59 protein-coding genes, 3 tRNA genes, 1 other RNA gene and 2 pseudogenes (2 of these 65 cut by a window edge) are annotated in these 57,429 nt (G+C 47.6%); 47 read left to right on the forward strand and 18 right to left on the reverse strand.

The window, feature by feature from the left end:
• On the reverse strand, positions 1-695 hold the 5' portion of the coding sequence (locus DNHGIG_RS07775; RefSeq protein ID WP_282199138.1) for a DUF3800 domain-containing protein. The gene continues 4 nt to the left of window position 1, outside the view; 695 of the gene's 699 nt are visible here — the first part of the coding sequence; it begins with the start codon at positions 693-695; its stop codon lies off the left edge, out of view.
• Positions 696-1,023: 328 nt separating this feature from the next.
• Between DNHGIG_RS07775 and DNHGIG_RS07780 the strand changes: the two genes are divergently transcribed.
• Positions 1,024-1,113 (forward strand) — tRNA-Arg (locus DNHGIG_RS07780).
• A 73-nt stretch (positions 1,114-1,186) separates the two neighbouring features.
• Here the strand turns inward: DNHGIG_RS07780 and DNHGIG_RS07785 are convergent.
• The gene (locus DNHGIG_RS07785; RefSeq protein WP_282199139.1) at positions 1,187-1,738 is read right to left on the reverse strand and encodes an HXXEE domain-containing protein; all 552 of its coding nucleotides are present in this window, start codon (positions 1,736-1,738) and stop codon (positions 1,187-1,189) included.
• A gap of 294 nt (positions 1,739-2,032) precedes the next feature.
• A complete protein-coding gene (locus DNHGIG_RS07790; RefSeq protein WP_282199140.1) occupies positions 2,033-2,512 on the reverse strand; it encodes a hypothetical protein in 480 nt (159 codons plus the stop codon).
• A gap of 266 nt (positions 2,513-2,778) precedes the next feature.
• Here DNHGIG_RS07790 and DNHGIG_RS07795 point away from each other — a divergent pair, with 266 nt between their 5' ends.
• The 4 genes from DNHGIG_RS07795 (at position 2,779) to DNHGIG_RS07810 (ending at position 6,705) form a co-directional block, all read left to right on the forward strand.
• Entirely contained in the window at positions 2,779-3,081 is a 303-nt protein-coding gene (locus DNHGIG_RS07795; RefSeq protein WP_282199141.1) for an ArsR/SmtB family transcription factor, read from the forward strand.
• A 133-nt stretch (positions 3,082-3,214) separates the two neighbouring features.
• On the forward strand, positions 3,215-4,180 hold the full coding sequence (locus DNHGIG_RS07800) for an LLM class oxidoreductase (protein ID WP_282199142.1): 966 nt from the start codon (positions 3,215-3,217) through the stop codon (positions 4,178-4,180).
• A 244-nt stretch (positions 4,181-4,424) separates the two neighbouring features.
• Positions 4,425-5,213: an SDR family oxidoreductase gene (locus DNHGIG_RS07805; RefSeq protein WP_282199143.1), complete on the forward strand. Its 789-nt coding sequence runs from the start codon at positions 4,425-4,427 to the stop codon at positions 5,211-5,213.
• Positions 5,214-5,415: 202 nt separating this feature from the next.
• Complete coding sequence (locus DNHGIG_RS07810; RefSeq protein WP_282199144.1) at positions 5,416-6,705, forward strand: ammonium transporter; 1,290 nt, start codon at positions 5,416-5,418, stop codon at positions 6,703-6,705.
• 124 nt (positions 6,706-6,829) lie between these two features.
• Here DNHGIG_RS07810 and DNHGIG_RS07815 read toward each other — a convergent pair whose 3' ends face one another.
• Positions 6,830-7,168 carry a hypothetical protein gene (locus DNHGIG_RS07815; protein WP_282199145.1) on the reverse strand — a complete coding sequence of 113 codons (339 nt, stop codon included), beginning with the start codon at positions 7,166-7,168 and terminating at the stop codon, positions 6,830-6,832.
• Between the two features lie 215 nt (positions 7,169-7,383).
• Here DNHGIG_RS07815 and DNHGIG_RS07820 point away from each other — a divergent pair, with 215 nt between their 5' ends.
• The 9 genes from DNHGIG_RS07820 (at position 7,384) to DNHGIG_RS07860 (ending at position 12,506) form a co-directional block, all read left to right on the forward strand.
• Positions 7,384-8,049 (forward strand): YwrJ family protein, encoded by a 666-nt coding sequence (locus tag DNHGIG_RS07820; RefSeq protein WP_282199146.1) that lies wholly within the window; start codon positions 7,384-7,386, stop codon positions 8,047-8,049.
• Between the two features lie 80 nt (positions 8,050-8,129).
• Positions 8,130-8,588, forward strand: coding sequence for a tRNA adenosine(34) deaminase TadA (gene tadA, locus DNHGIG_RS07825; RefSeq protein WP_282199147.1), 459 nt, complete (start codon positions 8,130-8,132; stop codon positions 8,586-8,588).
• Between the two features lie 4 nt (positions 8,589-8,592).
• A tRNA-Ser gene (locus tag DNHGIG_RS07830) sits at positions 8,593-8,682 on the forward strand.
• A gap of 26 nt (positions 8,683-8,708) precedes the next feature.
• Positions 8,709-8,799: transfer RNA gene (locus tag DNHGIG_RS07835), tRNA-Ser, on the forward strand.
• A gap of 16 nt (positions 8,800-8,815) precedes the next feature.
• An RNA gene (gene ffs, locus DNHGIG_RS07840) (signal recognition particle sRNA large type) lies at positions 8,816-9,081 on the forward strand.
• Positions 9,082-9,314: 233 nt separating this feature from the next.
• A complete protein-coding gene (gene dnaX / locus DNHGIG_RS07845; RefSeq protein ID WP_282199148.1) occupies positions 9,315-11,114 on the forward strand; it encodes a DNA polymerase III subunit gamma/tau in 1,800 nt (599 codons plus the stop codon).
• 12 nt (positions 11,115-11,126) lie between these two features.
• Positions 11,127-11,438, forward strand: a complete 312-nt coding sequence (locus tag DNHGIG_RS07850) for a YbaB/EbfC family nucleoid-associated protein (RefSeq protein WP_282199149.1) — start codon at positions 11,127-11,129, stop codon at positions 11,436-11,438.
• A 43-nt stretch (positions 11,439-11,481) separates the two neighbouring features.
• Entirely contained in the window at positions 11,482-12,087 is a 606-nt protein-coding gene (recR, locus tag DNHGIG_RS07855) for a recombination mediator RecR (RefSeq protein WP_282201379.1), read from the forward strand.
• Between the two features lie 137 nt (positions 12,088-12,224).
• Entirely contained in the window at positions 12,225-12,506 is a 282-nt protein-coding gene (locus tag DNHGIG_RS07860; RefSeq protein WP_282199150.1) for a DUF2508 family protein, read from the forward strand.
• 57 nt (positions 12,507-12,563) lie between these two features.
• Here the strand turns inward: DNHGIG_RS07860 and DNHGIG_RS07865 are convergent, their stop codons facing one another.
• The 8 genes from DNHGIG_RS07865 to DNHGIG_RS07900 all read right to left on the reverse strand — a co-directional run bounded on the left by DNHGIG_RS07865 (position 12,564) and on the right by DNHGIG_RS07900 (position 21,791).
• The gene (locus tag DNHGIG_RS07865; protein ID WP_282199151.1) at positions 12,564-13,826 is read right to left on the reverse strand and encodes an MFS transporter; all 1,263 of its coding nucleotides are present in this window, start codon (positions 13,824-13,826) and stop codon (positions 12,564-12,566) included.
• A gap of 165 nt (positions 13,827-13,991) precedes the next feature.
• Complete coding sequence (locus DNHGIG_RS07870; protein ID WP_282199152.1) at positions 13,992-15,257, reverse strand: MFS transporter; 1,266 nt, start codon at positions 15,255-15,257, stop codon at positions 13,992-13,994.
• Between the two features lie 17 nt (positions 15,258-15,274).
• A complete protein-coding gene (locus DNHGIG_RS07875) occupies positions 15,275-16,147 on the reverse strand; it encodes a DUF6282 family protein (RefSeq protein ID WP_282199153.1) in 873 nt (290 codons plus the stop codon).
• Between the two features lie 63 nt (positions 16,148-16,210).
• Positions 16,211-16,945 carry an MBL fold metallo-hydrolase gene (locus DNHGIG_RS07880; protein ID WP_282199154.1) on the reverse strand — a complete coding sequence of 245 codons (735 nt, stop codon included), beginning with the start codon at positions 16,943-16,945 and terminating at the stop codon, positions 16,211-16,213.
• 12 nt (positions 16,946-16,957) lie between these two features.
• On the reverse strand, positions 16,958-18,301 hold the full coding sequence (locus DNHGIG_RS07885) for a (Fe-S)-binding protein (RefSeq protein WP_282199155.1): 1,344 nt from the start codon (positions 18,299-18,301) through the stop codon (positions 16,958-16,960).
• A complete protein-coding gene (locus DNHGIG_RS07890) occupies positions 18,294-19,712 on the reverse strand; it encodes an FAD-binding oxidoreductase (protein WP_282199156.1) in 1,419 nt (472 codons plus the stop codon). The genes DNHGIG_RS07885 and DNHGIG_RS07890 overlap by 8 nt, the downstream gene beginning before the upstream one ends.
• 45 nt (positions 19,713-19,757) lie before the next feature.
• Complete coding sequence (locus DNHGIG_RS07895; RefSeq protein ID WP_282199157.1) at positions 19,758-21,053, reverse strand: nickel pincer cofactor-dependent isomerase, group 22; 1,296 nt, start codon at positions 21,051-21,053, stop codon at positions 19,758-19,760.
• 39 nt (positions 21,054-21,092) lie between these two features.
• Positions 21,093-21,791, reverse strand: a complete 699-nt coding sequence (locus tag DNHGIG_RS07900; protein ID WP_282199158.1) for a FadR/GntR family transcriptional regulator — start codon at positions 21,789-21,791, stop codon at positions 21,093-21,095.
• Between the two features lie 347 nt (positions 21,792-22,138).
• Between DNHGIG_RS07900 and DNHGIG_RS07905 the strand changes: the two genes are divergently transcribed.
• Positions 22,139-22,408, forward strand: coding sequence for a pro-sigmaK processing inhibitor BofA family protein (locus DNHGIG_RS07905; RefSeq protein ID WP_282199159.1), 270 nt, complete (start codon positions 22,139-22,141; stop codon positions 22,406-22,408).
• A 251-nt stretch (positions 22,409-22,659) separates the two neighbouring features.
• A complete protein-coding gene (locus tag DNHGIG_RS07910) occupies positions 22,660-22,839 on the forward strand; it encodes a sigma factor G inhibitor Gin (protein ID WP_282199160.1) in 180 nt (59 codons plus the stop codon).
• 94 nt (positions 22,840-22,933) lie between these two features.
• Here DNHGIG_RS07910 and DNHGIG_RS07915 read toward each other — a convergent pair whose 3' ends face one another.
• A complete protein-coding gene (locus tag DNHGIG_RS07915) occupies positions 22,934-24,382 on the reverse strand; it encodes an NAD-dependent malic enzyme (RefSeq protein ID WP_282199161.1) in 1,449 nt (482 codons plus the stop codon).
• A gap of 472 nt (positions 24,383-24,854) precedes the next feature.
• Between DNHGIG_RS07915 and DNHGIG_RS07920 the strand changes: the two genes are divergently transcribed.
• From DNHGIG_RS07920 to rsmI, 9 genes and pseudogenes are all read left to right on the forward strand, one after another.
• Positions 24,855-26,297, forward strand: coding sequence for an aminotransferase class I/II-fold pyridoxal phosphate-dependent enzyme (locus DNHGIG_RS07920; protein WP_282199162.1), 1,443 nt, complete (start codon positions 24,855-24,857; stop codon positions 26,295-26,297).
• A 285-nt stretch (positions 26,298-26,582) separates the two neighbouring features.
• Complete coding sequence (tmk, locus tag DNHGIG_RS07925) at positions 26,583-27,212, forward strand: dTMP kinase (RefSeq protein ID WP_282199163.1); 630 nt, start codon at positions 26,583-26,585, stop codon at positions 27,210-27,212.
• A 13-nt stretch (positions 27,213-27,225) separates the two neighbouring features.
• Positions 27,226-27,555 (forward strand): cyclic di-AMP receptor DarA, encoded by a 330-nt coding sequence (gene darA / locus DNHGIG_RS07930; protein ID WP_282199164.1) that lies wholly within the window; start codon positions 27,226-27,228, stop codon positions 27,553-27,555.
• 53 nt (positions 27,556-27,608) lie between these two features.
• On the forward strand, positions 27,609-28,055 hold the full coding sequence (locus tag DNHGIG_RS07935; RefSeq protein WP_282199165.1) for a YaaR family protein: 447 nt from the start codon (positions 27,609-27,611) through the stop codon (positions 28,053-28,055).
• 62 nt (positions 28,056-28,117) lie between these two features.
• Positions 28,118-29,095, forward strand: coding sequence for a DNA polymerase III subunit delta' (holB, locus tag DNHGIG_RS07940; protein WP_282199166.1), 978 nt, complete (start codon positions 28,118-28,120; stop codon positions 29,093-29,095).
• A 1-nt stretch (position 29,096) separates the two neighbouring features.
• Positions 29,097-29,753, forward strand: a pseudogene (locus DNHGIG_RS07945) (PSP1 domain-containing protein); the annotation flags it as partial.
• A 75-nt stretch (positions 29,754-29,828) separates the two neighbouring features.
• A complete protein-coding gene (yabA, locus tag DNHGIG_RS07950) occupies positions 29,829-30,149 on the forward strand; it encodes a DNA replication initiation control protein YabA (RefSeq protein WP_282199167.1) in 321 nt (106 codons plus the stop codon).
• Positions 30,150-30,246: 97 nt separating this feature from the next.
• Entirely contained in the window at positions 30,247-31,011 is a 765-nt protein-coding gene (locus DNHGIG_RS07955; RefSeq protein ID WP_282199168.1) for a tRNA1(Val) (adenine(37)-N6)-methyltransferase, read from the forward strand.
• A 28-nt stretch (positions 31,012-31,039) separates the two neighbouring features.
• The gene (rsmI, locus tag DNHGIG_RS07960; protein WP_369414692.1) at positions 31,040-31,933 is read left to right on the forward strand and encodes a 16S rRNA (cytidine(1402)-2'-O)-methyltransferase; all 894 of its coding nucleotides are present in this window, start codon (positions 31,040-31,042) and stop codon (positions 31,931-31,933) included.
• 44 nt (positions 31,934-31,977) lie between these two features.
• Here the strand turns inward: rsmI and DNHGIG_RS07965 are convergent, their stop codons facing one another.
• Positions 31,978-32,217: an AbrB/MazE/SpoVT family DNA-binding domain-containing protein gene (locus DNHGIG_RS07965; protein WP_439647729.1), complete on the reverse strand. Its 240-nt coding sequence runs from the start codon at positions 32,215-32,217 to the stop codon at positions 31,978-31,980.
• Between the two features lie 618 nt (positions 32,218-32,835).
• Between DNHGIG_RS07965 and metG the strand changes: the two genes are divergently transcribed.
• The 5 genes from metG (at position 32,836) to DNHGIG_RS07990 (ending at position 37,875) form a co-directional block, all read left to right on the forward strand.
• On the forward strand, positions 32,836-34,803 hold the full coding sequence (gene metG / locus DNHGIG_RS07970; RefSeq protein ID WP_282199169.1) for a methionine--tRNA ligase: 1,968 nt from the start codon (positions 32,836-32,838) through the stop codon (positions 34,801-34,803).
• Between the two features lie 2 nt (positions 34,804-34,805).
• A complete protein-coding gene (locus DNHGIG_RS07975) occupies positions 34,806-35,585 on the forward strand; it encodes a TatD family hydrolase (protein WP_282199170.1) in 780 nt (259 codons plus the stop codon).
• A gap of 3 nt (positions 35,586-35,588) precedes the next feature.
• Positions 35,589-36,140, forward strand: coding sequence for a ribonuclease M5 (rnmV, locus tag DNHGIG_RS07980; protein ID WP_282201382.1), 552 nt, complete (start codon positions 35,589-35,591; stop codon positions 36,138-36,140).
• A 317-nt stretch (positions 36,141-36,457) separates the two neighbouring features.
• The gene (gene rsmA, locus DNHGIG_RS07985) at positions 36,458-37,321 is read left to right on the forward strand and encodes a 16S rRNA (adenine(1518)-N(6)/adenine(1519)-N(6))-dimethyltransferase RsmA (RefSeq protein ID WP_282199171.1); all 864 of its coding nucleotides are present in this window, start codon (positions 36,458-36,460) and stop codon (positions 37,319-37,321) included.
• A gap of 77 nt (positions 37,322-37,398) precedes the next feature.
• Positions 37,399-37,875, forward strand: coding sequence for a ribonuclease H-like YkuK family protein (locus DNHGIG_RS07990; protein WP_282199172.1), 477 nt, complete (start codon positions 37,399-37,401; stop codon positions 37,873-37,875).
• Positions 37,876-37,978: 103 nt separating this feature from the next.
• Here the strand turns inward: DNHGIG_RS07990 and asd are convergent, their stop codons facing one another.
• Positions 37,979-38,911 (reverse strand): archaetidylserine decarboxylase, encoded by a 933-nt coding sequence (asd, locus tag DNHGIG_RS07995; protein WP_282201383.1) that lies wholly within the window; start codon positions 38,909-38,911, stop codon positions 37,979-37,981.
• A gap of 337 nt (positions 38,912-39,248) precedes the next feature.
• On the opposite strand from asd, the gene DNHGIG_RS08000 reads away from it, so the two are divergent.
• Positions 39,249-40,196: a DHH family phosphoesterase gene (locus tag DNHGIG_RS08000; protein WP_282199173.1), complete on the forward strand. Its 948-nt coding sequence runs from the start codon at positions 39,249-39,251 to the stop codon at positions 40,194-40,196.
• A 29-nt stretch (positions 40,197-40,225) separates the two neighbouring features.
• Here DNHGIG_RS08000 and DNHGIG_RS08005 read toward each other — a convergent pair.
• Positions 40,226-40,878 (reverse strand): annotated as a pseudogene (locus DNHGIG_RS08005) (MOSC domain-containing protein).
• 103 nt (positions 40,879-40,981) lie between these two features.
• Between DNHGIG_RS08005 and DNHGIG_RS08010 the strand changes: the two are divergent.
• The 6 genes from DNHGIG_RS08010 to cphA all read left to right on the forward strand — a co-directional run bounded on the left by DNHGIG_RS08010 (position 40,982) and on the right by cphA (position 47,039).
• Positions 40,982-41,605 carry a LysE family translocator gene (locus DNHGIG_RS08010; protein ID WP_282199174.1) on the forward strand — a complete coding sequence of 208 codons (624 nt, stop codon included), beginning with the start codon at positions 40,982-40,984 and terminating at the stop codon, positions 41,603-41,605.
• Between the two features lie 192 nt (positions 41,606-41,797).
• A complete protein-coding gene (gene yabG, locus DNHGIG_RS08015; protein ID WP_369414752.1) occupies positions 41,798-42,649 on the forward strand; it encodes a sporulation peptidase YabG in 852 nt (283 codons plus the stop codon).
• Positions 42,650-42,763: 114 nt separating this feature from the next.
• Positions 42,764-43,045 carry a biofilm formation stimulator Veg gene (gene veg / locus DNHGIG_RS08020; RefSeq protein ID WP_282199176.1) on the forward strand — a complete coding sequence of 94 codons (282 nt, stop codon included), beginning with the start codon at positions 42,764-42,766 and terminating at the stop codon, positions 43,043-43,045.
• A gap of 152 nt (positions 43,046-43,197) precedes the next feature.
• Positions 43,198-43,380, forward strand: coding sequence for a small, acid-soluble spore protein, alpha/beta type (locus DNHGIG_RS08025; RefSeq protein ID WP_282199177.1), 183 nt, complete (start codon positions 43,198-43,200; stop codon positions 43,378-43,380).
• Positions 43,381-43,531: 151 nt separating this feature from the next.
• Complete coding sequence (locus DNHGIG_RS08030) at positions 43,532-44,374, forward strand: cyanophycinase (RefSeq protein ID WP_282199178.1); 843 nt, start codon at positions 43,532-43,534, stop codon at positions 44,372-44,374.
• A gap of 4 nt (positions 44,375-44,378) precedes the next feature.
• Positions 44,379-47,039 (forward strand): cyanophycin synthetase, encoded by a 2,661-nt coding sequence (cphA, locus tag DNHGIG_RS08035; protein ID WP_282199179.1) that lies wholly within the window; start codon positions 44,379-44,381, stop codon positions 47,037-47,039.
• Positions 47,040-47,112: 73 nt separating this feature from the next.
• Here the strand turns inward: cphA and DNHGIG_RS08040 are convergent, their stop codons facing one another.
• A complete protein-coding gene (locus DNHGIG_RS08040; protein ID WP_282199180.1) occupies positions 47,113-47,454 on the reverse strand; it encodes a hypothetical protein in 342 nt (113 codons plus the stop codon).
• 290 nt (positions 47,455-47,744) lie between these two features.
• The gene (locus DNHGIG_RS08045) at positions 47,745-48,086 is read right to left on the reverse strand and encodes a hypothetical protein (RefSeq protein WP_282199181.1); all 342 of its coding nucleotides are present in this window, start codon (positions 48,084-48,086) and stop codon (positions 47,745-47,747) included.
• Between the two features lie 239 nt (positions 48,087-48,325).
• On the opposite strand from DNHGIG_RS08045, the gene ispE reads away from it, so the two are divergent.
• From ispE to DNHGIG_RS08095, 10 genes are all read left to right on the forward strand, one after another.
• Positions 48,326-49,183, forward strand: a complete 858-nt coding sequence (ispE, locus tag DNHGIG_RS08050; protein ID WP_282199182.1) for a 4-(cytidine 5'-diphospho)-2-C-methyl-D-erythritol kinase — start codon at positions 48,326-48,328, stop codon at positions 49,181-49,183.
• 76 nt (positions 49,184-49,259) lie between these two features.
• Positions 49,260-50,048 (forward strand): molybdenum cofactor guanylyltransferase, encoded by a 789-nt coding sequence (gene mobA / locus DNHGIG_RS08055; protein WP_282199183.1) that lies wholly within the window; start codon positions 49,260-49,262, stop codon positions 50,046-50,048.
• A gap of 39 nt (positions 50,049-50,087) precedes the next feature.
• Complete coding sequence (purR, locus tag DNHGIG_RS08060) at positions 50,088-50,909, forward strand: pur operon repressor (protein WP_439647730.1); 822 nt, start codon at positions 50,088-50,090, stop codon at positions 50,907-50,909.
• 368 nt (positions 50,910-51,277) lie between these two features.
• Positions 51,278-51,553 carry a septation regulator SpoVG gene (gene spoVG / locus DNHGIG_RS08065; protein WP_282201384.1) on the forward strand — a complete coding sequence of 92 codons (276 nt, stop codon included), beginning with the start codon at positions 51,278-51,280 and terminating at the stop codon, positions 51,551-51,553.
• Between the two features lie 391 nt (positions 51,554-51,944).
• Positions 51,945-53,339: a bifunctional UDP-N-acetylglucosamine diphosphorylase/glucosamine-1-phosphate N-acetyltransferase GlmU gene (glmU, locus tag DNHGIG_RS08070; protein WP_282199185.1), complete on the forward strand. Its 1,395-nt coding sequence runs from the start codon at positions 51,945-51,947 to the stop codon at positions 53,337-53,339.
• Between the two features lie 12 nt (positions 53,340-53,351).
• Positions 53,352-54,299: a ribose-phosphate diphosphokinase gene (locus DNHGIG_RS08075; RefSeq protein WP_282199186.1), complete on the forward strand. Its 948-nt coding sequence runs from the start codon at positions 53,352-53,354 to the stop codon at positions 54,297-54,299.
• Between the two features lie 74 nt (positions 54,300-54,373).
• Complete coding sequence (gene galU, locus DNHGIG_RS08080) at positions 54,374-55,246, forward strand: UTP--glucose-1-phosphate uridylyltransferase GalU (RefSeq protein ID WP_282199187.1); 873 nt, start codon at positions 54,374-54,376, stop codon at positions 55,244-55,246.
• 61 nt (positions 55,247-55,307) lie between these two features.
• Positions 55,308-55,943, forward strand: coding sequence for a 50S ribosomal protein L25 (locus DNHGIG_RS08085; protein WP_282199188.1), 636 nt, complete (start codon positions 55,308-55,310; stop codon positions 55,941-55,943).
• Positions 55,944-56,521: 578 nt separating this feature from the next.
• Entirely contained in the window at positions 56,522-57,082 is a 561-nt protein-coding gene (gene pth / locus DNHGIG_RS08090; protein WP_282199189.1) for an aminoacyl-tRNA hydrolase, read from the forward strand.
• Between the two features lie 174 nt (positions 57,083-57,256).
• Positions 57,257-57,429, forward strand: the 5' portion of a protein-coding gene (locus DNHGIG_RS08095; RefSeq protein ID WP_282199190.1) for an anti-sigma-F factor Fin. 61 nt of this gene lie beyond the right edge of the window; only the first 173 of its 234 coding nucleotides appear in the window; the start codon lies at positions 57,257-57,259; the stop codon falls past the right edge of the window.

Genomic DNA, 57,429 nt, shown 5'->3' on the forward strand with positions numbered 1-57,429 from the left:
CCCCTCAGTGCAATTTTAAACACATTGAACTTTCGTTCGGATTTTGGGGTAGGCCAAATCGGGTGTTCCAAATAACTTTCAATTCGTTCTATTACTTGTAACTTAGCCTGACTTCCGTTCAAACGATGCATTCGGTACCCAACGGCTCCGATTAAAATATCTGTTAACTGGATAAGAAGGGATTGTTTTGACTCTATTGCCTGCACGTCTCCTATTTTGTTTAATTGTCCTGTATCTCGAATAATGGCTTTGTCGAGAACTTCTTCTAATTTATGGAGTCGGTTACGTAACTTATTTTTTCTGTGATCTAAATATATCCAGTAAGTTTCTCGAGAATCAATCCAGTGATAAAGCAACTGATAATAAAACTTATAGAAACCAAGCTCGCTGTCAGATTCATGATAAGTGTCGATGTCAACAAAATGGCTATCCACCACAATACATCTGAAACGAATGGAATTCTTGAAGAAAAGATCAATAAGTTTCAGATAAAATTCAAGCCTAGATGGAGAGACTCTGTTCCATTTAAACTCCCCATAAACATCATATTTCGTTTTTAAATTTTTAATTTGATTTTTTACATCTTCCCGGATATCATATGGAACCCAAAGTCCTCCCAATACCATAAATCTATCTGGACTGTTTACTCCATATATTGTCTCAGGACGACTCTCGTCGCAATATACCTCAATCATAAACCGACGTCCCTCCGCTTTCTTCCATACTATTCTAGTATAGTAGATAAAGAATGATTGTTGCAAAAAATTCTCGAAGGGACAATAAAATAAATACACCTTGAAAATAAAGGGAGATGATTGTTTTAATAAACGAGAAACTTAAATTCATGGAGGTTCACGAGGTTGTATAAAAATCATAAGACGTATATGATACTTGGACATAATAATACTAAGAAGGTATGTTTCGTACTTGGTCACATGAGTGGTCACAAACTACTTATAACTAGATATCACATGTGTCGTAGAAGATGATCGAAAAACCTTGTTCTATCGAGGGTTTTTGGACGTAGTATCATTCGGTGATATCATAAATCACATACTGTTTGGGTTTCCTAAACCGCGTCTTGCGGGGGTTCGAGTCCCTCCGGGTGCACCAGGAAAGCCAAGAGTGGCGCGGATTCCAAGGAATTTGGAATCCGCTTTTTTATGCCCTTTTCTCTGATTGCGAATCAATTGCAATTCTTCGTCATCGGAACGAGTCTCTTGCCTAACCAGTGTCCAAATATCACAATGGGCAATAATAGAAAACCAACGTGTAAACTCCAGAAAACCGAACTACAACTTACGATCCCATTCGTTAGAAATCGATATAGCACATAAACGGAGTAAGGGGCAGTTATAAGCAAAGCACTCCCTACACCTGGGGTATACATTTTACACCAAATCATTGATTGAATATGTCCTAATACATGCAAAAGAATCGCCATGTTAAATCCGAGAAAGAATAAATACATATGTTTCTCTGCCGCCAAAAAAGTGGTCGGAATAAATAAAATAAATTCTACCAAAACAGCAACGGCAAATTGTGAAGATGTGACCTTGGCATATTTTTCGATGAATTTTCTATATGTTCCGGGGACTATATGGATAACCTTGGTGTAATTTTTCTTTAACCACGGTTCAATCCAGATGATTTCTTCAAAATCGTGTAACATAAACGCAATAGGAAATAACCAGATTAAAGTGTTAAGGCTTACTGCCGAGTTAAGATATTCAAGCATCTTTATCCCATCCTTTTTCTCTTTTCGGAAAGTTCAAATAATACTTTCTGCCATACAGTCAAAAAATAGGGTACCGCATTGTATTGAAATTTTCATACACGAAGACAATCGAATTGAGCCATTTAAATATCTCATCTCCTGTAATGCAGCGCCACCTCCATTTTAACCGAGAGATTTTGAAAATGGGTGACCAGAGGGCGATTTCTTTTTGTTTTCAAATGTAAAAATAATAGAGGGAGCCCCTGGGACTTACACTTTGGGACACCCTCTTTCTCGTTATGGCTTTCAGCCGTGTTAATTCGAATTGGAACCCGATCCACCAGCAGTTGTGGAAGATTGGCTTGAATGATTATCACTTTGATTGTGTTGTGCATCGGAATGTGGTTGGTGATTTCCGTTCCATTGTCTCTTCGGAGCTTTTCCATTATTGATCTCGCTAGTAATGTCACTGACGGACACTTTATTTTTCAATTGTTCCATGACCCATTTTGGATCTGTATTCGTTTGCTGTATCAGTTTCGCTAGAGATTGTGCATCGCTTTGGGAAACTCCGGCATTTACAAGTGCCTGTACAAATCCTTGCCCATTATGATGTTGTCCAGCATGTTGTTGACCGGATGGATTGTTATCTGATCCATTGGATGTAGTTGCCGTATTTGAAGCAGAAGTTGAGGATTGACCGTTTGATGTGCTTTGGCTTCCACACCCCGAAAGAAGACCTGTAAGCACGAACCCGGCAATTACGACACTCAATGATTTTTTGGTAAATTTCACTTACTTTCATCCTTTCTACAAGATCTGTACTTGAATGAGTTTCTAAGTGGAAAATATACCATTGAATCGTGGAATAAATATGTAAAGTGGTAATCGTAGAAGAATGCACCTTTCGTTTGGCCGGATGAGCCAAGTCTCACCGATTTACATGTCCAGAAGTCTCAGAGGATTGATCCGAAATCAAGGAGGGTGTCTTTTCATTCCTGAGCCATCACAAATCATGTAATATAAAAATACGATTGAAATTGATGAACCTGGAGGGAGCCATGGAACTTTTGGAAGTATTTAAAGCTTTGTCCAATGAAACGAGATTGCAGATCATCCAGTGGTTAAAAAATCCTGACATTCACTTCCCAAAACCACAAAATGGGGATCTACACGAAGATGGGGTTTGCGTAAGCGATATCCATAAAAAAGTTGGACTGTCACAATCCACGGTGTCCCTGTACCTATCCATGCTGCAAAAAGCCGGATTGATAAAAGCAAAAAGGATTGGGCAATGGACTTATTATAAAAGGGATGAAGAGAACATCCAAAAAATTAAGGAATTGTTATCTAGGGATTTGTAAATCATACGACTAGACTTGTCGAATTTTTCGTAAGCTCCATTACAATATTTGGCCTTGAAGGTTCGGTGGTTTTTATCTTATTATTATATCGATAATTATAGATATTTATAAATAAAGATATGGGGGAGTGATGATGAACCGATTCGTTAATCATAAAGGATATTCACGTATGTTTCATGAAAACCATTTGACTCTCGGGTTGTTCTTTCCTTTGGAATCATACGAAGGCAGCATTCCGGAGATGAATATTGAAAAGCAAATCAAACTGGCAAAAAGAGCGGAAGAACTCAATTTTGCTGCATTGTTCGTCAGGGATGTTCCGTTGCATGACCCCTATTTTGGAGATGTGGGCCAAATTTATGATCCTTGGGTCTTTTTAGGGTATTTAGCCGCCCATACAAACAACATCGCTTTGGGAACCGCAAGCATTATTCTCACATTGCGTCATCCTCTACATGTGGCTAAAGCAGCCGCTTCCGTCGACAAGTTATCCGGTGAACGACTGGTTCTCGGGGTTGCGACCGGGGATCGTCCTATAGAATTTCCGGCTTTTTCAGTTGACCCCAATGAGCGTAGTCCTTTGTTTCAAGAATCGATCATGGTCATGAAAAAAGCATGGAAGGAAAGCTTTCCTATGATCCAATCGCCACGTGTCCATATGTTGAGCGGGGACGTTTTGCCTAAACCGCGTCTGTCGGACATTCCGGTCTTGGTTACCGGCCACAGCTCTCAGTCGGTTGAATGGATTGCCGAAAACGGTGATGGTTGGATGTACTATCCCCGAAACTTGAAATTCCAAGCGGAACTGATTAAAAATTGGCGCTCTCTTACCGATGAGTTTAAACCATTCAGTCAGTCCCTCTATGTAGATCTAACGGAGGATCCGAATCATGCACCAATCCCTATTCATTTAGGATTCCGAATCGGGCGCAATCCACTCATCGAATTCATTGAGAGTCTTAAACTTGCGGGTGTCAATCATGTCATTATCAACTTAAAATATGGCCTGCGTCCTGTTGAAGAAGTGATTGAAGAATTAGGGGAAGAAGTTCTTCCACATTTTCCTACATTAACCGGCAAGCAACAAGGTGTATCGTGAAAAAAGTCACGAAAAATTGAAAGGTCGCGCAAACAACCCTGAGTTCGGACATGTCGGACTTAGGGTTGTATTATGCGAGCGCATGGTGAATATCCTGTCATATGAAGAAGATCTCTCGGCTGATGAGCGGACAATCATCCTTATATCGACTATGTTTCACCTGATGTAAATGAAATCAGAAGGCATTCAACTTGAAAATGTACGAATTCACTGGTAATTTTTTAAGGAAAGGGGGAATTTCATCATGGACCTTGGTTTGAAAGGGAAGTCTGTTTTGGTCACCGCCGCAAGCAAGGGTCTTGGAAAGGCGAGTGCGCTGGAATTTGCCCGCGAAGGAGCACTTGTGACGATCGCAAGCCGAAACCTTCAAGAGTTGCAGAAGGCGGCCGCCGATATTGAAGAGGCTACGGGGCAGAAGGTGCATATCGCGCAGATGGACGTTACACGTGCGGAAGATATTCATCATGCGGTTCGGGAAGCTGCTGTTTTTGGAAACGGTTTGGACGTCCTGGTTACCAATGCGGGTGGCCCTCCCGGAGGTACATTCGATGATTTTACTGACGAAACGTGGGTCAACGCGTTTGAATTGAACTTGTTGAGTGCCGTACGTTTAATCCGGGCCAGCCTTCCATACATGCGGGAAAAAGGGGCAGGAAGGATCGTGACCATCACTTCTTCATCCATAAAACAGCCGATCCCTGGACTGATTTTATCCAATACATTCCGTGCGGGAATCAACGGATTGACAAAAAGTTTATCGATGGAACTCGCGGAAGACAATATTCTCATCAATACGGTGGCTCCCGGACGGATTGCGACAGACAGGGTGGCCGAATTGGATCACCTGAAAGCAGAACAAAAAGGGGTTCCGGTGGAAGAAGTGAAAGCGGAAGCCATCGCCCAGATTCCACTCGGTCGATACGGTTCACCGGAGGAATTCGGGCGTGCGGTCGTTTTTCTCGGTTCGTTCGCCAATTCCTACATTACGGGCCAGGCGGTACTAGTAGATGGCGGCATGGTGAAAGCTTTCTAAAGAGGGAAAACCCTCGAAGTGAAACAAAATGGGCCGAAACTACTCTTACGTGTTTTCGTTGCGTGTGAGAGTAGTCTTGGCCTTTTTTCGTTTCTAGAAAGGGATACACATCTGATGTTAGATAATATAACATCAAGTGTTGACTTTTATCCGCTTTACCCTAATAATAGGTGTATGATTTCAATGCGGGGGAGAAGAGATCATGACTACGCAATCACTTTCATTGGGATTGAATACCATCTGGGTGGTTCTAACCGCGTCAATGATTTTTTTTATGGAGGGCGGTTTTGCTCTTCTTGAGGCTGGATTTGTTCGTGCAAAAAATAACGTTTCGATTTTGATGAAAGTGTTCGTTGATTTAATCTTTGGTGTCCTCATGTTCTACAGTATCGGGTTCGGCATCATGTTCGGGGTGGATCATTTCGGACTTTTTGGCGGAAACGGCTTCTTTCTCAAAGGGGATATGGCTCATTTGGGACTGTCGATTCCTACGGATGTTTTCTGGCTGTTTCAGGCGGCTTTTGCGGTAGCGGCTATCAGCATTGTGAGTGGAGCGGTCGCGGAACGGACAAATTTTAAGGCGTATATCCTTTATACACTTTGTATGACGGCCGTGATCTACCCTCTTTCAGGTCACTGGATTTGGGGAAGCAACGGTTGGCTTGAAAATCTGGGAATGAAAGACTTCGCGGGTTCGGCGGCGATCCATGCGATGGCCGGATTTGCCGCGCTTGCGGCGGCTCGTATCGTCGGGGCGCGTATCGGCAAATTTAATGAGGATGGTTCGGTGAATCCAATCGCTCCGAGCAATCTTCCTCTTGCTGCGATCGGCACGTTCGTTCTCTGGTTTGGCTGGTTTGGTTTTAATGCGGGAAGCACGCTCAATGCGACTTCCGCCAACATCGGTATGATCGCTGCGTCTACTCTGCTGGCATCAGCGTCCGGTGGTGCGTCGGCCATGCTTTATACCCTCTTGAAAACTGGAAAAGCAGATCCAGGACACACGATGAACGGAGTTCTCGCTGGACTTGTGGCGATAACGGCTGGATGTGCGTTTGTAAGCCTGGAAAGTTCGTTATTGATCGGTGCGTTCGCAGGCGTTCTTATGATTTGGGCGACCGGTTGGGTGGAACGGAAAAAGGTCGACGACCCGGTCGGCGCGGTTGCTGTTCATGGATTCACCGGGGCATTTGGCGCGATCGCAGTAGGACTCTTTGCGACGGATGGCGGACTTTTGACTACAGGGGAATGGAAACTGCTAGGGGTACAAGTTTTGGGAACCGTTGTCGTATGTACCTGGGGCTATCTGTCCACAACAGTTGCTCTCCGCTTGATCGAGAAACTCGTTCCTGTTCGAGTAACGATGGAAGAAGAGCTTGTCGGATTGGATCTCAGTTATCATGGAATGGCTGCATATGGCGGTATAGGTACGGAGTTTGAATCGCCCTCATTGGAGGAGCCTCAGGTTCAACGGGAAGCGGGTGTCCTCTAACCACCTCCCACGCCAACGTTTCGATTCCAATGCAAAGCAAATTGCGTGAGATAAATAACTCCTTATTTATGAGAAATCATCAAAAGCTGTGTTTCTCATGAATAAGGAGATTTTTGTATCCATTTTATAATCCAAGCACTTGGAGTTCATGATTGAGCCATTGATGAAGTTTTTGTCCCGCGTGTTCAGGTAATTTTTTGTCGTGAATCGTCATGATCGGTCCTACCGGGCTTGCGGTCACACAGAAGAGATTGTTCAGGACATGCCGATACCTTGCAGATGTACGAAGGGTAAACAGCATATGGGGCGTCTTGGGCTGGAAAAACAGGAGGATCTGATGCCCCTCTTTCAAAGAGACGACTTTGGAACGAGAAGGAGCTTTCTTATCTTGATTGATGTAACCTGCGTGGATGGTAAGATTTGTATCTGCATATAACTCTTTCAAAAAAATGATTTCGTACAACGGGAACCAGCCTTTCGTCATAACGTTGAGACGTTTTTATGATATTGTACTAGGAAACGATGTTCTTCGTACAGCTTGCAACTGATGTTTTGAAGTTTCGACAGGAAGGAGAGTTGTTCAAAACGTTTATTGAAAGCGTTGGATGCTCATCTTGCAGTATGCTGGGTATATTTTTTGTATCAGGGCGATAGAATCAAAAGAGGGAGGAGGTAACATTGAGTAACTTTAACGATTATATTGGGAAACAAGTGGACATTGAGGTTTCGGGAAAAAACCCTTTTACGGGAATTCTTATCAATTGCGGATTGGATATTGTCGTTATCTATTATGAACAACGGTTTTTATATATCCCGCTTGTTCATATACAACAGCTTAAATTGAGTACATTGCTTCAAGATGAGGTTGTAGATATTCCGGAAGAACCCGTGGACTATCAAGCGGAAACGGTCTCTTATCGAAAAGGGTTAAATCATGTACGGGGGCGTTTCATCGAGATCTATGTAACAGGCAACCGATCGATTCATGGGTATCTTACAAGTATTATGAATGATTATTTTGTCTTTTATTCCCCGGTTTACAAAACGATGTTTGTTTCTCTGAATCATTTAAAATGGTTCATTCCATATCATCAGAATGTAACTCCTTATTCTCTGAGCGATCAATCTCTCCCGTTTCAACCGGCGCCTATCACTCTTTCTCGAACATTCAAGGAACAATGCAAAAAATTTGAAGGTAAGCTCGTCGTGTTTGATCTTGGAGATCATCCCAATAAAATTGGCTTATTACAAAAAGTTGACGATAACATGATTGAATTGATCGTAGCTAATGGAGAAAAAGTTTATAGGAATTTACAACATTTGAAAACAGTTTGTGTCGTCTGATATCGGTGTTACCATCAAGATCGTTCCTTTCGTGAACACCTTCATCCCCTTATGGTATACTACGTCTGAGGTGGACGGAGATGGATCACGAACGGTTTATGCGGGAAGCGATCGTTGAAGCGCGAAAAGCGATGGAGTGGGGCGAGGTACCCATCGGTGCCGTGATTGTTCATGGTGAGGAAATCGTGGCACGAGGGCACAACATGCGCGAGACATGGAAGGATCCGACGGCGCATGCGGAAATGATCGCTTTAAGAGAGGCGTCCCGAGTATTGAAAGGATGGCGCTTGACAGGATGCAGGCTCTATGTTACACTAGAGCCCTGTCCGATGTGTGCAGGATCGTTGATCCTATCACGCGTGGATGAGGTGATCTTCGGCGCCTATGAGCCGAAATTTGGCGCTGCGGGTTCCATTGTGAATCTGTTCGCTGTTGATCGGTTTACCCATCAACCACAATATACCGGTGGAATTCTGGCGGACGAGTGTGCTATACTATTGAAGGATTTCTTCCGTAATCTTCGCAAAGCAAAAGGATGAACACGGAGAGGTGTCCGAGTGGCCGAAGGAGCTCGACTCGAAATCGAGTAGGCGTGAAAGCGTCTCGTGGGTTCAAATCCCACCCTCTCCGCCATCTCATCATATATATCACGCATAAACGGAGAGATGTCCGAGTTGGTCGAAGGAGCACGATTGGAAATCGTGTAGGCGCGAAAGCGTCTCGAGGGTTCGAATCCCTCTCTCTCCGCCATGGATATAAAATTTTGCCGTGCTAGACGGGGAGGTAGCGGTGCCCTGTACCCGCAATCCGCTATAGCGGGGTCGAATGCCTGACTGAGGTGCGTGAGGTGGAAGGTCTGGCATATGCAAGTGGCGTAGAAGATTGGGTCCTGCGCAACGGGAACTCCTGAACCGTGTCAGGTCCTGGCGGAAGCAGCACTAAGGGAATCTTCCTGTGTGCCGCAGGGGCGCCTGATCCGAGTTAACTGCATATGTAACGCTTTCGTCTGCGCATCGAAGTTTGGATGCACGGCATTCCATTTTGAAAGACCTAACGTTTCGTTGGGTCTTTTTTAACATTTAGAGAAGCATATAATATGATGGAATTTTCAAATACATGTAATGTTTTACGGGAGCAAAGAATCTTCCGCTGATGATCGATTTTTCGATTGTTTGCCTGCCGCATCACAGTTTTTCAAAAGCAGAGGATGAAACCGGACAGTTGATATGATACATTAAAAAGAGCGAGGAAGGAGGAAAGGAAGCATGGCGTATCGAGCATTGTATCGCGAATGGAGACCACAGTCGTTCGCGGATATGGTGGGGCAGGAACACGTGACGCGCACATTAAAGAACGCGCTCAGAACCCATCGTTTCGCACATGCATACCTGTTCTCCGGACCCCGCGGCACAGGAAAAACGAGCACCGCGAAGATCATGGCGAAAGCGATTAACTGTGAACATGGACCGGCTGAAGAACCTTGCAATCAATGTGCCGCTTGTCGCGGCATCACCGAAGGTTCGATCATGGATGTTGTAGAGATCGATGCGGCATCCAATCGCGGTGTCGATGAAATCCGTGATCTCAGGGAGCAAGTACGCTATGCCCCCACTGAGGTTCGTTTCAAAGTGTATATCATCGATGAAGTACATATGCTGACAACAGAGGCATTCAATGCATTATTGAAAACCCTCGAAGAACCTCCCGCTCACGTGATGTTCATACTCGCTACAACCGAACCGCATAAACTTCCCGCTACCATTCTCTCTCGCTGCCAGCGATTCGAATTTCGCCGGATTACAGGGGAACAGATCGTAGAGCGTTTGCGATTGATCGCTAAAGAGTTGGATGTAGACGTAGAAGAGGAAGCTTTATGGATGCTCGCAAGGGCCGCGGAAGGCGGAATGCGCGACGCGTTGTCCATATTTGATCAAGCGATCGCGTTTGGCGGCGGGCGTGTCACCATTGAAGAAATGACGGTCTTGCTCGGCGGAGTTCCGTCGGAGGTGATCGGCAAGATTGCGGAAGCGATCGCCCGAAAAGACATGCAGGAAGGGCTCCGCATGATCGGCCAAATGGTAGATGCGGGCAAGGATGTAACACAGATTCTGCATGAACTGCAACTGTATTATCGTGATTTGCTCATGTATAAAACGGTTCCTGATTTGCAGGAGATCAAGGAACGCGTTCATTATGATAAGCGATTCCCCAAGGTTGCCGAAATGTATGAGTCTTCGGTGTTGGTCGATCTGTTGGAAAAGATGACGGAGACGCAAAATGAAATGAAGTGGCAGCCAAATGGCCGCTTATTGCTGGAGATGCTCGTTGTACGTTTGTGTAAAACAGAATCGGTCGATACCGAGACGTTGATGAAACGTATCAGTGAGCTGGAGAAGAAGATCGCGGAAGGAGCTTTGCGTGCTCCTGCCGCTCCATCTGTCAATCCCGTACAGGTGCGTGGAAATGAACGGCAGGATCTTTCGGGCCCTCAGGCGTATCGACCCTCAGGGATGACCGATATGGCAAGATCGGCATCAGGTGCAGAGGAGCAACTGCCTGTAAGACCTTCCCCATCCACAGGGACGCGCGGTGTTCCGCCGAATCCTGCCGACGGGAAGCCGGTGAAGATCTCGGCCCAACATCTGTTGAAATGGTTGCAAGAAGCGGATGAAGGAAAGCTGCAAACAGTGACTCAACAGTGGACTCATATCTTGAATCAGGTCAAAAAGGTGAAAATCACGACACAGGCGTGGCTGTCTGACGGTGAGCCTGTCGCTGTGGCGCGAGACCGGATCATTGTCGCGTTTCGCAACCAGATTCATCGCGAGACGGTGATGAAGCCTGTGAACAAAGAGATCGTTGACCAAGTGTTCACTCAGGTCATGGGTTCACATTATCAGTTAGTGGCGATTTTACAGTCTGAGTGGAAGCAATTACAGGAAATGAGGGTCGAGGGCACCGAAACCGCGAACGACACGCCACAGACACAACCTAATGGCCAGGAAGATTGGGTGGAGCAGATCGTCCGTATATTTGGAAAAGATATTGTAGAAATCAAAGATTAGGGGGACGTTGTGATGAAAAACATGAATCAATTGATGAAGCAAGCGAAGAAGATGCAGGAGGAGATGTTGAAAGCGCAAGAAGCGTTGGGCGAGAAAACGGTGGAAGGAACCGCCGGAGGTGGCGTCGTGACGGTCGTGGTGACAGGACATAAGCTCGTTCAATCGGTGACGATCAAACCGGAGGCGGTCGATCCGGACGATGTGGAAATGCTTCAGGATCTCGTCTTGACGGCTATCAATGATGCCATGAAAAAAGCGGATGAATTGGTCGCGAATGAAATGTCGAAATATACCCGCGGGCTCAATTTGCCGGGCTTGTTTTAAACATTGAGCGGGCGACTATTCGTTTGAAAGAGGAGAGGCCATGCTGTATTATCCTCAACCGATTTCCGACCTGATTGACGGTTTCATGCGGTTGCCGGGGATCGGGCCAAAAACGGCGCAACGTTTGGCTTTTCATGTGTTATCGATGAATGAAGACGATGTCATCGGCATTGCCAAGGCGTTGGTCAATGCGAAAAGACATCTGCATTATTGTTCGCAATGCTGCAACATTACGGACGTGGATCCATGCCGTATCTGTAGAGACCCATCACGCAACCGCCAGCTCCTATGCGTGGTGCAGGACGCGAAAGATGTGGTGGCGATGGAGAAAACGCGCGAATATACAGGTCTCTATCATGTTCTGCAAGGAGCGATATCTCCGATCGAAGGAATCGGTCCTGACAAAATTCGCATCACAGAATTGCTACGCAGATTGCAGACGCCTGAAGCGCAAGAGATCAAAGAGATCATTTTGGCGACGAACCCCAACATTGAAGGGGAAGCCACCGCCATGTATATTTCGCGGCTGCTCAAGCCTACGGGAATCAAGATCACACGGATCGCACACGGATTGCCTGTTGGCGGCGATCTGGAATATGCGGATGAGGTGACCCTTTCAAAAGCGCTGGAAGGCAGGCGCGAATTATAGATATGGATCCCGGATGGGAAGACCAAGCTCCAAAGGTATGATCCTGAGGGGCTTTTTTGTTGCGATTTTTCAGAATATCTTTCCTCTTCACCGACTATACTCTAGTAACACGCAAAACTAGATGAGAGGTGAAAGCGGTGAAGTGGAAGGATTGGTGGGAACGTTTCCGGAAAACGGAGAAAGAAAGACAGGAAGAACAGGAAAGGAATGAAGAGAGGCTATTGATTGAGGAGATCGAGAAAGCGAAGGAGGAATGGTTGCAGGCCCAGTCCCGCCTTGATTGTGTAACTGATCCCGAGTTAATTGATCATGCCATTTTTTTGATCGAAGCCGCTGAGAAGAAATATATGTATCTGCTGCGCAAAGCGCGCAAGCAAGGGATCGTTAAGGAAATCCCTATGGTGAACGCCATTTCATAGGAAAAAACGAGGTGCCTCTCTTATGAGGGAACCTCGTTTTTTCATCGTTTAGATCGATTAATATCCTCGTTTTGCAAGAATCAACCCGCTTAAACCGCCGATCAGAGCAAAGATGATCAGATACGTAAAACCGACGGAAAAAGAGATGCCAAGAATATAGGTACCGATCGCGGCGATGATGTTCTCCAGCCCGTTCAACAGTCCTGCACCGGTTCCTACATTATGGCTGGGGAACATACGTTGCAGAGAACTCCAAATCGTTGGTAAGACCACTCCGTTCATAGCGGAAGAAATGGAGATCAGAATCATGGCGAGTGCAAGATTATCCGCGTGTGTTCCCAGAAAGAGCCCTACACCGGCAATAATGGTTCCGATTCCGGCGAAGATCGAGCGTTTCATTAGGCGGTCGCTGGCAAATGCGGTCAAGATAATACATACGGTCATCAATATATAAGGGAGCATATACCAGAAACCGGTCATATGCAGAGAAAGATGACGTACCTTGATGAGATAGGAAGGAAGCCAGAACAAAATCCCGTAGAAGACGGTAGCCATACCCGACCAGTTGATCAGCAGGAGCCAAAAATCCGTTTTGCTTAATACTTCACCTACGCTCACCTGTGTGGATGCGCTTTCATCCTTGCGCCCTGCCTGAATGTAAGCCAGCTCTTGGGAGGATACAAATCGGCTTTCTTCCGGGCGGTCTTTCGCTACGATCCATATGATCGGTGCCATAGCAAGGATACCGACTAATGCCATCACGATGAAAGGCGATTTCCATGTGCCCGTTGAAAGAATGAGCCATGTGACGAAAGGACCTGTAATGATCGGCCCCATGGTCAGCCCGAATTCCCAGAACATATTGGCGCGCGCTCGTTCGTGTGATGGGAACCACTCTTTCACCCATTTGGAGTTGAGCGGCCAATGCATACCTTCACCAAGACCCAAGAGAATACGAGAGAAAATGAGGGCCAATGAACTCCAGACAAAGCCGGTGAACAAAGTCATCAATGACCACCAGATGAGTGCGAACAGGGCGATTTTACGGGGACCGAAGCGATCGCTGAGATAGCCGCCAAATATATTGGACAAACCGTACGTAAAGAGAAAGAGGCTGTTGGCGAGAGCGAGCGCATGCGTAGTCACCACGCCGTCTTTGACCATCTCTGGACCTGCGATCGAAATGTTGGTACGGTCGATATACGAGATCAGCAATAATACCCACAAAGCAACGGCAAACCACCAACGGAAATTGGTTTGTTGATGACTGTTTGAACGATCATTCCATTGAGATGATACTGGATTCCGTAATGTTGACACAGGTATGCCTCCTTTACATTGAGATGTGATTGAAAGAAGATTGGGGATTTGGATTAAAATATATTTTTAATTTAATAATTAAATTGCATATAAGAATATGCATGATTATAAAAATTTAGGACAAATGTGTCTGTCGTTTATTCATATGAGAAATTTCAAGTATCCTTATGTGAGTTCACGTCCTTTTGTCTCTGGAAGGAACAAAATCACCAGTATTGCAGCGATGCCAAAGGAAATTGCCGTGATACTGAAAGCTGCTCCGAGCCCCATCGATTTGGCGAGAGTGCCTACGATAAAAGGAGCGGTTGCTGCCAAGGCTCTTCCAAAGTTGTAACAGAATCCTTGCCCAGTTGCACGAATTGATGTTGGAAACAATTCCGCCAAAACAGCACCAAAACCGCTAAAATACCCGGATCCAAAGAAAGCAACCAGCGGTCCGAGAAGTAGTAAACGAGTGGCATCATGCGTGAAGCCATAAAACGGTACCAGAATAGCCGCTAATCCAAAGAAGAGAATAAACGTAGCTTTACGTCCAATTTTATCTGCCAATAAGCCGAACGCAACGTACCCGAGCCATGCTCCCACTTGCATAATAACGATCCAACCAGTTTGTTTGACAATACTGAGCCCTGCACCTCCTTGTGAAACAGATGTGGCTAGATAGGAGGGAATCCAGGTAAATAATCCCCAATATCCAAATTGTGCACAAATACTCAAAGCAGAACCTAAAATCGTCCAGCGAACCACTTTTCGATCGAATATTTTAATGACAGAGCCTTCTTTTTCAGTATCTGACCTTGTATTTTTGCGAGCTTCCCAGATCTCCGGTTCTTTGGTGCCTTTTCGGATCAAAAAAGTAACCAAAGCAGGAACGATACCGAAGAAAAACACGCCCCTCCAGCCGAAAAGCGGAATGAGGAGACCGCTTACGACTGCTGCCAATGCATATCCGATCGCCCAGGAACCTTGCACAATTCCCATGGCTTTACCGCGATGTTCAGCGGGCCATGATTCAGTGATCAGCGCTGCACCCGCAACCCATTCTCCCCCCATGCCGAGACCCAGGAAAGTGCGTAAAATGGCTAATTGAGTAACGGTTTGTGAAAACCCGCATAATGCGGTAAAAACTGAATAAACGATGATACTGATCATTAATGAACGGGTTCGCCCGAATTTATCGGCAAGAATTCCAAATATTAAACCACCCAAAGCGGAACTTAAAAGTGTGAGAGTCGCCAAAAATCCCCCCATGGATTTGTCCATATGTAAATCGGACATTAAGTAAACCAATACCATCGAATATAACATGACATCCATGGCATCCAACATCCATCCCAAACTTGATGCCAATAACGCTTGCCACTGAGCTGGAGTGATTTGCCTAAACCAAGGACGAGTTTGTACAGAACGGTTCATTTCCACTTGCGCCATACGTGATCCTCCTTTTGTTATGTCGAAAGTCCTAGCAAAATAGCCGGATTCTGGCATGCCATTCTGTGTATTTCTTTTTCTTCCAATCCGTATTCCAACAATAGTTCAATAAATTTCTGATAACCTACCGTCGGTGTGGGATGGTTTGCTTGTCCGAAGTCTGTTTGCAGTATGCATCGCTCTACACCCAATTGACGAATTCCTTGTACCAATTCTTCAGGTTCAATTGACTTCCATTTAGGCATTAATGTAAGCATTGATTTTTCTACATAGGCCCCCAGTGCTACGAGTTCACATTGCAGTGAAAGTTCCATTTTGTTAATTTTTAGGTCAGGATGAGCGACTAAAATTTTCCCCAATCCCCGCTCCGCTGCCGTCTGCACCAAGACTTTCGTCTCTCGAGGCGATAGATGTCCGGTAGCCAGACAAACATCACTTTCTTTGATCAAATCGATGATGTCATACACAACGGGTAATAGTTTTCCATTTTCATCGAAAATTGTGATTCCTTTTTGGGGTAATAGACGAACGGTCGATCTTTGTTCTTTATAGTCACTTTGTCCTTGATAATATTCAATGTGATTTCGTGCGGATCCGGTAGGCATCCAAATCAACTTGGCTCCTTGCTGAATCGCCAGATCCACCGCATAAGGGTTAAGACCGCCTACATATTCGTTCAAAACAAGGGAACCGTACACTTCGATTCCTTGTACGATTTTACTGACTAATTTCGCTCTTGAAACCGTTGATTCTTCATGCGCCTTCAAAACGATTGCCCGCATGCCTGCCGCTTTCGCCTGTTCCGCTAATTGAAAATCATCGACCGAGCGGGGAAAAATACTTGGACTGGAGTGAACATGGATATCGATAGCTCCTTCTAAAAGATTCATCATAACACCTCCGTTCCTTGTATGATCCGTTTTAAAGAAAGATCATCTTCTTGGTATTACGTTTTATACTTCAAGAAGAAATGTTTGGCCAGCGGAAGGTGATGGATCAGGAACGAACACTTGTACGCTGCTTTTGCTGAATGGTTTTACTTTTACATCTCCATCATTTCGGATAATCTGTAACAAGCGGTCATGACCGGGCACTATAAGATCTGCCCATTCGCGTATCACTTGTATACTCGATTGGCTTCGCTTTGCATCCCATGCCATGTCAACATGTCCCGTCAGCAACTCTTTCATGTTCTTGATCGTATCAGATACCAACGCCCAACGACTCCCCTCATATTCAAGAAGCAAGGAATAGAGCCCGGGTGTATGACCGGGAGTGTGTAACCAATGGATCCCTTCTGCTCTTCCCGACGTACCTGATAAAATGCTCAATCTTCCGCAATCTCGCAATGCTGGAAACATTTCGAGCGGAACAGCCAAGTCCCGTGCCCCGTTCTTTTCGATGTGCCAGATTTCCTCCTCATGTAAATAGAACGAGGCGTTCGGGAAAAGACCAAAATTGACAGCATGATCGAAGTGAAAATGGCTTATGAATACAGCGCCGATATCGGAAGGCTGAACTCCAAACGATTGTAATCTGGAAATCAATGTATAACGCTCATTAAAGCCAAGCGTATCAAACAAAATCGGTTTTCTGCCCTCCATCCGGATCAACACACAACTGCTCCAACCAAGAAAACCGCGGTCAGATCTTCCGGGAAATCCTTGAAACAGTACATCAATCTGCATTCTTCTCCCCCCTTATATCTCAATCCCGCAAGCTTCCGCCAAGAGTTCAACGAGATGCACGGCTCGAACTTTGTCTTGCAACCCTTCTCGGATAATGCCCATCTTCATTTGCAATAAGCATCCAGGGTTCGTTGTGATGATGGTCGTAGCACCCGTATTTTTTACTGTCGACATCTTGTCATCCAAAATGTCCATGGATTCATTGTAATTTACAATATTGTAAATTCCCGCTGATCCGCAGCACTTATCCGGATTCTCCATCTCGCGAAGCTCGATACCAGGGATGGATCGAATCAGCTGAAGGGGTTCTTTTGTAACCTTTTGTACGTTGGTCATATGACAAGATCGTTGGTAGGTCACTACTTCCTTCTTTTGATTGGTTTGCTTTACAATTGGAAGCGGACCGGTCATCGTGAGTACTTGGCTGATATCTCTGGTTTTCTCCACGAACGTACGGGCACGAGGCTCCCATTCCGGATCACCGCGAAAGAGATGATCATATTCGATCAACATGGCGCCGCAACCGCCAGCATTGTTTACGATAAAATCGAGAGGCTCGCGGTTTGCTGCTTGTTCAAACGCCGTAATATTCTGCTTCGCTAACTGTTTCGCCGTTTCGAGATCTCCGGTATGTGCATGCAAAGCGCCGCAACATGTTTCCCCTTCGATCATCACAACTTCACAACCTGCTTTTTGCAAGAGTTGCATACTCAAGCGATTGATTTTCTCAAAAATGGCGTCCATGACACAACCGGTGAAAAAAGCGACCCGATATTTAGGTTTTCCTTGAGCCGGAAAGCGGACAGGGCGTTTCGCCCGTTCAACCGGGCTAGGTAAGGTCGGGAGCAAAGCTTCAAATTCCCCAAGGTGATTCGGGAGGAGGCGAAGAAATCCACTGTGTCTGGCAATTTTTTGTAAACCACTTTTCTGATAGAACCATACGAAATTGGCAAGCCGGTTCAGCCGTTTCTTATTTGGAATCACTGAGTGTAAGAGGATGTTCTTCCATCCCTTCGAGGGAGATGATTCCTCTTCTCTCAGGTGTAAAAGTGATTTTGCAGATTCATAGATTTTTCCATATCTCACTCCGGTGGGACAAGCCGTCTCACAGGCACGACAGCCCAGACATTTATCGATCGAATCGGCCAACAAATTGAGATTGGTGAGTTTCCCTTCTGCTGTCATCTTGACCAGATTGATTCTTCCACGGGGTGAATGGGTCTCCTTCCCCATCGTTTGATAGGTCGGGCAAGCCGGCAGGCAATATCCGCATTGGACGCAACTGAAAGTTTCATAATAGGCTAAAGTTTTTTTCAAGTCAGTCAATTTGTTCTCTACCGTTTCTGTTTTATTCATCAGTCAACACCAACTTTTGTCCCGGTTCCGGAAAGATTTTTCCGGGGTTCATAATGTTATTGGGATCCCATGCTTTCTTGATACGTCTCATCATCTCGAGTCCGACTGTACCCAATTCCATTTCCATAAACGGTGCTTTCATCGTGCCAATCCCGTGCTCACCGGACAGAGTTCCACCCAATTCAATCGCGGCGGCGAAAATTTCGGAGACAGCCTGTTCCACCCGCCGCATTTCTTCTTTGTCTCGTTTATCGGCAATAATATTGGGATGGAGGTTGCCGTCACCAGCATGTCCGAAGACCACAAGATCGATGTTGTACTTTGCACGGATCTCTTTCAGCCTTTTAAACATATCAGGGATTTTGCTGCGCGGGACCGTCGCGTCTTCGGAAATTTTGGTGGGTTTGATCTTGGCAATCGCGGGAGACACGAGTTTGCGCGCTTTCCACAACTCCTGTCGTTCCTTATCATTTTTTGCCATTCGGATTTCCCTTGCTCCCACCTGTTTGCAGATCTCGCGAACAGAAGCGATTTCATCCGCTACGGCATGGGGATGCCCATCCACTTCGATTAACAGTATCGCTTCCGCATCGGTAGGCAGACCGCAAGGTTCATAATTTTCCACAGCAGCGATCGAGGCCTGGTCCATCAATTCCAATTTTGACGGCAGAATACCCGAAGACAACACTTTAGAAATCGCCCGTCCGGAATCAACCAGATCGTCAAAAATCGCCATGAGTGTTTCAGAGGCCGGTGGTTTCGGAATTAAACGCAGAATCGCCTCGGTGATGATTCCCAAAGTTCCTTCTGAACCGACAATCAATTTGGTCAGATCATAACCTGTTACATTTTTGACGGTTCTTCCGCCTGTACGAATCACCTCTCCCTCGGGGGTGACCACTTCCAAGCCGATCACGTAATCTTTCGTAACCCCATATTTTAATCCGCGAGGTCCTCCCGAATTTTCCGCCAGATTGCCTCCGATGGTGGATACACCGGAGCTGCTGGGATCAGGGGGATACATCAATCCCTTCTCTTCAGCCGCCTTGTGGATTTGGGATGTAAGGACACCCGGTGAGACGATTGCAACCAAATCTTCCTCATCGATCAGTAGTTTTTGGTTCATTTTCGACATGTCACACACGATCCCGCCTTGTACGGGAAGCGGACCTCCACTTAAACAGGTGGAATGCCCGCGCGGGGTGATGGGAATCTTATATTGATTAGCAAACTTAACCAGTTTAACCACTTCATCCGTGGTGACCGGTTGTACGACAACATCAGGCAAATACGTGCCAAACGAAGCATCGAACGAATAGCTGTAAAGATCGTGTTCTTCCCACAATACCCTTCTTTGGTCGCTGATGATTCTTTTGATTTCGTCCAAGAGTTTCGATTGGAATTGTGTCATGGATATATACCCCTTTTTGAAAAACCATTTCGTTGAGGTTGAATTTTACCATTTTATCCTTCCTGTTTGATCGAATTGTAGCGGAAGCGGTCCCTCGATCCGTTCAATGTTTTCTTTATTTTTCAATTCCCGGTAAATAGGCTCCGATACCCACAATTCATCAAGATGCAATGTATTTTTTATGTAGACGAGTCGAATCGTTTCCGGATTTTTGAGTTTAAGAGCCTTAATAGCTCCCTCTAACAGTTTTTGTTCTGTCGGAAAGGTCATGGGTATAAACGCCCGGCAGACAAACCCGCTTGTCAAACAATTCAAGTACGTCGCTTTCTTGTCGATTTGGGCAACGACTGCTTCCGTTGTAAAATCGGCTAACCCGATCCCGGTGGCATTCCCGTGGGACTCTTTCGATAATCCGAGCACAGCCAGATATTTGATCAAAGGCTGTTTGGGTTCAGGCATCCCTTGAATCCGCAGACGCCCGATAATGTTGGTGTCCATGCCTGTACCGCTAAAATTCTTCCCCATTTCGCCGACCAGGCAGAGGTCAATCTGCTGCACGGGGAGAGAGGGCATCATCGCTTTGGCTTTTTTCAACAATCCCTTTTCTTCCTGAAAGATACGATTTGCGGGAATCCCTTGAATAATGGCTGTTTCTTCAAAAGCGTTTTCAACAATGGCGATTCCGCCAAGAATCGGGGCATGTTTCAAGATCACACCTGCGATCGTCGGGATGGCCTGTGCCAATAGTCCGGCGCCTAAACTGTGAACCATGTCCGCCCCTTTCGCCCTGCCTAAGCCAACAGCCATCATCTTGAGCAGACCGCTTTCATATTCTCCATGAAAAGAAGTATGTGGTTTCACACGATTGACAACAAGAATTCCGTCCGCTTCATAGGCTTCTTTCGCAATATAGACAGGCAGACCCGCCAAATCCTCACTGGCAGTCGTTATTTGCCCCTCTATATATGCTTCTTCTGTAGCACCGATTTGGATGACTTGATCGGAACAAGAAACGGTAGTTCCAATCGCTGTTTCCGTAATGCCCAAACTGTTTAAAACTTCTCGTTGGCCTGAGGCTTCCCCGCGTCCGTGACTCCCCATAGCCGCCACGAGAAAGGGCGAGTATCCCCGGTCTTTGAGATGCTTGACGATCGTCTGCAGGATTTGCACGATGTTTTTGATTCCTCTTGAACCAGCCGTGATCGCAATTCGCGAACCGGGGGAGAGCCTCGTATTCTGCAGACATACATCGACCGCCTTGATGGTCTCGGATTGAATGTCAGATACGGATTGTCCTGAAAAATGCTGTTTCAGCTTATAAAGAGATGGCCATTCAGTCATATATTCAACAACTCCTTGCGGGAGTTTTATCCTTTGAACTTATTTTAAATATCTCAGCTTCACATTTTGTAAATGTTGCCACATAGCCTGCTGCGCTTTTTCCGGATCTTGCTCTGCAATCGCATTCAAGATCTCTACATGCTCGGCCAAAACCATTTGGCTTTTACCCGGAATCTTTAAACTTTCACTTCTGCTTTGATGAACGCCTTGCAGAAATTTGTCAGATAGGAATTTTACCGCTTGTAATAACATGGAGTTTTGGCTCGCCTTTACGACTGAAATATGAAACGCATAATCCTCTTCTGCTGCCACCTGTTGAGCGGCAACTGCTTGTTCCAAATGATTGTAGGCGGTCTTTATCTTTTGCAAATCTGCTTCCGAACGCCTTATGGCAGCCAAATAAGCCGCTTGCCCTTCGATCCCCTGTCTTACTTCAAGCAGTTCGACAAGATTGACCCCATGAGGGTTAAGAATATCATTCATACGAGTGATCAGTTCTTCATTCTCGTCTTCCTTGAGAAAGACACCGATTCCTTGCATAATCCTGACCAACCCAGCGGAATCCAATACACTGAATGCTTCTCTTACGGCACTTCGGGAAACAGACAATTTATCCGCTAACTCCCGTTCCGATGGCAATTTGTCGCCGGGTAGCAACTCCCCGTTCTCAATGGATGCCTTAATCTGTTCGATGATGTATTGATATATGCGTTTCTTTTGAATGGGTGCTAGTTTCAAAATGTATCATCCTTTTAAGAGGTTATAAAATTCGGTTTCAGTTGAAGCGCATCCAACGAAGCAAAGAGCGGGTCATATGGAAGACAACCAATGCTCTTGGTACCAGACTATTGCTTCTCGAACTGCTCGGCTCTCTTTGGCTCCTTATGAACATACTCTTTAAAAGGTCTGGTGGCTGGGTGGTCTGGACAGTAACATGTTACAATAAACTTTATCAACAGTCAATATAAACTTTTTAGAATATTTGCCCCCTGTTTATAGTTATGTCGTTTGCAGTAGAAGTTCGAGGAATGGAACATATGGACTTTTCATACATACATAATAGGACAAGGAGGGGAGTCGGGGAGATGACTGCGTGGCAAGTTGTCAGTTTGATGGTTGGCCTGGTCGTTGTCTTATTGATTATTGCAAAGATTTTACGCGATCCGGCGTACGCGATTATGCGCATGATCAAAGGTTTTATCGTCGGTGTGATCGCACTCTTGGCGATCAATTGGATAGGTACGGCGATCCATCTGCATATCCCGTTAAATCCTGTTACTGCTTTAATTGCAGGGCTGCTGGGCATTCCGGGGATCGCCGCGTTGCTTGTGATTCAGATATGGATTCTCCCATGATCATGAAAAAACACCAATCCCTTGGGGACGGTGTTTTTCTTTTTTGCCGTTTAGTGAGTTTTCGCAGGATCTATGAGGAAACCGTCTTTTGGATAAGCAAAAGGTTATGTTACATTAAAAGCCGCTCTCTCTGTTCAGGGGGAATCGGCTTTTTCACTTCTTTCAGACTTTTTCCATAGTATACGGTATAAAATCTTGCAGATTTGTCCCATACTGGTTGCTAGAGAGTAGCAAGGAAGGCGGTGGTACTAATGGAAGAGGCGCATACGTGTATAGTATGCAATGAGAGAAAGCAAGAGGGGATCCGGATCTGGAACCAGTTTATCTGTTTGTCTTGTGAACGTGAGATCGTGCAAACGGACGTCGATGACGATCGATATGCTTATTATATTGAGCGAATGAAAAGGATTTGGTTGGAAGCGATCTCATAAGAGGGTTCTATCGATGCTTGTTGCAAGATAAAAAAGGTATGAGGAGTGTTACGAAACACTCCCCATATACTTTAAAGCATGAAAGCCCATACTCTTAAAAGTTATTCTTTTCTGCGCTCGAGTCGCCTTTTTTATGCAGTCCGCGGCGAGCAACCCCTGTTTCATAAGCGGCTTGTTTGACTGCTTTGGCAACGGATTCGGCCACTTTTTTATTGAAAACGGAAGGAATAATGTATGATTCATGCAGTTCATCATCGCTGACGACAGAAGCGATCGCTTTTGCGGCCGCCAGTTTCATTTCTTCATTGATCGTACGCGCGCGGCATTCGAGAGCACCTTTGAAGACCCCCGGGAATACGAGGACATTGTTGATCTGGTTCGGATAATCGGAACGACCGGTTGCCATCACCCGTACATACGGTTCTGCCACTTCCGGAGCGATTTCGGGTACAGGGTTTGCCATGGCGAAAACGATCGGGTCTTTCGCCATCTTTTTCAAATGATCGACGGTAAGAACACCCGGGCCGGACACGCCGATAAATACATCGGCACCCTTGATCGCATCATCGAGAGTACCCTGGATGTTCTCGGGATTCGTATTCTCTGCATACCATTGCCAAATCGGGCGCTCATAGGTTTTGGTGCGTGTCAGAATGCCGTCGCGGTCGACACCGATGACGTTCTTGCAACCGGCAAGCATAATCATTTTCGTGCATGCCACACCTGCTGCACCGATTCCCACGACGACGACTTTAAGATCTTCGAGACGCTTTCCGACCAGTTTGGCCGCATTCATCAGACTCGCTAACAGAACGACGGCGGTGCCGTGTTGGTCATCGTGGAAGACTGGGATATCGAGTTCTTCTTTCAAGCGCTCTTCGATTTCAAAGCAACGGGGGGAAGAGATGTCTTCCAGATTGATGCCGCCGAATGCGGGGGCAATCGCTTTGACGATGCGTACGATTTCGTCCGGATCTTTTGTATCTAAACAGATCGGGAATGCATCCACACCGCCGAATTGTTTAAATAACATGGCTTTCCCTTCCATGACAGGCATGGCCGCATGGGGACCGATATCCCCGAGGCCGAGCACGGCTGTACCGTCTGAAACTACCGCTACCGTATTGCGTTTGATGGTCAGTTTAAACGCTTTGTACGGGTCTTCATGAATGGCTTCGCAGACGCGGGCCACGTGGGGAGTATATACGCGGGAGAGCTCGTCCCGGTTTTTGATACGGATCTTGGGAGTGACTTCGATCTTACCCCCGAGATGCATGAGGAAAGTACGGTCCGAGACGTTGATGACGCGGATGCCAGGCGTACTGTCGAGTGCTTTCGAGAGGTTACGCCCATGCTCCCGGTCGAGAACCGTCACCGTGATATCCCTGATTACCGTATCTTTTGCCACGGAAATCACGTCCACGGCGATGATATCTCCTCCAGCTTCACCGATGATGGAAGCAAGTTTTCCGAATGTTGTGTTTGAATTCTCCAGCTCGAGCCGGAAAATGAGGCTAAGCCCCGAAGAATGTTGAATTGCCATAGTAACCTCCTTAGCTGTATCCCATCAGGTGGGAACATTTTCTCGTTAGTTCTCATTGTAATACATATTGAATACCGATTCCCATAAAAAAGTTTTGAAACTGTCTACAGGGCATGACTATACTTTAGACAAAGGATTATTTCAATAGGTAGTCACTTATCCGCATGGGCGGTATCGTCAGAAGATGAAAAGTGTCTTTGGGTGGGCGTAATGCTTTGCGTGAGACAGCGACTTTGGAGGTCGTCTCGCTTCCTTTCGGATGTAAAAGGGTATATGCATTGCGCGTAATAGCGACTTTGAAGGTCGTCTCGCAACATATGATTATGATTCCATGCGAGACGACCTTCACGGAGCATAAGCGCAATGCATATACCCGCTGAAACGATCTCCACGGAGCACGAACGCAAAGCATACGCCCGCCAAAATACACATTTTACAAGATAGCGAAGAAAAAACGGGGAGGCGTACACGTTTGAATACGCGACTGCCGCTTTTCGAAGCGATCCGGGCGCATCTCAAGAAAAATCCCTTGCCGCTTCATGTTCCAGGGCATAAGATGGGACGAGGTTTTTCGCGCTCGTTGGCGCCATGGTTTGCACAAGCGCTCACATTGGATCTTACGGAATTGTCGGGGCTGGACGATTTGCATCAGCCGGAAGGGGCGATTCGGGAAGCGGAGGCACTTGCAGCTGAGGCGTTTGGCGCGAAGGAAACCTATTTTCTCGTGAATGGGTCGACAGCGGGCAATTATGCCATGTTGATGACCGCCTGCCGTCCCGGGGACAAGGTCATTGTGCCACGGAATGCACATAAATCGGTATGGCAAGGGATGATTCTCGCGGGTGCACATCCGGTCTACATAACGCCTGAGGTGGATAGCCGTTTTGCGCTCGCGACGGTTATTCTTCCACAGACGGTGGAGGAAGCGTTGAAGCAGCATCCGGATGTGAAAGCGGTACTGATTACAAATCCCACGTATCACGGGATTTGTTCCTACCTAAAACAGATTGCTGAAATATGTCATCGATATAACGTTCTCTTGCTTGTTGATGAAGCGCATGGCGCCCATTTTGCTTTCCATGAGAAGTTACCGATGACAGCGATGGAAGCGGGGGCGGATCTCGCAGTCCAGAGCACACACAAGATGCTCGGATCTCTGACACAAACTGCAATGTTGCACGCCCAACATGATCGGTATGATCGAGCTCGTTTACAGACTATGCTAAGGATGGTACAGTCGACAAGCCCTTCTTACCTGCTTATGCTGTCGCTTGACGCAGCGAGGCATTATATGGTGACTGAGGGGAGAAAAGATTTGGATGAGGCGTTAACAGCACTCGATCAGGCCTGGGAGCAAGCCCGCTCGTTAGGGGTGTCGCTCTATCAGGGCGGGGCTCATGTACATGAACGGGATCCTTTCAAATGGTGGATCCGTACAATCGATCACGGGAGAACAGGCTTTGAAACAGCACGAGCCCTCGAAGAGCAAGGGGTTTTTTGCGAAATGGCCGATTCGACGGGGATTCTTGCTGTCTTTTCCTATGCGGATCGCATGAAACAGATGGATCGTTTTTTGCAAGCGATCTCACGCGTGTTGACAATTCCCTTGAGCGAGAATCCCTCTACTTTTTCCGGAGAGGGTGCTTTTATCTCTGATATGTTCTTACAAATCCCGGAGATGGAGCTTTTGCCGGGGGAAGCGATTCATAAACCATATACGGTAGTTCCTTTGCGGGAAGCTGCGGGGCGTATTGCGGCGGAACCGGTAATACCCTATCCGCCGGGAATTCCATGGATTGTTCCGGGCGAGCGTTTTTCGCAGGAGTTGGTTGAACGGATGCGTGCGTACGTACAAGCGGGAGGACGCTTGCAAGGTGTGGCAGACCCAAGTCTGAAGACCGTACGGGTGTTTTGAAATGAGGCGACCGCTATCTTGAGAAAAGTGTTGTTTGGTGGGCGTATGCTTTGCGCTCATGCTCCGTGGAGGTCGTCTCAATGGGTATATGCTTTGCGCTCATGCTCCGTGAAGGTCGTCTCGCATGGAATTATAATTAAATGTTGCGAGACGACCTTCAAAGTCGCTATTACGCGCAAAGCATAGACCCCATGCCAGAAAGGAAACGAGACGACCTCCAAATTCGCTGTTTCACGCAAAGCATTAAGCCTACCCCGTGATTGAAGAAAGAGGAGGTGAAGGGGAGTGAAAGGCATATTCCTGACTTTCGAAGGACCAGACGGTGCTGGAAAATCGACACAGGTACGGTTACTTGCGAACCAATTGGAACGGTTGGGAATACCGTATATCACAACACGGGAACCTGGGGGAACGCCCATAGCGGATAAGATCCGGGCCGTGCTCCTCGATCCGGTGCATACGGAGATGGCTCCCATGACAGAAGTGTTACTGTATGCCGCTTCCCGTGCACAACATGTAGAGGAAGTGATCCGTCCTGCGCTTGCGCAAGGGCGTGTGGTCATCTGTGACCGATATATTGATGCAAGTATCGCTTATCAGGCGACAGGGTTAGGATTGAAGAGAGAACTCATACAAAGAATCAGCGAAGAAGCGACAGGCTTTCTCTGGCCTGATCGCACGTATCTCATCGATGTGCCTGCGGAAATCGGGCTTGCTCGCGTGGCGGGGTCGCGTCAGGGGGGATTGGACCGGATTGAATCAAGAGGGATCGATTATCATTCGCGGGTGAGGCAGACGTTTCTATCGCTTGCCAATGAAGATTCCCAACGCTTTCTCTTGATCGACGGCACTCAATCCGTTGAGGAAATTCATGCCGAGATATGGGAGGATGTACAGACCTTACTAAAGCGTTAAGGAGGTTTTCCTTATGCGGTTAATCATTGCGGTCGTACAGGACAAGGATAGCGTAAAATTGATAGACCGGTTGGTGGAGGCGGGCATTTCTGCGACCAAATTGGCGAGTACGGGTGGTTTTCTGAAATCCGGTAATACGACTTTCCTCATCGGCGTGGAAACGGAACGAGTTCAAGAAGTGTTGGATATCATCCAGAAAAGCTGCAAAGCGCGGGAACAATTGATGAATCCTGTCTCCCCCGTGAGTGCACAGATGGACACATATGTTCCTTACCCCGTGTCTGTTCAAGTAGGGGGCGCAACCGTGTTTGTGCTTGATGTTGAGCAATTTGTCCAATTTTGATAGGAGCCGTTCTCGGATTTTCAATTTAGAAAATGATTGGTGGTGAACATGGGATGAAAATTGGTGATATGACCCAGCCGTTTGTCGAACAAACGGGATGGCGTGAAGAGAAACCATCGATTGGAGCGGATCGTCCCCATTTTCAGGACATGTTGCTGCGCCAAGCGAATCGGTTACACAAAGAGGAATTGGATGGCCTGATGAGACAGATCGACGAAATCGGCAGAGAACTCGCGAAACGTTGCAATTGGCGTCTTCTCATGAATTACAAAGAACGCATTCGCAAATTTCTCGAGATCGTCGTGAAAAATAGTTACCAGACGAAAGAACGTCAAGGATTTGATCAACGCGGACGAGTGAAAATCTACAAGCTGATTTCGCAAATCGAGCGGAGACTTACCGAATTGGCGGAAGAAGTGATGCAGCAGGAGGCAGACCATCTGAAAATCTTAGAAAAGATTGGCGACATACGTGGACTCCTACTGAATCTCTATTTTTAAGAACGAAAACGGGGGAGGCCTAGAAAGCGCCTGTCAAATACGGAGAAGGAAGCGGTGATTCTATGGGAGATTGGCCTGTGGAAGGTACGGCTGCTCACCTACTTGAGCGTAGTTGGCGAAACGGTTACCTCATGCATGCATATCTGTTCCTTGGACCGGAGGGTTCAGGTCAGGAAGAGACAGCTGATCATTTCGCCAAAATGATCCTGTGTACAAACCGTGATTCGGCCCCTTGCGGACATTGTGTCCATTGTCGGCGTATCGCTTCTGGAAACCATCCGGATCTTATCCATATCGAACCGGATGGACAAGCGATCAAGATCGGACAGATACGCGAATTGCAGCGGGCATTTTCACTCAAGTCAATCGAGTCTCTGTATAAAGTGTACATCGTTCATCAAGCGGATCAAATGACGGCAGAAGCAGCTAATGCTTTGTTGAAGTTTTTGGAGGAACCGGCAACACCTGTGATCGCCATTTTGCTAGCCACGAACCGCGCACGCATCCTTCCGACCATCCTTTCCCGTTGTCAAATCGTTTCGTTTGATCGTATGCCCATCGAAGGCATCGAACGACAGTTAATGAGAACTGGTGTGTCGCAGGAAGTAGCGCGTATGTTGGCAAAGATCACGGGGAGTGTTGGCACATCTGCGGAATGGGCAGGTTCCGAACGGTTTGCAGAAGTGCTCTCTCTAGTGATACAATTAAGCGAAGAACTAGCTTTTCAACAAGGGAACCCGTTACTAACCATCCAGGAGAAGATTGTGAAACCGGGATGGACGCAGCAAGAGATCGATGTATTTCTTACGTGTCTAGCTTGGTGGTTCCGTGACGTCATGTTTGTAAAGCTAGGACTTTCAGATGTACTCGCTTTTGCGACTCAGCTTGAACGTCTACAGTCCCAGGCAGCGCATTTTCAATCTGAAGCGATCATTCATCTGATCGATACAGTTTTAATGACCAAAAAACGATTGCAGGGCCACGTAAATCAGCAGTTGGCGCTGGAAAACATGGTCTTGCGGCTGCAGGGGGTACGATAATGTGTATGTCGTGGTAGGGATCCGCTTTAAAAAAGCGGGTAAGATATATTATTTTGATCCGGGAGATCTCCCGATTGAGAAGGGTGATTTTGCGATTGTCGAAACGGCCAGAGGTATCGAGTACGGACAGGTCGTTGTCGGGAAAAAAGAAGTGACGGAGAATGATGTCGTCCTTCCACTGAAGAAGGTGATCCGTATCGCAGACGAGAATGATAAACTTCAGGTGGAAGCGAACAAAGATGCAGCTAAACAGGCTTTTGGCATTTGTCAAGAGAAGATTGCAAACCATGGACTTGAAATGAAACTTGTAGATGTGGAGTATACGTTTGACCGGAACAAGGTCATCTTTTATTTTACGGCAGATGGCAGGGTTGATTTTCGCGAATTGGTGAAAGATCTCGCCTCTGTTTTCCGCACCCGCATCGAATTGCGTCAGATCGGCGTGCGCGATGAAGCGAAGTTGCTCGGCGGCATTGGTCCATGTGGAAGGATTCTCTGTTGTTCATCTTGGTTAGGTGACTTCGACCCTGTTTCGATTCGCATGGCGAAAGATCAACATCTCTCGTTAAATCCAGCCAAAATCTCTGGTCTGTGTGGCCGTTTGATGTGTTGTCTCAAGTTTGAATCCGATGTATATGAAGAGAAGGCGGATCAAGTGGTTTAACCATTTCATTTTGAACCACCTCTTGTTAAGACAGCTTTCCGTGCGGAAAGGCCGTAAAGGGGGGCAGCCATGGACAAACAGGCCGTATTCGCCCAAGTCGCCAACCTGGAAGAGCGGATTGGCGAATTATATCAGGAATTAGGCAGTCTCAAGCGAAAAATCGTAGAGCTGTTGGAAGAGAATCAGAAGTTATCGATGGAAAATGAATATTTGCGTAAGCGTTTGGAAGAGAAGACAGGCAAGCAAGAAGAAACGAATGTAGTGGTCGGAGAAGGATATGACAACCTCGCCCGCTTATATCAGGAAGGGTTTCACATCTGTAACGTGGGATATGGATCCTTGCGGACAGAGGGCGATTGTCTGATTTGTCTTTCGTTTCTTCATAAATAGAAAATTCGGGCATACTGGCGTGAACGCGGTGTGCCTTTTTTAACGTCTGGGGCAACTTAAAGAATGACTGATCTTGAAGAATGTGGAGGATTTTTGCATGATGGAGGATTTTGAATTAAAACCCGGCGAACGTTTGGATGATTTACAGGCCGGGAATCTTCGCATCATTCAAAGTGATGATATGTTCTCCTTCTCTCTCGATGCGGTATTGCTCGCACATTTCGCACATGTCCGGTCGCGCGATCGAGTGATCGATCTCGGGACTGGAAGCGGTGTGATCCCGTTGTTGTTAACGGCTATTTGTAAAAAAGGGCCGCGGGAGATCGTAGCTTTGGAGATTCAAGAACATATCGCGGAGCGTGCGGGCCGTTCGGTCGCGGGGAACGGACTTTCCGACACGATACGTGTGGTTCACGGAGATCTGCGGCAAGCCGCCCGCATGTTTGGCACCGGAACATTCGATGTCGTGACCTGCAACCCTCCTTATCGGCCGGCGGGCATTGGAGACGCGAGCGTAATGGAATCGATTCGGATCGCCAAGCATGAGATCACATGCACGTTGCAGGATGTGGTCGAACAGAGCGCCAAGCTGGTCAAGTCGGGCGGCAAGGTGGCACTCGTGCATCGTCCGGATCGTTTGGTGGATATTTTTTATGAAATGCGCCGCAATAAGCTTGAGCCCAAGCGCATGCGTCTAATCCATCCGCGGGAACATACGAACCCGCATATCGTCCTGATCGAAGCGATCAAAGATGGGGGAAAAGAGTTGCGGATCGAACCTCCTTTGTTCGTTCACGAAGCGGATGGATCGTACACGGAAGAAATCCGGAAAATGTATGGCGGCGAAATTCTGAGACTTTAATCATTGGCGACAGGTGAGGTGGATACACGTGCAACGACAATACAGTTTTCGCGACACGTCAGGGAGGGGGACTCTTTACCTCGTTTCGACCCCGATCGGGAATCTGGGAGATCTATCACCGCGAGCCGTCGAGACGCTCAAGCATGTCCAGGTGATCGCCGCCGAAGACACAAGGCAAACTCGCAAACTGTTAACCCATTTTTCCATCGAAGGACCGCGGCTGATTTCGTATCATGAACATAATAAACACCGGATGGAATCTGAAATCCTGGAGATGCTCAAACAGGGTGATGATGTGGCGATTGTAACGGATGCGGGGACGCCCGGGATATCCGATCCGGGGGAAGACCTCGTACGTGTGGCCAGGAAAAACGGTTATCCCGTCACCTCGATCCCCGGGCCTTGCGCAGCCATTTCCGCACTTGTGATCTCCGGGTTACCGACAGGACGCTTCACCTTTATCGGCTTCCTCCCGCGCGAGAAGAAAGCGCGCAGAGAAGAATTGAACGCGCTTCGCAAACGGCCGGAAACGCTCATTTTTTATGAAGCCCCGCATCGATTGAAGGAAACCGCCAAGGATTTGTCCGAGATTCTAGGCGGGCGAAAAGTGTCGGTCACCAGGGAATTGACGAAACGGTTTGAAGAGGTGGCGTTTGGTGATCTGAACGCCTTGGTGGATTGGTTAGAAGAGGAAACCCCTCGCGGTGAGTATGTATTAGTTGTCGAAGGTTTCCAGGGGGAACTGGAAACGGATGAGCAAGAATCATCCTGGTGGGAATGTCTCACATTGTCGGAGCATGTCGAAAAGCTTGTTGAAAAAGGGATCGACAAAAAGGATGCGATCAAACAAGTCGCAAAACTAAGGGGATTGCCAAAACGAGAGGTTTATCAAGCGACCCTTTCGGGAAGAATGGACAAATAAAAAACCCCCCGTTATGTACCGTGACGGGGGTGTGCGCATGTGGTTTATCGGCTCATCTCGGAAATGCAGCTTGGGCAAATGTTTTTCCCTTTGAAATGAATGATTTCATCTGCTTGTCCGCAGAAGATGCATGCAGGCTCGTACTTTTTGAGAACGATGCGATCCCCGTCAACGTAAATTTCAAGAGCATCTTTCTCGCCAATTCCAAGCGTGCGGCGCAATTCGATCGGAATCACAACGCGTCCCAACTCATCGACCTTACGTACAATACCGGTAGATTTCATTGTTATCCTCTCCCTGTTGTGTTCATTTACTTTTCTATTCTACATGAATCGACAAAACTTTCGACAACCCTACTATACCAATGATTACCATAATAGTCAATAGGGTTAGTTCATATCCTATCGATCCTATATAAAAAAATTTTAATATAAATTCAGCTAAAATGGAACTTTTTTTGGCGGTCGTTGTCTTTTTTGTAAGAGTTGGGTACAATTAAATGAGAAATTACAATGTCAGAAAAGGCGATGAAAGGAAGAGTACCTGTTCTGCGTTGCCATTTCAGCGAGCCGGGTCTGGTGCAAGCCGGCATGGGCGTGACAGGGAAAATGGTCCTGAAGCTGCTCGACTGAGCGTACTTTCTCTTGTTCCATGGAATGTTCCGTGATTCACAGAGAAGGGAATCGTTCGCATGCGAACAAGAGGGATACGTTAAGCGATGCCGGGTGCTCCCGTTATTGAGTAAGGTCGATGTCGACCTATCGAGGTCGATAGCCGCAAGGTTATCGATGAAGCTGGGTGGTACCGCGTGAGCATAGCCTCTCGTCCCATGCATATGGGATGGGAGGCTTTTTTCGTAGAGAATGAAAACAACAAATCCATTCCGAGGGAGGTACTCATACATGTCTGGTAAAACTTTTTACATTACAACCCCGATTTACTATCCGAGTGACAAACTCCATATCGGCCATGCGTACACCACCGTCGCTTGTGACGCCATGGCGCGATACAAACGGCTGCGTGGCTATGATGTCATGTATCTGACAGGAACGGACGAACATGGCCAAAAAATCGAACGAAAAGCCAGAGAGAGCGGAAAAACTCCGCAACAGTTCGTGGACGACATCGTTGCGGCAATTCAAGACCTCTGGGGGAAATTGGATATCTCCTATGATGACTTTATTCGCACGACGCAGGAACGCCATAAAAAAGTCGTGCAAAAAATATTCGCACGACTGGTGGAGCAAGGAGATATCTATCTCGCAGAATATGAAGGGCTCTATTGTACGCCATGCGAATCGTTCTGGACGGAACGTCAGGCCGTGGACAAAAAGTGTCCGGACTGCGGACGCGACGTGGAACTGGTCAAAGAAAAAAGCTACTTTTTCCGCATGAGTAAATATGTCGACAGGCTGCTCAAATACTACGAAGAAAACCCTGATTTTATCCAACCGGAATCGCGCAAAAACGAGATGATCAATAACTTTATCAAACCGGGGCTTGAGGATCTTTGTGTTTCGCGAACGACGTTCAGTTGGGGGATCCCGGTTCCGAACGATCCGGAACATGTCATTTATGTCTGGATCGACGCGTTAACGAATTATATCACCGCTCTCGGCTATCTCTCCGAAGATCCGGCGATGCGGGCGAAATTTGAGAAATACTGGCCTGCCGATGTGCATGTGGTCGGTAAAGAGATCGTGCGTTTCCATACGATTTACTGGCCGATCATGCTGATGGCATTGGGATTGCCGTTGCCAAAAAAAGTTTTCGCTCATGGTTGGCTGTTGATGAAAGACGGAAAAATGTCAAAATCCAAAGGTAATGTCATCGACCCGAATGTGTTGATCGCTCGCTACGGATCGGACGCGCTCCGTTATTTCCTGTTGCGTGAAGTGCCTTTCGGCTCCGACGGTGTATTTACACCGGAAGCGTTGATTCAGCGGATCAATTCCGACCTGGCGAATGATTTGGGCAATCTGTTAAGCCGTACGGTGGCGATGATCGGCAAATATTTTGACGGCGTGATCCCTTCTCCTGGAGAGACGACAGAGTTGGATCGCGAACTGCAAACGCTCGCCACATCGACAGTCGATCATGTAGAAGAAGCGATGGAACGCATGGAGTTTTCCGCCGCGCTCCAATCCGTTTGGCAATTGATATCACGGACGAACAAATATATCGACGAAACGGCTCCCTGGGTCTTGGCGAAACAAGAGGATGGGAAAGAACGCTTAGGAACGGTCATGTATCACTTAGGAGAAAGCTTACGTATCATATCGATCCTGATTCAACCGTTTATGCCCCGTTCCCCGAAAGAGATCTGGAAGCAGCTCGGTATCGAGGAAGGTCAAGCGACCGCCTGGGAGAGTACGCGCACTTTTGGGTTGCTGCCTAAGGGAGTCCGCGTACAAAAAGGAGAGGCGCTTTTCCCGCGTCTCAATCTGGCTGAAGAAGTCGCCATGATCGATGCAGCGACAGGGGCAGGGAAAGCTCAAACTCCCGAGGCGAAAGAAGTGACAGCAACTGTACAGGAAGAAGAAAGCGCCTATATCACGATTGACGATTTCGCGAAAGTGCAACTGCGGGTCGCGGAAGTGATCGCCTGCGAGAAAGTGCCGAAAGCCGATAAACTGTTGAAACTGCAGTTGGATCTCGGTTATGAGAAGCGGCAGGTCGTTTCAGGGATCGCGCAATGGTATACTCCAGAAGAGCTCATCGGCAAAAAGGTGATCGTCGTAGCCAACTTGAAACCCGTGAAGCTGCGCGGAGTCGAATCCCAGGGGATGATTCTGGCAGCGTCTCAAGGAGATCAATTGACTTTAGCCACGGTATCGGGAGATATTCCCAATGGGGCGGAGGTACGATGAACATGGCAAGACTGTTCGACACTCACAGCCATTTGAATGCTCCTCAGTTAGCCGAAGAACTTGAAGCGGTCATCCAGCGGGCGAAGGAAGCTCATGTGGAACGGATCGTCATTCCGGGGTATGACCTCGCGGCATGTGAACGGGCGGTTGCGCTTGCGGAAAAGCATGAAGGATTGTACGCGGCCGTAGGATTTCACCCGACGGATGTAAGAGGTCTCACCCAAAAGGATTACGAGAGACTCGCGGAATGGTCGCAGCTCGATCATGTGGTGGCCATCGGTGAGATCGGACTCGATTACCATTGGGATACCACGACGAAGGAAGAACAGCATGAAGCTTTTCGCCGCCAGATTCATTTGGCGAAAGACTTGAATATGCCGATCATTATTCATGATCGGGAAGCACATGCGGACATCGTGCGCATACTGAAAGAAGAAGGGGCTAAGGAAGTCGGCGGGATTATGCATTGTTTCTCCGGTTCTTGGGAAATGGCGAAAGAATGCATGAATATGAATTTCATGATTTCATTTGGCGGACCTGTTACGTTTAAGAACGCGAAACGTCCTCAGGAAGTGGCGAGACAAGTGCCGACCGATTACTTGCTGATCGAAACGGATGCGCCCTACCTTACACCCGAACCGCATCGCGGCAAACGCAATGAACCGTCTTATGTCGTTCACGTAGCAGAAAAAATCGCCGCTTTACGCGAGATGGACTTCGAAGAACTATGCGAAATCACCTGGAAGAATGCGGAACGGTTGTTTCGTTTGGGGAATGTATAATTGATGAGAATCAAAGAAGTGATTGTTGTAGAAGGTTATCATGACAAACAGGCGATCGATCGGGCAGTGACCGCCGATTGTTTGATTTCTGGCGGCTCTGCCGTCTCGGAATCATTTTTGCTGCAAGTGGAGAGAGCGATGAAGGAACGGGGCGTGATTATTTTCACCGATCCCGATTATGCCGGCGAGCGGATCCGCAAGATTGTCGCTCGACGAGTCCCGGGTTGTAAGCACGCCTTTCTGCCGCGTGAAGAGGCACGTGCCGATGATGGAGACATCGGTATCGAAAATGCAAGTCCGGAGAGCATCCGCATGGCGCTCTCCGCCGTTCGTACCGAGTGGACGGGCAATCATCATGAGATTTCCTGGGACGATATGATCCAACTCGGTTTAACGGGGGGGCCGGATTCCGCCAGCAAGCGAGATCTCTTGGGAAGGAAGCTCCAGATCGGCTATGGCAATGCAAAAACGTTCTGGAAACGCCTCAATATGCTCGGTGTCACGCGCAGGGAACTGATCGCTGCGTACGAGGACCTGGAACAGGGGAGTTCTTGAAGGCAGCCATGCCACAAGCGGCGCCATCAGAGGATGAAAAGTGTCTTCGAGTGGGCGTAATGCTTTGCGTGAGACAGCGACTTTGGAGGTCGTTCGTTTCTTTTTGTCCCTCAAAGGGGTATATGCTTTGCGCGTAATAGCGACTTTGAAGGTCGTCTCGCAACATTTGATGATTATTTCATGCGAGACGACCTTCACGGAGCATGAGCGCAAAGCATATGCCCGATAATCGAACCCAAGCGCAAAGCGATACATCCACCCAAGCACTCGTTTTCAATATAGCTGTTCATTCACCAATATTATCTGGAGGTTTCTGGATGAAGCGCTTAGTCCATCCGTCTGTGACGCGCGAAATCGTTGCGCGATACGGATTTCATTTTAAAAAAAGCCTCGGCCAAAACTTTCTTATCGATTGGAATATCCTTCATCAGATTGTCGAAGCGGCCGACTTGACCCAAGAGGATGGGGTTCTTGAGATCGGTCCGGGCATCGGAACACTTACACAAGCGCTCGCCGAGTCAGCGGGCAAAGTCGTTGCGATTGAAAAAGACGACCGCCTGCTCCCGATTTTGCGTGAGACATTGGCCGAGTATCCAAATGTCAAAATTTATCATGCCGATGTTTTGGAAACGAATCTACACGAACTGTTTCAACAACACTTCGACGGTAAAAAAACGAGCGTCGTTGCGAATCTCCCCTATTATGTGACCACGCCCATCATTATGAAACTTTTGGAAAATCACCTTCCCCTCCATCATATCGTGGTAATGGTTCAGAAAGAGGTAGCGGAGCGAATGACAGCGGAACCTGGGGGAAAAGAGTACGGGGCGTTATCGGTTGCCGTGCAATATTATACGGATCCAGAAGTGGTCTGCCGTGTTCCTAAGACCGTCTTCATTCCGCAGCCGCAAGTCGATTCCATTGTGATACGCTTGCGCGTCCGCAGTAAACCCAGAGTTGAAGTAACGGATCCTGATTATTTTTTCCGCGTCGTCAAAGCGTCTTTTGCGCAACGCAGGAAAACTCTCCTGAACAATTTGCAGCATAACCTGCCGAACCGTCCAGCCAAGGAGAATCTCGTAGATACGCTCATGAGCATCGGAATCGACCCCGGACGGCGAGGAGAAACGCTTTCGATTCAAGAATTCGCCAATATGGCAGAACATTTACGAACTCTTTAGGTTTTTGACCACATCTCACTCGCTTTTTTTGAATAAAATAGTAGCAACAGAAAGCGGGTGAGTTTGTGGTGAAGTTCATGAATCCAACCAAAGGCACATTGACGCTGGATCAAGTCGTGGATGATATGATCCAATATGTGGAGACCGCACCGAACGACAAATACCGCGTGATCATCGGCTCCGACTCCCATACAAATCCCGGAAAGGGAACAACGACATTCGTGACGGCGATCATTATTCACCGTGTAGGCAAAGGAGCGCGGTATTACTTCTACCGTCTGCCGCAACATGTGGTTCGTTCATTACGTCAACGTATTTATACAGAAGCATCGTTGTCATTGAATACTTGCGGTGAACTCACGAAACTTTTGCAGGAACGCCAGCAGGAGTGGAATCTTGAGGTTCATGTGGATGTGGGGGAGAAAGGGGCAACGAAATCATTGATCAAGGAAGTGGTGGGCTGGATCACTCAGTCGGGTTATCGTGCGACGATCAAACCCGATTCGTTCGGCGCTTCCAAAGTGGCGGATCGGTATACCCGTTGCTCCTCCTGATGGATCACGAGGTTGTTTATAAACCACGTCTTAAACGGTTGAACATCCGGAAAAGTATAAATGGCGGAACGTAATTTTCTCTGTCATTTATACTTTTCCGATTTCAAGTTATGCTGTTTCTCTGATTCGCTTCTTCTTCCGTTCCATCCGCTTCGCCTGAAGCCTTTTTAACGACTCCGATCGCTTCCCCGAAATGCAAAAATTCCCCTGTTTTGATTCGAGGATTGAGTTCGATTGCGTCCGGTTCGAAGAGAAGGATCACAGTCGAACCGAATTGAAACAGACCGAGTTCGTCCCCTTTGGCGAGAAAAGGACCTTTTTCGACGGTACCTTTCACAGTCATGCCCTGTTTAACGTTCGTGGTGAGTGTTTCATCATAGACCACACGCACAGATCCGACAATGGTCGCCCCCACTTTGACGACAGCGATTTCGCCTGCTTGTGTATCGATGTATGTGATCAGTCGTTCATTCTTCGCAAAAAGTCCAGCTACGCAACGCACTCCTAACGGATTCACAGGAAATAGGGTTCCTGGTACATAGGTGTAATGAGTGACGGTACCTGCCAAAGGCATGTGTATGCGATGGTAATCTTTCGGGCTCAAGTAGATGGTGAGAAAAACTCCGCCATCGTATCGTCGGGCTCTTTCCTCATCTCCTCCGAGCAGTTCAAGTAAGCTGTAAGAAACGCCTTTCGCTTGCAGAAGAGTTTTGTTCGTAATCGTGCCGAATTCCGATATGCGCCCGTCAACGGGAGAAATCAATACGCGTGAACCTTCAGCGACCGTTCTCGCCCCTTCTTTCAAACGGCGCGTAAAAAATTCGGACAAGCTCATGTATTGGTGAATCGGCTTTTCCGCCTGTGATACGTCGACTTTGAAAAATTTGGCGTACGGTCGAATGAGAGGACGCGAGGCCCGACTTTGAGCGAATCGGCCGATGATCCGAGAGAATGTCTTCTTTGGGAGAATTTTGATCATGACTAACTTCAAACGGTCACTCATCCTGGAACAACATTCCTTCCATTCACTCGTCATTCTCAAGTATCTAGTCTCCACTATAACGTGCAAAAACTTTTGCCGCAAGAGCAGGGGAAAAGGGTGTCATCCATTGAGGAAGCTTTCACCACTGAACGAAAACTGGTATCCCCAATCAGCCGCAAGTGATTCGAATGGACAAGAAGCAAGTTTCTCGGAGCGAGTGGGTACCCTAAGACGGAACTGAACGCGGGCTGATTGAACCCTTTATCATTTTCGTGCATATTCTACTAGAAAAATGTAGAATCTTGTCGAACAACAATGATACAATCACAATACCCGACAACGTTTTGAGCTGAGACCGAATGGTCGAATCTACAGGATGGTGGCTAGTACGATGGAGGTTTTTCTGCAAGCGCTCGAAAAGATGAGGGGAAAGAAGAATTTGATTCTTTGTCATGATCAAGCGGACAGCGATGCGATTGGTGCCGCTTATGCTTTGTTCCGATATATCGGTGGAGATGTGGGCGTTCCCGTTTCTGTTGCCGCCCACGCAAAAGGTCTAGTTCATGAATTGGGCATAACGATGATCGAACAACCGCCTGTACATCAGTACGAACATGTTATCATTGTCGATGCGGCACATAGGGCTCAATTGGTGGATTGCATACCAACAAAATATTGGGTGATCGACCACCATCCGGCGAACTGTCTCATCGACAAGGCAGAGGGAGGGTATTACGAACTCGTTTCATCGACTTGCCAATTGGTCTATCGCATTTTGCGGGCGGCGGGAGTCACGATCGATCGCAACATAGCCCTTGCGCTCGCTGCGGGGATCATGACAGATACGATCCATTTTCATAAAGGCGATGCGGAGTCATTTCGTATATTCGGTGAGCTGCTCGCTTGTGGAAATTTGACATATGAAGATATTCAAAGATTATACCATGTGGATAACCGGCGCGACCGCGGGGCAATCATTGACACGGCTCTCCATGCGAAGAAAATCACGTTCGCTGACTACCATATCCTCATCTCCGAGGTCGCTTTAAATATTCCCACGTTTGCTGCGCGCGCCTTATTTGACCTAGGGGCCGATATAAGTGTCGTCGGATACCAACAGGAAGATGAAGTCGATATACGTATGTATATCCGGAATGAGTTGGCTCTTACTCTTGGAATACAAGCGATCGATATCTTGCGGCGGATCTCGGGCGCCGACGATCGGAAAGTCTGGGGATATCAACATTTTGCCGGGTACAGAAGCAAGGGAGACTGGAAGCGACTCTTACAAGAGATCGTCAATGAGTTGGAGCACGATTTGACGGTTACCAAGAGTTGATTCTCTTGGTTATCACCGTCATTTTTTGATTACGATTCACGCAAACGTTTCAAGAAAGTGTTTCGCCAGCTTTCGGAGAGTTCTTTGACCGCGAGAATTTGTTCAATCCCTTTCAGATTCTTTTTATCATGGTGCATGATCTGATTGGCGAAGGCGACCGTGATCCCGAGGGGGTGTCTATGCAGAAGACGCAAGCCACGATCCTGCGCTACCCAGCCTTCTCGCAACACACGGAAGTAGAAACCGGTGAATCCCGTCTTTTGTACCAATAAGGGGAGATCTTTCATGTTATGCTTCTTCGCCAGTTTATGACAGGGTTGCCGTGGTTGGCTGACTTGTACGATCGCTTCACCGAATTGGAAAATATCCCCTATGCATATTTCCTCTTCTTTGATTCCCTTGACCGTCAGATTTTCCCCGAAGGCAGCGTAAGCAAGCTTGCGTTTCAGCACGCGCTCCCAGTAGGGATAATGATCGTAGGAATAGACACAAACGGCTTTATCTTTTCCCCCGTGATAAACCAGATCCGCTTGGCCATCTCCGTCCAAGTTCAAGACGATAAGAAGAGAGATTCTTTTGTGGGAGACTTTTGAATCCCCGTAACGATTTCTTGCCCCTCATGAAGCAGTAGACCAGGTTTTCCCACATTAACGGAGACAATTTCGTACATGGTGGCAGGCATCTCGATTCCCTCGCAGTCTTCATGAATTTCTCCTTGTCATCCCTTGATACTTTCACTCATAATGATAGTAAAGTTTTACAGGCTTGAGAAGGGATGTGAAAGGATGGACGTTTCCCACGTGCTTTCTTTTCTGGTCGTATCCATGTTGCTCACGATCGCTCCGGGACCGGATATCCTGTTTGTCATCATGCAAAGCATCTCGCACGGGAAAAAATCGGGTATTGCAACAGCATTCGGTTTATGTACGGGAGTGACCGTGCATACGCTCGCTGCCGCTTTCGGAATTTCCGCCATTCTCCACGAATCTGTGTTTGCTTTTCAGATCTTGAAATACGCAGGGGCTCTTTACCTTTTATACTTGGCTTGGCAGGCGTTCAAAGAAGGAAAGCAGGCTTTTTCGACAGAAACAGTCCCCAAACAGAGCCTGTCTTCACTGTACAAACGCGGGATTTTCATGAATGTTTTGAATCCCAAAGTCTCTCTTTTCTTTCTTGCGTTTCTCCCTCAGTTCGTGTCACCCGAAAGCGGTCACATGTCGTTGCAAATGATTTTCTTAGGTGTCCTGTTCATGATTCAAGCGATTGTGATCTTCACAATCGTGGCGGTATGTGCGGAAACTTTCGGCAGAAAAATCATCGGAAGCACGAGGGCTATGAAATATGTGAATGTGCTCAAAGCCGGTGTGTTCGCACTCATTGGTATTCGTTTGGCTCTCTCCGAAAAATAGATTCACGTGGTCAAAACCGTGATGTGAAATCAATCCGAATCGTCCTATTTTCAGGGTGACTTATAGGATTGAATGGAAAACGATCGGTTACAATTTCCAGGTTTCCTCCCTCACGCATGTGTGACCAATTTGGGCCGATGCACATACATTACTACCAAATCGTGTGAAGGAGATGGCTGCATATTGTGGAAAGTGGGCGATCGTGTGGCTCGCCGCTCCTACGCGAAAGATATATGTTTCTGCATCGTTGAAGTCGATGAGGTGAGGCGTCAGGCAATTTTGAAAGGAATGGAAGTCCGCCTTCTTGCAGACGCGCCTTTTGAAGATCTCGTTGCAGTCAGCGATGAGGAGTGGCAGGAGTACCAAAAATTTTATCGACGTGAAGAGAAAGAAACGCTTCAGTTAATTCGTGAACGTCGTTTAATCGAGCAAGAAAAACACATGTTGCGTGCCGGGGTGAAAGCGAGACAGGAGAAAGATTTTTTTGAACGTCCGGGAAGGGTTCTTCATTTGGATGGAGACGGTAAGTACCTGGAGAAATGCTTGCTTTTTTACGAAGAACTCGGAATCCCGGCGATCGGACATCATGTGAGCGAAGAGAGAATGCCGGATATTCTGCCTCATTTTTTGGAGATGTATCATCCGGATATCCTGATCTTGACGGGCCATGACGGTCTGATCCGTAAAGGCCATGACATCGGCAATGTTTTTAATTATCGCAACTCCGAACATTTCATCCGTGCGGCAAGGGTCGCAAGAAAGTATGAGCGGAGTCTGGATGATCTGATTATTTTTGCAGGGGCTTGTCAATCCCATTATGAGGCGTTGCTTGATGCCGGTGCCAATTTTGCTTCTTCCCCTCAACGCATCTTGATCCATGCGCTGGATCCGGTATTCATCGCGGAGAAAATCGCGTATACGCCGATCAATCAAACGGTAAATATTTTCGATGTTGTCAAATCAACCATCACGGGTACTGAAGGCCTCGGGGGGATCGAATCGCGGGGAAAATTTCGCATTGGGCTTCCACGGTCTTCATTCTAGGAGAAGAAGAAAGATACTGTTGACAGAAAAAACGACTCGTTGATATAATAATCGACTAAATTTGACATGCTGGTCAATACATGCTATACTCTTGGATGGAAAGAGGTGGTGTGTATGTCAGCGAAAAATGCACTCAATGAGATCAAACGCAGCTTGGATGGTCTCATCGGAGAGAAGATTGTTCTGCGTGCGAACGGTGGTCGCCGTAAGACAATCGAACGCACAGGAATTCTCGAAGAAACATACCCTTCTGTATTCGTTGTTAAGCTTGACAACCAAGGAAACTCTTTTAAACGGGTATCGTACAGCTATGCCGATATTCTTACAGAAACGGTAGAGCTGATGGTTTGCAAGGATGATGGTAATAATATTCGTATCACATATGTAGAGGAATAAGACGCCGTTTCAGGCGTTTTTCCTTTCTATATATCTATAGATCTATAAATACAATATGCAGGCTTGGAGAGTCCGCGACGATTCGTCGCGGATTTTTTTGTTTGGAATCGGAAACACTAGCGTTACGCCTTACCTAAAGGGAGGATTCACCCATGGCACGTCGTCGCGGAGTGATGTCGGATGAGTTCAAGTATGAACTTGCAAAAGATCTTGGCTTCTACGACACCGTTCAGCGTGAGGGATGGGGAGGAATCCGCACGAAAGATGCAGGAAACATGGTGAAACGGGCGATCGAGATTGCCGAGCAGGCGATGCTTGAGGAGAAGCCTAGATAGCCATGTAGCGGCTTTCCTCAGTGAGGCGTTTAAGGAATCTGGACTTCTGTCCAGGTTCCTTTTTTTGAATATGGATCCCGTGAATGGGTCATCATAGGTTCTAGAACTCACCATTTTTCAACCATTTTTTCTCAACAAGGAGGCTTGACGGTTGAGCAAGGAACCGGGGAGATTGGTCATCATCGGTGGGGCGGAAGATAAGGAAGACAGATGTGAAATTTTGCAAGAGGTTGTACGGATGGCTGGCGGATCGCATGCCCGCGTTGTCGTGATGACGGTGGCGACCGAAGTCCCTCTCGAAGTGGGAGCCAAGTATTTGGAGGTCTTTCATAGGCTTGGGGTTGCTGATGTCCGTACGTTTGATGTGTCGTCTCGCGAAAATGCGAATGCACGATCTGCCGTGAAAGCGATTGAAGAAGCGACATGCGTTTTCTTCACTGGTGGCGATCAAATCAGGATTACCGAGCTTCTCGGGGGCACGGAGGTCGATGCTCTGCTGCATAAACGGTTTGAAGAAGGCATGCTTCTCGCCGGTACGAGCGCGGGTGCATCGATGATGTCCAGCACAATGATCGTCGAGGGGGAACCTGAGACCAATCCACGTATCGGTATTGTGGAGATGGCACCGGGAATGGAATTTATTCATGGGGTTGTCATCGATCAACATTTTGCACAACGCGGACGTTTGGGGCGTCTCCTGTCAGCCGTGGCGCAATACCCGCATCATTTGGGACTTGGCATTGATGAAAATACTGCCGTTGTTGTGGAAAATCAAACGTTTCGTGTCATCGGCAGCGGTGCGGTTACGGTCGTGGATGCCGGGGCTCTTACCTATTCCAATGTGCGGGGATTGAGGGAGAACGATGATTTAGCGTTGTGTGGAGTCACGTTACATATCCTGCCGAATGGATACAAGTTTCACTTGCGAGACCGTGTACCCATCATAGAAAAAGCAGAAAGGAATTCCTCGAAATCTGAGGGAACGAGGAGTTGAAGGCATGAGAATTCATGAAATTCGGACCCTGCCCGGACCGAATATTTATAACTATAAACCTGTTGTGTTGATGAAATTGCATCTGGAAGATCTCACAGAGAAAGAAAGTTATGAGATTCCCGGCTTTATCGACCGATTGCTCAAATTGTTGCCCGGTTTGCACGATCATCATTGCGCTGCAGGGAGACCGTACGGATTTATCGAACGATTATACGAAGGAACTTATTTTGGACATATTGTGGAACATGTAGCGATTGAACTCACGGTTCTGGCAGGAGTGCCTGTTTGCTTCGGGAAGACGCTCTATGCGGGAGAACCGGGATATTATGATGTGGTCGTGGAGTACAAAGCGGAGAAGGGTACTCTCTTTCTGTTACGTACTGCTGTCGAACTGGTGGAAGCGCTTGTCAAAAATGATTCGTTTCCGTTGGAGGAAAAGATCCGGCAGGCCAAACAAATCATTACCAAAACGGAGCTGGGTCCGTCCACGCGTGCAATTGTGGAAGCGGCGAAAGAGAGAGGTATCCCTTACATGCGCCTCAATGAGGGAAGTCTTGTGCAACTCGGTTATGGCAAGTATTTGCGGCGTATACAAGCGACCATCGCCGACAGTACGAAAGCGATCGGGGTGGATATTGCCGGCGATAAAGAGCTAACCAAACGATTGCTCGATGTCGCGGCCATCCCCGTACCGCGCGGGGGTGTGGTCACCGACGAGCAGGAGGCGCTGGATCTGCTGAAGGAGATTGGTAAACCCGTCGTCATTAAACCGTACGACGGAAATCAAGGGCGTGGGGTCAGCCTTTGCCTGAACACTCCCGCCGAAGTCAGGCGTGCTTTTCAACTGGCGAAACAAGAAGCGGAGCGGGTGATTGTTGAGGAATATATCGAAGGGCGCCATTATCGCATCATGGTCGTCGGCGGTCAGGTGGTCGCAGCGGCGGAACGCTTGCCTGCTCATGTCATCGGTGACGGAAAGCACACGATCGAGCAACTGATCACACGGGAAAATAACAATCCATTGCGAGGCGAGGGACATGAGAAGCCATTGACGAAAATCAAAGTGGATGAGCTCGTTCTCAGCTATCTGGCACGCATGGGACGCCGATTGAGCGATATTCCTGCGCCTGACGAACTTGTTTACCTGAGGGACAATGCCAACTTGTCTACTGGAGGTATCGCCATCGATGTGACGAGTAGCATTCACCCAGAAAACGTGCGTCTATGTGAGCGCATCGCCACAGTTATCGGTCTCGATGTCTGCGGGATCGATCTCGTCTTAAAAGACATTTCACAGCCGATGGGGGAAGGAGGAGCGGTGATTGAGGTCAACGCGGCGCCGGGAATAAGGATGCACCATTTCCCTTCTGTCGGACAACCGCGCAATGTCGGAGACGCGATCGTAGAGATGCTGTTCCCGAAAGGTTCTCCTTCAAGGATCCCGATCGTGGCGATCACGGGAACCAACGGGAAGACGACAACAACAAGGATGATCGGGCATGTGATGATGGCCACCGGGCGTACGGTGGGTATGACCACGACAGACGGAATCTATATCGGTGGTACATGTATCAAGAAAGGGGATACCACTGGGCCGCGTTCCGCCCATACGATCTTATGCGATCCGAGCGTAGAGATCGCCGTACTCGAAACGGCGAGAGGTGGGATCGTGCGATCGGGTCTCGGTTACGATTGGGCGGATGTGGCTGTGATCACCAACATTCAACCGGATCATATCGGACAAGACGGGATCGAAGAGATCGAGGATCTCATCTTTATCAAATCACTTGTCGCGGAACGCGTTCGTGACGGCGGGACGGTCGTCTTGAATGCGGATGATCCGAATGTCGTAGAAATTCCGAGTCATCCACGCATGAAAAAAACGAAAAAACAGATCGTGTATTTCTCTTTAAAAGCGGATCATCCTGTCATCATGCGTCACCTGGCGGAAGGGGGAACGGCTTATTTTCTGAAGAATGACTGGATTATTGAAGCCTGTGGCGATACGGAAAGGGCTGTCATGCCTGTAGAAGATATTCCCGTCACCATGTATGGGGTCGCCCAGTTTCATGTAGCCAATGCTATGGCATCCATCGCCGCATGCCGGGCTTACGGGATGAGCCACGAACGGATCGCACGGGCTCTGACAGGGTTCCGTAGCGATGTACATAATCCGGGAAGGGCAAACTTGTATCAGGTGGGCCAAGGGTATGTCATGGTCGATTATGGTCACAACCCGGACTCCTTCGCCGCGATCTGCAAGATGGCACAACATTTGCCGGCTCACCGGGTCACAGGTATTATCGGCGTACCGGGAGACCGAAACAACGTAATCGTGGAAACGGCGGCGCGTGTGGCTGCACACGGTTTTCACCGTTTGATCATCAAAGAAGACAAGGATACGCGCGGTCGCGCACGGGGGGAAATCGCCGAGATCATGCGAAAAGCGGTAGAAGCCGAAGTACCCGAGCGCGAGTATCGCATCATTTATGATGAGTGTGAAGCGCTGGAAACCGCCTTGAAGGAACTGGAGCCCGGTGAAATCGTGATTGTTTTCTACGAAAAGATCGAACCTATTCTGCAAGTCCTCCAACGTTGGAACGCTATGTCTGTCTCGACAGTCGGCGGAGCGTTGGTAAAGATGAAGAGTATTGCCAAAGTGTAGTCGCGGTATAAAAGAAGAGCCCCTTCGTGTCTGATCATGGAACGAGGGGGCTTTATACTTTTCCGAAGAAACTCTACTTCGCTCGTTGAACGGTAGTGATTGTCCAGATTTCGAATGGAGTCCAGGGAAGGGGATCCGTAAAACACTCAACCCCTATTTCATATTTTTTACCATTCATTTCAACTACCTCAAGATAAGCGGGATGCTGCGGTTTTGTATTTATAGAACGATTTAGTATTTTTATAGAAAGGGGCCGAGGCATAGAAATGATTTCTTTTGCGGCCTCAAGATCCGAATCATATCCAATATCATCCACTGACTTTAATTGTTCGAGTCCTCTTTTGAATTGGTATTCCCGATTCCAATCACTATGTCCTACGAGAATAATGCCGACAATGAAACCAATCAAAATCAACAGTATGACCCATTTTATTTTAAATCGTCTCATCCGTAATGATCGGCCCTCTTTTCTACTGAATGAATATTTCGACAAAGGATTCTTTACCAATTTCCTTTTGTATAAACGGTAGTAACATTTGTGGCACGTAATAAATCATATGGAGAACACATCGGCATATAATATCCGGGATTTGATGAAGTTGGAAGAGTTACTCCTGCACCGTAATAAAAGGCTTGCCAAACTATTTTAGAACAATATGTCATATTATAATCACCATAGAGGGAACCCAGTCCATATGAAGCATTCTAATAATTGGTTTTGTAGTTCAAGGCCCATTGGCCCGCTTTTGCCGCTTTCGTAGCATCATTAAAACGAATTACTTTTAGTGTTCTTGGATAGTTTAACTTCCACCAATTATAGGTAACTATTTCAGGATGATAACCCGGGCCCTTAATATGCACAATACTCCCAGGGCTGACTACAATAGCAGCATGTCCTGTTATTCCTGAAGAAGATGTATCTTGTGTGACCAAAATATCCCCTGCTAGCATACTTACACCATTTTCATAGCTGGTGCTACTTCCACCTCCACCAATACTTTTTGGGGTTGCAGCAAAGATCGTTCCTACTGAAACAGATAAAACCATAGCCAAGACAATTAAAAAGCGGCATGGAAGAAAAATTTTTTAATTTTAAAATGTACCTCCCTTTATATATGGTTAAAATCACCTAAAATACTAGATTCGACAGAATATATACAAATCCTTCTATAATTAAAAAAATTGCCCCTATTTTCCTGTTAATAGGTCTCTTTTTCTTGAGAGTTGTCCCTTTCTTCCTTCTTCGGGTAAGATGTAGGAAAAGAACGAATCAGGTAGGTGTACACATGCACGTGATCGAAAAAGCCCGGGCGAAGATCAACCTAACGCTTGATGTTTTGTACAAACGGCCGGACGGTTATCATGAAGTGGAAATGGTCATGCAGACGATCGATCTCTCCGATCATCTTACGTTACAGCATCTTGAGGAAGATCGTATCGAAATCTCCTGCTCGGTACCCTATATTCCCACCGATGAACGGAATCTGGCATATAAGGCAGCGGCTCTCATCAAACGGACCTTTCAAATCAAACATGGGGTACATATTCATCTGGATAAAAAAATACCCGTCGCGGCTGGGCTGGCCGGCGGATCGAGCGATGCGGCGGCCGTTTTGCGGGGGTTAAACCGTCTATGGAAGTTACATCTTTCCCTCGACGATTTGGCGCATCTGGCCGCTTCCATCGGTTCTGATGTACCTTTCTGCGTCTATGGGGGTACGGCTATCGCGAGGGGGAGAGGCGAGCAGATCGAGCGGATTCATCACACGCCTCCTCACGTGTGGGTCGTTCTCGTCAAACCTCCGATCGCCGTTTCTACCGCTGATGTTTATGGCGCTTTGGATGTGAATGCGATTACCGACCATCCCAATACAATGGCTATGCTCGAATCCCTTCAGGCAAACAATCCTGTTGCCAAGATTTCCGAACATCTTGGAAATGTACTGGAGCGCGTCACATTTCGCATGCATCCGGAAGTCGAACGCATCAAAAAGAAGATGTATGAGTTCGGTGCACAAGGAGCCCTCATGTCTGGCTCCGGTCCTACCGTGTTTGGCATCGTCGACCGCGAGTCGCGCGCGTTTCGCATCTACAACGCATTTCGCGGATTTTCACGGGAAGTGTATCTGAGCCGGTTTTTGTAGTGTCACGGCTAAAAAAAGGATCCTCTGTTCATACTAACCATAGAGAAGAAACGAACGAACAGAGCAGGTGACTTCCATGCGTGCGGTGATTTTGGCTGGTGGGCTTATCACAGGATTGGAAGAACAGGAAAAAGCGTTCCTTACGATCGAAAACAGGCCTATGATCGATTATGTTTTACAAGCATTGGCAGGTGTACAGGCGATCGACGAACAGATCATTGTAGGTCCGAGGAACATTGAATCTTGGGTGAAGCAGCAGGGAAACATGCGCCTTCGTGTCATTCAAGCGCGTGAACGTCTCATGGAGAACGTGCTTCTTGGCGTAGAACAGGCGGAACATGAGGATGAACTGATCTTGCTTACCACTTGTGACATTCCCTTTTTAACTACGGAAGCGGTGAACGATTTCCTTGAGCGCTGTGGGATGGATGCAAGCGTTGATTTTTATTACCCGATTATCAGAAAGGAAGATACGGAACGCGAGTTTCCGAGGATGAAACGCACGTATGTCAAATTACGCGAGGGCGTGTTTACGGGCGGAAATCTCTTCCTCGTACGGCCGGCCGTGATCAAGCGTGTGGCGAATCGGGTGGAAGAGATTCTGCGAAACCGCAAAAGCCCCTTGAAAATTTCTGCAGAATTGGGATGGTCCTTCACGTGCCGTCTTCTCCTCTCCCAGGTATACGGGTTTTTACGCTTGGCTCAGTTGGAACAACGTTTCAGTGAATTGTTTGATATTCGTGCGAAAGCGATCATCAGTCCTTATCCGCAAATCGGTACGGATGTGGACAAGCATAGTGATTTATTATTGGCTCGTAAAATGATGAGTCAATCCCTTGCATCAAACACGAAAGAAATGGTATGATTCCTTAATAATGTTCGTGTTTGACGAGAGGATCGGGAGGTGGCGCATATGCGTCGCAGTGAACGCATCGTACGAATCACGCAGACGCTCCTGGAACATCCCAATCGCGTCTTATCCTTAACGGATATGGCGGATCGATTATCGTCGGCCAAGTCGTCTCTGTCTGAAGATTTGGCGATCATCCGTGAAGTATTTGAGCAAGAAGGTTGGGGCCAACTTGAGACACAGGCGGGGGCTGCGGGTGGGGTCCGTTACATCCCCGACTGTTCACGTGTGCAAGCAGAACAATTTGTAAAGGAAATGGCTACCGTGTTGGCAGACCCAGAACGGATATTACCCGGCGGCTATCTTTATATGTCGGACATTCTGGGAAAACCGGAAGTTCTCGACATGGCAGGGCGGATGTTCGCTTCCGCCTTCCGCAAAACGGGAGCGGAGTATGTGTTGACGGTCGAAACCAAAGGAATTCCATTGGCCGTATCCACATCGCGTTATTTGCAAATCCCTGCTATCGTCGTACGACGCGACCATCGCGTAACAGAAGGATCCGCTGTATCGATTAATTATGTATCCGGCTCGAGGCGTATCCAAACGATGTCATTGTCCAGGCGTTCTTTACCCGAGAGGAAAAAAGTCTTGTTGATCGATGACTTTATGAAAGCAGGAGGAACGCTGAAAGCGATGACTGACCTGATGCGCGAATTTCACGCGGAGGTCGTTGGGGTAGGGGTCTTTATGTCGACATCGGAGCCAACAGACAAGCTGGTAGGAAACGACTATATTTCTTTGACCACCTTGGATTCTGTGAATGAAACCGAGAGAGAGGTCAAAGTGATTCCCGGAACGTATTTTGAATCGTAGATCTTTTAACCGTTTGGTGTCGCGACTCTCAGTGGGAGCGTATCGTTACGCTTCCCGCTTTCTCCACAAGTCAACAGGTATCTGTCCCCGTGTCTGTTCGAAAAACATTCCATTCCCTTTCCATATCATCCAAAAGCGGCATTTCTGTCCTCTTTAAGGAATCTTTATATTCCCCACGAAACATGTGACCAACGGATCGCTAAGGAAAGTGTTTTAAAAAAAGTCTCGTGATCATACACGGATCAAAATATGAGAATCATGTGAATTTTTCATATTGGAGCTCTTTCGGGGAAGGAGTTTCGAAAAAAATGTGGAATATGATGGATGGAGGAAATTATGACCACGTACCTAAGGATGGTGAATTTGGGGTGCAAATCACAGATGTGCGTCTACGCAGGGTTAACACGGATGGGCGGATGAAGGCGATTGCATCGATCACGATCGATCATGAATTCGTTGTTCACGATTTGCGACTCATCGAAGGAAACAATGGACTTTTTGTAGCGATGCCAAGCAGACGTTCGCCTGACGGAGAGTTTCGCGATATCGCCCACCCGATCACGCCTAAAGCGCGCCAGATGATCGAGGATGCCGTGTTAGCCGCCTACGAACAAGCGGAAAAAATGGCTGCTTCAGGTGCGTAGTTTCATGTGCAGTACCAGAAGCCGCGATTGATAGACAGCCGCAATTGTATACGAGACGTGTTCAACAAGCATACATGCGAGAGCCTTCTTTTGTATGTATGCTTGTTCTTTTTTTGTTCACGAACGGGTTTCTTTACCAAGTTGAAATAGGGGCTTTCTTAAGCTATAGTGTGTAATGGACATCGTTCGATCATTTTTGCTTATCTTTGTGAAAGTATACATGGAGATATGCATGAACGCATCGTATACTTTCATGATGTCAAAAAGGCTTCGACGAGACACGGATGTACATCCGTGAAACGCTTCGCATAAAGCCTTTTTCGGTTCGACGTATGCTAAAAACATATGCATAGAATATACATGCGGGAAACGAGGATCGGGAGGAAGAGAGATGTCTGAAGCCTATGCCGTGGTTTTGGCGGCCGGTCAAGGTACGCGGATGAAATCAAAACGGCACAAAGTGTTGCATCCCGTTTGTGGCAAACCGATGGTCCGGCACGTGTTGGACAGTCTGCAGCAGGCGGGTATCCAAAGAACGCTTGTGGTGATTGGGAGTCTGGCCGAACAGGTGCGGGAAGAACTTGGCGAACAAGTGGAATTTGTTTACCAAAACGAGCAACTGGGAACCGGACATGCTGTCATGCAAGCGATCCCCCAGCTTTCAGGATTTGAAGGAACCACACTGGTGTGTTACGGAGATACCCCTTTGATTTCAGCAGAAACGATTCGAGCGATGCTTTCGACTCATCGGGAAAAAGGTGCCGCAGCGACCGTTTTGACTGCCATTGTTGATCAACCTTTCGGTTATGGACGAATTATACGTGATACGGACGGCAGTGTTTTGCGCATCGTTGAGGAAAAAGACGCAACGGCAGAAGAGAAAGCGGTTTCGGAAGTGAACTCAGGGACATATTGTTTTGATAATCGAGCGCTTCTGCAAGCATTGAGACAATTGGACAACAACAATGCGCAAAAGGAATATTACCTGACCGATTGTTTAAGCATTATCCGAAGCCAGGGACTTCGCGTAGAAGCATACACCGTGCAGGATTCTGATGAGATCTTGGGTGTAAACGATCGCGCCCAATTGGCCCATGTCGATGGGATTTTACGAAGACGCATCCGATTGCATCACATGAAGAATGGTGTTTCCATGGTCGATCCGGACTCTATCTATATCGACGCGGATGTAGAGATCGGTGCGGATACGGTTCTTTATCCTGGCACCTATTTGCAAAGAGGAACGAGGATCGGCTCGGGGTGTGAAATTGGCCCGAATGTGCAGATTTCGCAAAGCACAGTGGGAGACTATACAGCAATCAAGCAGGCGGTTCTCGATAGCGCTACGATCGGCAACCATGTGACCATGGGCCCCTTCACCTATATCCGCCCGGGTACAAAGATTGAAGATGGCGTGAAAGTCGGGGATTTTGTCGAAATTAAGAATTCGGTCATCGGTAAAGGAAGTAAAGTTCCACATCTCGCATATGTAGGGGATGCGGATATTGGCTGCCATACGAATATCGGCTGTGGCGTGATCACCGTTAATTACGATGGCGTGAAGAAACATCGCACGGTTGTAGGCGATCACAGTTTCATCGGCAGCAATTCCAATCTCGTTGCGCCTGTAACCGTAGGTGACCACGCGTATGTGGCCGCAGGTTCGACGATTACCGATTCCGTTCCGGACGGTGCTTTGGCGATCGCCCGAGAGCGACAGGTGACTAAAGAAGGATATCAAGCGAAATTAGAGGCCCGTTTGAAAGAACGGAGCCTGAAAAAGTGAGGAGTTCAGTACATGGGATATCGTGATAAGAAGCTGAAAGTTTTTACCTGTAACGCTAATCCGCAACTGGCTCAAGAAATTGCAAAAGCATTGGATATTGAATTGGGCATTTCCCACGTGACCCGCTTTTCCGATGGAGAGATACGCGTGAAACTTGAGGAAAGCGTACGTGGTTGCGATGTGTTTGTGATTCAGCCTACTTCTGCGCCTTGTAATGAACATTTGATGGAATTGTTGATCATGGTGGATGCGTTGAAGCGTGCGTCAGCCGGCACAATCAATGTAGTTATCCCATATTATGGATATGCGCGCCAAGACCGAAAAGCTCGGGCGCGGGATCCGATTACGGCAAAGTTGGTGGCAAACTTAATTCAGACAGCGGGCGCCCATCGTGTGATTACCATGGATCTCCACGCTGGACAAATCCAAGGCTTCTTCGATATCCCTGTGGATCATTTGATCGCAGAACCGATTCTCGCTTCTTATTTCGAGGAGAAGAATTTGGAAGATATCGTTGTCGTTTCTCCCGATATGGGTGGCGTGACGCGGGCAAGGGGAATGGCAGAGCGTTTAGGAGCGCCGATAGCCATTATTGATAAACGCCGTCCCGAACCGAACGTCGCGGAAGTCATGAACATTATCGGTTCGATTGAAGGCAAGACTGCCATCATGATTGATGATATCATCGATACGGCGGGGACGATTACTCTAGGGGCCAAGGCACTGATCGAACGGGGAGCCAAAGCCGTCTATGCGTGTTGTACGCATCCCGTCTTTTCCGGCCCGGCCATCCAACGCTTGGAAGATTCGGTCATCCGCGAAGTGGTCGTGACGAATTCCATCTACCTTCCTGAAGAGAAAAGAAGTTCGAAGATCGTAGTACGTTCTGTTGCGAACCTGATCGCGCAGGCGATCGAACGCATTCATAATGAAGAATCCGTAAGCACATTGTTTGACTGATCGAAACAAGCGGGGGACGACCCCGCTTTTTCTACAAGAATCTACGATGTCGATTTTTGTATGGAGTGATTCCTGTGAAAGTAACGAAAGCGATTATTCCGGCGGCCGGTCTGGGAACGCGCTTTCTCCCCGCCACCAAAGCGATGCCGAAAGAAATGCTTCCCCTGATCGATAAGCCTGTGATCCAATGGATTATCGAGGAAGCGGTGCATTCAGGCATCGAGGATATCCTGATCGTTACCGGGCGGCATAAACGGGCGATCGAAGATCATTTTGACAAATCGTTCGAATTGGAAGTGATATTGGAACGGGCAGGCCAACACGAGCTATTGCGTCAGGTGCGAGACATCTCTGACATGGTGAACGTTCACTACATCAGGCAGAAAGAGCCGCTCGGTTTAGGCCATGCGATCTCTTGTGCGCGCACATTTGTGGGGAACGAACCCTTTGCAGTGATGCTCGGGGATATTGTGGTCGATCATGAAGTCCCTTGTCTGCAACAATTGATCGACGTGTATGAGCAAACGCAAAGCAACGTGTTGGCGGTGCTTCCCGTCGAATGGTCTGATGTGCACAAGTATGGAATCATCGATGGAGAAACGCTTGCCACCAACCGTTACCGCGTACGCGATTTGGTGGAAAAACCGAAGTCCAATCCCCCGTCCAATCTTGCGATCGCGGGCAGATATATACTCAATCCGGAGATTTTCTCCATTCTTCAGAATCTATCCCCAGGCATCGGAGGAGAGATCCAATTGACCGACGGTTTGCGTGAACTGAACCGCATGCAAGAGATTATCGCTTACATGTTCGAAGGCAAGTTGTATGATGTCGGAAGCAAAAGCGGTTATCTCGAAGCGACGGTCGATTTCGCATTAAAAAGGGAGGATTTGCGCGAGGGGTTCTTACGGCACTTGTGCAAAGCAGTAAAAGAACATTTGCTATGATAGTTTCCCGCCAAGTTGGATAACCTGATACTGTGATGGAAGAATAGGAGGTTATCCACGTATGGAGCGAATCATTTTACAAGCGGGCTTGCGAACAGCACTCACAAAAGGGGAACGCAATCAGATTCGCCGTGAAGGGGGAGTACCTGCGATCCTGTACGGTAAGTCGGTCGAACCGACCCCCATCTATATCACTCCAGAAGCGTTTAAAAAGCTGGCTCATCACAACGGTTATGGACTTGTCGAGCTACAGGTCGACGGGAAAGGCACCTATTCGGCGATGGTTCATAAGATTGAACGCGAGCCTGTCAGTAAGCGGGTTTTACATATCGATTTTCATGCGGTTCAAATGAATGAACCTGTGGACGTGGATGTGCCGATCATCCTCGTCGGTTTGGAGCAGGTGGAAAAGCGCGGAGGGATCGTGCAACAACAAGTGCGTGAAGTGATGGTGCGAGCCTTGCCCGCGGACGTACCCGAACATGTGTCAGCGGATATCAGTTCTCTGGAAATCGGCCAGGCATTGCTTGTCGGCCAATTGCCGATTCCCGAACGTTGTGAACTCAAATCGGATCCGGATCAAGTGGTTCTTTCCGTAATCGAACCGAAGAACGCCCCCCCGGAACTGGAAATCGAACCGAAAGAACCTGAACTCGTGCATGATACGGAAGGAAAAGGCGAAGAAGCTTATGTATAATCATGTGCCCATTACATGAATAGCCATTTGAGGATGTAGGGGACGGGACAACTCTCGCTTAGGTAAGAGGGGATCCTTGTGTACTCACATCCTTTTTTCTTGAAATGAGATGGAGACAGAAAGGGAAGTGTCATGACCCAGACGATTGGATCATTTCGATGGCATACGGATTGACGGAAGCCTTGAACAAAGTTATATTGAACGATGATTGTGAGGCTACCTTGAAAACTAGTGCTTGGGTGGATGTATCGCTTTGCGCTTGGGTTCTTTAGGCCATTTGCTTTGCGCTCATGCTCCGTGAAGGTCGTCTCGCGCATGGAATTATAATCAAATGTTGCGAGACGACCTTCAAGGTCGCTATTACGCGCAAAGCATATGGCCTCTTGAACGGTTTAAGGAAGCGGAACGACCTTCAACTCACCTCTGCGCTGCAAAGCGATACGATCCACCCAAAAGTCACTCTGTTGCTTATGGCAGCTTCAAATCTCTCTTCCTGCACAAAAAACTTTTCATCCTCTGATGGCGCAGCTTGCGGCATGGAGGGCTACCTGTAAATTTGAACGGGATGGGGATGGATCATGAAAATATTCGTTGGTTTAGGGAATCCGGGGAAGGAGTACGAGGGCACGCGCCACAACATCGGCTTCGATGTGATCGATCAAGCAGCGAAGACTTTCGGGATCGATGTTACGAAAAATAAGTTTCAGGCACTCTATGGGGAAGGGATCGATCGCGGGGAGAAAATCGTGCTTGTGAGGCCGATGACTTACATGAATTTGAGCGGGCAATCCGTGCGTGCCTTGGTGGATTGGTATAAGCCGTCTATTGAAGATCTCATCATCCTGTATGATGACATGGATTTTCCACCCGGTTCGCTGCGTCTGCGCGTGAAAGGAAGTGCGGGAGGACATAATGGCATCAAATCGATCATTTCTCATTTGGGAACCCAAGAATTTTATCGTATCCGCATCGGCATTGGCCGCCCGGCACCGGGGCGAGATGTAATCAATCATGTCCTGTCCCGTTTCACCAGTGAAGAACGTCCGTTGATGGAAGAAGCCGTGAAGCGGGCGGTTGAAGCGATGGCATGTATCTTGACAGACGGGTTTGAAAAGGCGATGAATCAGTTTAATAAATGAGCATGCGCCACATCCACCTAAGCACGAAATTTCAAGTTTTTAAAGAAATCCCTCTAACAAACTGCAAGTGGTTTCAAAGTGATTCAAGGTATGGTTTTCCTATTCCGCGGTCATACTACTCATGTAATTGTTGACGCGCTTCCGATCGAGCATGTTCAAAAGAGGGGGATGACCTTGCAAATCATCTATTATTGCCGCCATTGTCATTCTTATATCGGCCAAGTGGACGGGAACCGCGTGGATGACAGGAGACTGGGCTTTCATTCCTTGACGCCGGAAGAGCATGCCGATATAATTAGCTATAATAAAGTGGAGAATCGTGCCTATGTGAAGACCGTCTGCGACTT

Origin of the sequence: Collibacillus ludicampi, assembly GCF_023705585.1 — a bacterium.
GTDB classification, from domain to species: domain Bacteria; phylum Bacillota; class Bacilli; order Tumebacillales; family BOQE01; genus Collibacillus; species Collibacillus ludicampi.

Coding starts and splice junctions, on each gene's coding strand:
- DNHGIG_RS07785 (WP_282199139.1), bottom strand. CDS start 1,738: ATGCTTGAATATCTTAACTCGGCAGTAAGCCTTAACACTTTAATCTGG.
- DNHGIG_RS07795 (WP_282199141.1), top strand. CDS start 2,779: ATGGAACTTTTGGAAGTATTTAAAGCTTTGTCCAATGAAACGAGATTG.
- DNHGIG_RS07800 (WP_282199142.1), top strand. CDS start 3,215: ATGAACCGATTCGTTAATCATAAAGGATATTCACGTATGTTTCATGAA.
- DNHGIG_RS07805 (WP_282199143.1), top strand. CDS start 4,425: ATGGACCTTGGTTTGAAAGGGAAGTCTGTTTTGGTCACCGCCGCAAGC.
- DNHGIG_RS07810 (WP_282199144.1), top strand. CDS start 5,416: ATGACTACGCAATCACTTTCATTGGGATTGAATACCATCTGGGTGGTT.
- tadA (WP_282199147.1), top strand. CDS start 8,130: ATGGATCACGAACGGTTTATGCGGGAAGCGATCGTTGAAGCGCGAAAA.
- dnaX (WP_282199148.1), top strand. CDS start 9,315: ATGGCGTATCGAGCATTGTATCGCGAATGGAGACCACAGTCGTTCGCG.
- DNHGIG_RS07850 (WP_282199149.1), top strand. CDS start 11,127: ATGAAAAACATGAATCAATTGATGAAGCAAGCGAAGAAGATGCAGGAG.
- DNHGIG_RS07870 (WP_282199152.1), bottom strand. CDS start 15,257: ATGGCGCAAGTGGAAATGAACCGTTCTGTACAAACTCGTCCTTGGTTT.
- DNHGIG_RS07875 (WP_282199153.1), bottom strand. CDS start 16,147: ATGAATCTTTTAGAAGGAGCTATCGATATCCATGTTCACTCCAGTCCA.
- DNHGIG_RS07880 (WP_282199154.1), bottom strand. CDS start 16,945: ATGCAGATTGATGTACTGTTTCAAGGATTTCCCGGAAGATCTGACCGC.
- DNHGIG_RS07885 (WP_282199155.1), bottom strand. CDS start 18,301: ATGAATAAAACAGAAACGGTAGAGAACAAATTGACTGACTTGAAAAAA.
- DNHGIG_RS07890 (WP_282199156.1), bottom strand. CDS start 19,712: ATGACACAATTCCAATCGAAACTCTTGGACGAAATCAAAAGAATCATC.
- DNHGIG_RS07895 (WP_282199157.1), bottom strand. CDS start 21,053: ATGACTGAATGGCCATCTCTTTATAAGCTGAAACAGCATTTTTCAGGA.
- DNHGIG_RS07905 (WP_282199159.1), top strand. CDS start 22,139: ATGACTGCGTGGCAAGTTGTCAGTTTGATGGTTGGCCTGGTCGTTGTC.
- DNHGIG_RS07910 (WP_282199160.1), top strand. CDS start 22,660: ATGGAAGAGGCGCATACGTGTATAGTATGCAATGAGAGAAAGCAAGAG.
- DNHGIG_RS07915 (WP_282199161.1), bottom strand. CDS start 24,382: ATGGCAATTCAACATTCTTCGGGGCTTAGCCTCATTTTCCGGCTCGAG.
- darA (WP_282199164.1), top strand. CDS start 27,226: ATGCGGTTAATCATTGCGGTCGTACAGGACAAGGATAGCGTAAAATTG.
- DNHGIG_RS07935 (WP_282199165.1), top strand. CDS start 27,609: ATGAAAATTGGTGATATGACCCAGCCGTTTGTCGAACAAACGGGATGG.
- holB (WP_282199166.1), top strand. CDS start 28,118: ATGGGAGATTGGCCTGTGGAAGGTACGGCTGCTCACCTACTTGAGCGT.
- yabA (WP_282199167.1), top strand. CDS start 29,829: ATGGACAAACAGGCCGTATTCGCCCAAGTCGCCAACCTGGAAGAGCGG.
- DNHGIG_RS07955 (WP_282199168.1), top strand. CDS start 30,247: ATGATGGAGGATTTTGAATTAAAACCCGGCGAACGTTTGGATGATTTA.
- DNHGIG_RS07965 (WP_439647729.1), bottom strand. CDS start 32,217: ATGAAATCTACCGGTATTGTACGTAAGGTCGATGAGTTGGGACGCGTT.
- metG (WP_282199169.1), top strand. CDS start 32,836: ATGTCTGGTAAAACTTTTTACATTACAACCCCGATTTACTATCCGAGT.
- DNHGIG_RS07975 (WP_282199170.1), top strand. CDS start 34,806: ATGGCAAGACTGTTCGACACTCACAGCCATTTGAATGCTCCTCAGTTA.
- rnmV (WP_282201382.1), top strand. CDS start 35,589: ATGAGAATCAAAGAAGTGATTGTTGTAGAAGGTTATCATGACAAACAG.
- rsmA (WP_282199171.1), top strand. CDS start 36,458: ATGAAGCGCTTAGTCCATCCGTCTGTGACGCGCGAAATCGTTGCGCGA.
- DNHGIG_RS07990 (WP_282199172.1), top strand. CDS start 37,399: ATGAATCCAACCAAAGGCACATTGACGCTGGATCAAGTCGTGGATGAT.
- asd (WP_282201383.1), bottom strand. CDS start 38,911: ATGACGAGTGAATGGAAGGAATGTTGTTCCAGGATGAGTGACCGTTTG.
- DNHGIG_RS08000 (WP_282199173.1), top strand. CDS start 39,249: ATGGAGGTTTTTCTGCAAGCGCTCGAAAAGATGAGGGGAAAGAAGAAT.
- DNHGIG_RS08010 (WP_282199174.1), top strand. CDS start 40,982: ATGGACGTTTCCCACGTGCTTTCTTTTCTGGTCGTATCCATGTTGCTC.
- veg (WP_282199176.1), top strand. CDS start 42,764: ATGTCAGCGAAAAATGCACTCAATGAGATCAAACGCAGCTTGGATGGT.
- DNHGIG_RS08025 (WP_282199177.1), top strand. CDS start 43,198: ATGGCACGTCGTCGCGGAGTGATGTCGGATGAGTTCAAGTATGAACTT.
- cphA (WP_282199179.1), top strand. CDS start 44,379: ATGAGAATTCATGAAATTCGGACCCTGCCCGGACCGAATATTTATAAC.
- DNHGIG_RS08045 (WP_282199181.1), bottom strand. CDS start 48,086: ATGGTTTTATCTGTTTCAGTAGGAACGATCTTTGCTGCAACCCCAAAA.
- ispE (WP_282199182.1), top strand. CDS start 48,326: ATGCACGTGATCGAAAAAGCCCGGGCGAAGATCAACCTAACGCTTGAT.
- mobA (WP_282199183.1), top strand. CDS start 49,260: ATGCGTGCGGTGATTTTGGCTGGTGGGCTTATCACAGGATTGGAAGAA.
- glmU (WP_282199185.1), top strand. CDS start 51,945: ATGTCTGAAGCCTATGCCGTGGTTTTGGCGGCCGGTCAAGGTACGCGG.
- DNHGIG_RS08075 (WP_282199186.1), top strand. CDS start 53,352: ATGGGATATCGTGATAAGAAGCTGAAAGTTTTTACCTGTAACGCTAAT.
- DNHGIG_RS08085 (WP_282199188.1), top strand. CDS start 55,308: ATGGAGCGAATCATTTTACAAGCGGGCTTGCGAACAGCACTCACAAAA.
- pth (WP_282199189.1), top strand. CDS start 56,522: ATGAAAATATTCGTTGGTTTAGGGAATCCGGGGAAGGAGTACGAGGGC.